Genomic DNA, 55,676 nt, shown 5'->3' on the forward strand with positions numbered 1-55,676 from the left:
GTGTGGCGCGTGCCGGGCTTACCCCTTAGCCTGCTTCGTAACGAGTTGGTGTGGGTGTGGCGCTTGGGCACGTTGATGCGAGGTATCTTCAACGCCGTTCAACCCGAAATTGTTCACTTGCAGGACTCCTCCCCTTTATGCCGGGCGGCTCTCAAAGAGGCCCGCCGTCGAGGAATTCCAGTTTTAGCAACCCATCATCCTGGCCCGGAGATCTGGGCGCCGTATTTTTCGTGGCTGGCACGTTATTTCCGTCCCATAGTGGCTTGGGCCGCTTGGCGCTGGATGCTCTCTTACCTCAACCGCGTGGATGGTGTCGTCGTGCCCTCTACGGCCGCAGCGCAGATATTGCGTCAGCAACGATTGCGCTCTCCACTTCATATCATCTCGTGCGGTGTGGATTGGCAGGGTTGGCAGGCCCAACCGCCGGTTGATCCTCGAACGGTGCGGCAGGCCTGGAATTTGGATCCGGATCGGCCTCTTTTTCTTTACGTGGGACGCCTGGATCCGGAAAAGCGGTTGCCGGTGTTGCTCAAAGCTGTGGCTGAGGTTCAGGGAAGGCCCTTCCAGGTAGCATTGGCAGGGGAAGGGGGGATGGAAGCCACGTTGCGCCGTTGGGTGTCTGCGCATCATCTCCAGGATCGGGTGCAGTTTTTGGGCTGGGTGCCGCGCGAAGCGGTGATCCAATTGTTACAGGCAGCGGATGTGTTTGTCATGCCTGGCGATGTGGAGTCGTTGAGCCTGGCTACGCTGGAGGCCATGGCTTGTGGCAAGCCGGTAATTGCTGCCCGTGCCATGGCCTTGCCGGAACTGGTCCATCACGGGGAGAACGGCCGTCTATTCCAACCCGGTGACCCCAACGACCTGGCGATTCAAATCCAATGGTTTCTGGAACATCCTGAAACCTGGGCGGTCATGGGGGAGCGAGGGCGTCAGATGGCCCAAGCCCACGATCTTAATCACACCATTGCACATTACGAGCGCCTCTACCATCAACTCGGTGCGCCTGAGGTTTCACCCTTGCCGGTATCTGGAACCCAGACAGCGTGGGGGGGTGCGCGCTTTTCAATCTCACGGATTTTGGCAGTGCTTCTGGTGGTTTTGGGAGCGCTCTTTTTGAGCGATATGTACCGCGCCCCGGCAGCTTCGGCTTCAGGACTCACTCTGGATGAGATGCGAACGGCTGTGGTAGAGCGCTTGGAGCGCCTATTTGAGCAGCGCAATGGAGGAGCACAATTACCGGACGGATCTATCTTCCCCTGGCAGCATCTGGGAGGCCCGGTGCGCATGGCCTTATTTGCCCGTGGTCACGGAAGAATGTGCCCACCGTTGATTCTGGAGTGGCAGCCGCTTCCGACCTGGCTTACTGAGGGCGAATCAGGTTCCCCGATGGTGGCACAGGCTTTGGTGATCGTGGAAAGTGATTTAGATGCCAAGCGCCTGCAAATGGTCTGGCAACCCCATGGTTGTGCCAACTTGTCTGAGGTACCTGACTCTGAGCAATCGCTGTTGCAATCTTATAAAGTGCTAGCGTGTCAGGTCTCGCCTGCTCAGGAGGACCCGGACGCCTTGCGTTGCGGTTTTCAGGTACTAGAAGACTGGGTGCAGTCGGGGATCACGCCTTAGAGGGGGATAAGGCCAGTTCCCCCGCCCATCCAAATAGATCCAACGCAGCGCGTTCATCCTGAATGCTTTGCATGAGTAAAAAGACTTCGGCTTGGGGAGTGTATCCCCAGTCGTGGAGGACGCCGGGGATGCTGCCGGTTTTGTGGCAGAAGGTGACCGCATCTGGGTTGAGGTTGCGCTTGAGCAAGCGGTCATCCTGGTTCAGGCTGAGAACCTGATCCACCCACTGCCGTTCCGGTGGTTCGAGATCGCGGATCAGCGCGAACAGATGGATGCAGTCGGTAGGGCTGATCCAGTTATCCAGACCGCGGGCACGTGCCTCGAAGTCCATAAGTTTCCGCTGGATCACCGTACCGGCTAGCCCTAGACCGGTCTGGAAGACCCGATTGAGGCGCTCAAGACCAACTCGGCGAATGACCAGGTTCGTGCACAGGTTATCAGAAGTGGTGATCATCATAAGCAGGACATCATGGTAAGTTAGGCGGCGTGTGGTCATCATCCAGGCAAAGCCGGCTCCCCGAACCTGGGGTTCCTCATCCAGGCTGCACCATTCATTCCGATTCAGTTGTCCTTCGCGTTCTAAGTACAGCCAAGCCAGCAGGATGGGGACTTTGATCAGCGAAGCTGCGGAAAAGCGTTCGCAATTGGCTTGCAAATGAGCGGGTTCCCCCTGGCGATGTAAGTAAAAGGCATACTGGGTGCCTGATTCGCGCAGAGCACGAAGAAAATCGGATAGTTGCACACTGCCCTCCGTTAAAGCATGGGATGCTTTTATTCTACCCTCAATCGCAGCCCAGCTCTTGGTGAGGGCTGCCGGCTGGTCTAAGGCAAGGCAGGGCCGTGCTGGCACTCCGGTGCGGTTTGAAGGGTAGTACGGAAGAAGTGGACCAGTTGGGGCATAAGGTGATCTAGACCGGGAGAACGCACCTGCTCGTGAGTGGCCTTAGGTAGCCAGATAATGGCCTTGGGTTCTCTAGCCGCCGTATATAACCGTTCAGCTTCTTCTGGGGGAATACGGCGGTCGGCGCGACTGAAGACAAACAAGATGGGGCGAGGAGTGAGGCGGTGTACAACGTCCAGGGGACGTACTTCGTCCCGCGAGAAGCCTTTGCGCCACTCTGCAAGGCGCATGACCTGTTCGTAGAGGGGGGTCGGGAAGAAGGCTGGCCGATTGAGCCGCCATGCATCTTCGAGGGACGGGAAGGGGGCAGCTGCGACCATGGCGCGAAGGCCGGGGGTCCGGGCGGCGCTGAGGATCAGGGCCACTGCACCAGCGGAGTGACCGATGCCCCCAACACAGGGGATACCCCGGGTTTCGGTGAGATAGCGTACCGCGGCGTCCACATCTTGGCTTTCGCGTGCCCCGTATGAGAAGGCAAAGCGGTTGCCCTCGCTTTCCCCACTGCCCCGATAACTGAAGAGCAGGACATGAAAGCCAGCCTCACGGAGAGGTTGGACTAAAGACAAGCCTTGGCGTTGGTCTTTGGCAGTGGCGGGTGCGTAAAGAATCGCTGGTGCGTCGGGGTTGGGGGCGGGGAAGAACCATCCCCGCAAGGTCAATCCATCGGCGGTGAGGAAACTCACCTCTTCATAGGCGAGATTCAGGTCGGAGGGGGGGCTTTTGAGGCTGCGCAGGGGGGCAGTGGTGGCGATCATCTCGCCAAGTAGAGGGGCCGAGGCCAGGAAAAAGGACAAACTTGAAATGAGGCTAGTCAGTAAAAGCGTGCTTCTCAAACGGCTACCTAGTTGTAAAGTGTGTTTTATTGTATCTGTAAAAAGAGATATTGAATAGGTCGCTGGAGTGTACAAATCGTGCAGGTTATGGGTTTTATCGCCACGGGGTGATTCAGTTTGACATGCCTCTACTTTGGTTGTAAAATTGATTTTGCCTTGTTTCTTGGGCTTTGTATGAACCACCTCACACCTGTTCCAGGGAACACATTCATATCAACCGAGGTCCATCCCATGACCGAATTGTTGACTGTCGAGGGCCTGGAGACCCAATTCCGCACGCGTGAAGGGACCGTCCATGCCGTCAACGGGGTTTCGTTTTCGCTGCGCGAAGGGGAGACCCTGGGTATTGTGGGGGAGAGCGGATGTGGCAAAAGTGTGACCGTGATGTCCATCCTGCGCCTGATCCCCTCACCGCCGGGTAAAGTTGTGGCCGGGAAGGCCATCTACCAGGGCAAAGACCTGCTGAAGATGAGCGATGAAGAAATCCGCCATATCCGTGGGGCGCAGATCAGCATGGTCTTTCAGGACCCGATGACCTCGTTCAATCCGGTATTGACTATTGGCCGGCAAGTGGCAGAACCGTTAGAGATCCATATGGGGATGTCGCGCAAGCAGGCGCTTGAGCGGGCGGCAGAGATGTTGGCTATGGTGGGCATTCCCAATGCCAAAGAGCGCCTAAATGATTATCCTCACCAGTTTTCGGGGGGCATGCGTCAGCGCGTCATGATTGCTATGGCGTTGATCTGCACCCCGCAAATCCTGATTGCCGATGAGCCTACCACAGCCTTGGATGTGACCATCCAGGCGCAGATCATTGATTTGGTCAAGCGCTTGCGCGATGAACTGGGAATGGCCATTATTTGGATCACTCATGATTTGGGCATCATCGCGGGGTTAGCCGACCGGGTAGCAGTGATGTATGGTGGTTACATTATAGAAATGGCCCAGGTGGATGAACTGTATGCCCATCCGACTCATCCTTACACAATTGGCCTATTGGGCAGTCTACCCCGTATGGACGAAACCGGCCACCGGCGTCTGATTTCGATTGATGGTTTGCCGCCGGTACTACTGGAAAAGCCGAACTACTGCCCCTTTGCACCACGTTGCAAATATGCGGTTGAGCGTTGTTGGCATGAAAATCCGCCCTTGATGTCGGTGGCTCCTGAGCATCAAGTGGCCTGCTGGGTGGACACTCAAACTGGGAGAGAACGCTGATGGCCGAGCCCGAAGTTCTGGTTCGTGTTGAGAATCTGGTTAAGCATTTTCCAATTACCCGTGGCATTATCATTCAGCGTCAGGTGGGGGCTGTCCATGCAGTGGACGGGCTGACCTTTGATGTTTACAGAGGCGAGACCCTGGGACTAGTGGGCGAATCGGGGTGTGGGAAGTCCACCACGGGCCGCACGATCCTGCAACTCTATCGCCCTACCTCGGGCAGTGTGCACTTTGAAGGGGTGGATTTGGTTAAACTCAAAGGCGAGGACCTGCGCCGCATGCGGCGACGCATGCAGATGATCTTCCAGGATCCCTATGCCAGCCTCAATCCACGTATGACGGTGGGTGAGATTATCGGTGAGCCGCTAATCATTCACAACGTGGCGCGGGGGCGTGAGGTACAAGAACGGGTGGAGCATTTGCTTGAACTGGTGGGCTTGAACCCGGCCTATGCCAATCGTTACCCGCATGAATTCTCAGGCGGGCAGCGCCAGCGCATTGGTGTAGCGCGTGCTTTAGCCCTGCAGCCCTCTTTCATTGTCTGCGATGAGCCGATCTCGGCGCTGGATGTCTCCATTCAAGCCCAGGTAGTTAACCTGTTGGAAGACCTGCAGCAGGAATTTGGCCTGACTTATCTTTTCATTGCGCACGATCTCTCGATGGTGCGTCACATTAGCAACCGCGTGGCCGTAATGTACCTGGGCGTGATGGTGGAACTGGCCTCACGTGATGAACTCTACAACCACCCCCTGCATCCTTATACCCAAGCGTTGCTCTCGGCGGTACCCATCCCGGATCCAGCGGTGGAGAAGAAACGCAAGCGCATCATTCTTCAAGGAGATGTGCCCTCGCCGGTCAACCCACCTTCGGGGTGCCGTTTCCGCACGCGTTGCCCGCTGGCCGCTGAGATTTGCAAAGAAGTGAAGCCCGAATGGCGTGAGGTAAGTCCAGGTCATTTTGTGGCCTGTCATATGGTATAAATTTATGTGAAGGCGAGGTTGGAAAGGAGGTGATGGTTGGGAAAGTGCGTTAGGTATGTAGGGTTGGTTAGAAGCGGGGCGTTAAACCCACTCGAATCCATTTAGATCCTTTTCAAGGAGGAGAAAGATATGCGTACCAAGTTGTTCTTGTTGATCAGTGTGTTGGTGTTGGCGGGCCTAGTCCTGGGGGCTTGCCAGCCGGCTGCACCGACCCCGGAGAAAATCATTCAGACAGTTGTGGTTGAGGGTACGCCCAGAGAGGTGGTGGTGACCGCGACCCCCGCGCCAGCGGCTGCGGGACCCAAGGTGCTGCGCCTGAACATGGGCCCAGGCGATATTCCTACCATTGATCCAGCACTGGCGACCGATACTTCTTCGGTTCAGATCATTGAAGAGACGAGTGTAGGTCTGACTCGTCAAAACGAAGAGACTGCGGAAGTATTGCCTGGCATGGCCGAGTCGTGGGATGTGGTTAACAACGAGGATGGCACCCAAACGGTGACCTTCAAATTGGTGACGGGTATCCCGTGGGTACGTTGGAACGGGAAAGAGGTCGAACAGGTACTGGATTGCGAGGGCAATCCGCGCTATGTGACGGCCTATGACTTTGAGTACGGCATCCTGCGCACACTCAATCCCAAGACGGCTTCAGACTATGCTTACGTGCTGGCCTTTGCCATCAAAGGTGCAGAAGACTATAACGCGGGCAAGACCGATGATCCCACTACCGTGGCGGTGAAGGCGCTCGATGAGAAAACCCTCGAGATCACCTTCAACGAGCAGGCGGCTTACAATGTCAACATCGCCGGCGTGTGGGTAGCCCATGCTATGCCCAAGTGGTTAATTGAGGGTGATGATTGCACTGAGGCGCGCGGTGATAAGTGGACCGAGACCGGTTTCTTCCAGGGTTATGGCCCCTATACCTTGAAGGAATGGGTGCATGACTCTTACATCACTTTGGTGAAGAACCCATTCTGGCCGGGTTTGCCCTCCGTGCCGGTGGCTAAGATTGACGAGATCACCTGGACAATGCTGGATGAGGTACCGGCGTTTGCTGAGTATGAGGCCGGCAATCTAGATGTAGCGGGCGTGCCTTTGGCCGACATTGACCGCGTCAAGGCAGACCCTGAACTCTCCAAGCAACTGGTGATTGGCCCGGTGATGTGCACCTACTACTACGGCTTCAACACCAAGGCCAAGTTCGTGGATGATGTCCGTGTGCGCCGCGCTCTCTCTATGGCGATTGACCGCCAGAGCCTGATTGACAACGTGCTTAAGGGTGGTCAGGAGCCAGCGCAGTGGTTCTCTCGCCCTGGTCTGACTGGTGCGCCGACACCGGATAAATATCCTGACCTGGGCGTCAAGTTCGATCCTGAGAAGGCCAAAGCCGAATTGCAGTCCTACCTGGATGAGAAGGGTCTGAAGGTCAGTGATTTGGATATCACCCTGATGTTCAACACTTCTTCGGGTCACCAGAAGATCGCCGAGGCCATCCAGCAGATGTGGAAGGAGTATCTCGGCTTGGATGTCAAATTGGCTAACCAGGAGTGGAAGGTCTACCTGAAGACCATCCGTGACCCGCAGGCGACGCCGCAGATTTTCCGCCTTGGCTGGTGCCAGGACTACCCGGATGCTAACAACTTCCTGCGCGAAGTGCCCACCAAGGGCGGCTCGTCCAACCCGGCTGATGGCGGTGGCTTCAACTGGGAGAACCCCAAGTTTGAGGAACTTGTAGTGCAGGCTGCGCGCGAGACCGATCCGCAGAAGCGCGTAGACCTCTATGCCCAGGCCGAGCAGATCCTGGTTTACGAAGATGCGGTGATGGCCCCGATCTATTGGTACACCCGCGTCACTGTGACCAAGCCGTACGTCCAGCGGACTTTCTCGGTGCTGGGTGGTCTTGAGCATATTGAGAAATGGGATATCACCCGCTAGTGGGTTGTGCTCAGGAGGGGAGGGGGAAACCTCTCCCCTCCATCCCTTCGGGGAAGATTTGGATCTCAGGAGTGAGTGAATGGGCCGATATATTGCACGGCGTTTGATTTACCTTTTGGTGGTCTTGTTTGTGGTTTCAGCCATCACCTTTGGGCTAATGCACGCCGTACCCGGGGGGCCATTTGATCGCGAGAAGGCTTTGCCCCCGGAAATTATTGAGAATCTTAATAAGCGTTACCACTTGGACGAGCCCTTATTGATGCAGTACGGGCGCTATCTCTACGATGTGTTTATCCCCAGAATCAGCGCCACTCCACCCCAAGGGAGTGTGGATGACGATTTTCTCATCACGGTAAAACTGGGAAACGTGTGGTTCAAGTGGATGAATTTTGGCCCCACATATTCATCCCGTAGCCGCACGGTTAACGATATATTCCGCCAGCAGTTGCCAGTTTCGGCACAACTAGGTATTATGGCTTTGCTCGTGGCGATCATCATTGGCATGCCACTAGGCATTTTAGCTGCCCTCAAGCAGAATACCATTTTTGATTATTTGGGCATGAGTGTGGCCATCTTCGGCGTCTCGGTGCCAGTTATTATTCTGGGCCCCCTCATGATCTGGATCTTTGGAGTCACGTTGAAGTGGTTCCCGCCGACCGGTTGGGGTGCCAAACCACCGTTTGTCTTGGGCATTTTCCCCCGTGAGTTAGGTCCGGAGTTTTTCCGCTACGCCATTATGCCCTCGGTAGCATTGGGGTTAGGCTCGTCGGCGATTATTGCCCGTCTTACCCGTGCCAGTTTGCTCCAAACCATGCGCGAGGATTACATCCGCACGGCGCGGGCCAAGGGGTTACGTGAGTCGCTGGTCATTGTGCGCCATGCACTTAAGAATTCGCTCATTCCAGTGGTCACTATTTTAGGGCCGCTGTTTGCCGCGTTGGTGACCGGGACCTTTGTCACCGAGGTAACCTTTGGAATCCCGGGGATGGGGCGTTATTTTGTCACCAGTATCACCAACCGGGATTACCCAGTGATTATGGGTACCATTTTGCTTTATGCGTTGATTTTGGTCATTGCCAACCTGGTGGTGGATATAGTCTATGCGTATCTGGATCCGCGTATTCGCTATGATTAAGGCCTCTGAGGGATCAATATGGCTCAACCCGTGACATTGGATGCTCGTGCTCGAGATAAAGACACACTTTTAACCACTAAGCGCGAAAGCCTGTGGCAGGATGCCCTGCGTCGGTTAATACGCAACCGCGCCGCGGTAATCGGTGGGGTTATCATTCTCATTCTCTATCTTACCGCCATCTTCGCCGATAAGATCGCGCCTTATCCCTACGAAAAACAAACGCTGGTGGATCAAAACAAAGTGCCAGCATGGATGCTTAAGGTCTTCCCCACCATGCAGCCTTACGCCAAGATTTCGGATAAGTATCTTTTAGGGGCGGATTATGTGGGCCGAGATCTCTTCAGCCGGATTGTCTATGGAACCCGCGTCTCCCTAACCGTCGCGCTGATTGGCCCACTCATTAGCCTGTTTATCGGTGTGATCTATGGGAGCATTTCGGGCTACTTCGGTGGACGCTTAGATAACATCATGATGCGCATTGTGGACGTATTGTACGCGTTCCCTGGCTTGCTCTTTATTATCCTGCTCATGGCATTCTTCCGTTCAACCTTTGCACGCCCTGAACCCGGCACATTCACTTATACGGTCAGCCAGTTGGATGCGCGCTTGGGGGGGATGTTGTTCATTTTCATCGGGATCGGTCTGACTGCCTGGGAGACGATGGCTCGTTTGACTCGTGGGCAGGTGCTTTCGATGCGTGAGAAGGAATTTATTGAGGCGGCCCGCACCATTGGTGCCACCGATTTACGCATTATGTTTCGCCACATTCTGCCTAATATCGTGGGTCCGCTGGTGGTGGCGGAGACGCTCGCCATCCCGGGGTATATCACTACCGAAGCGTTCCTTTCGTTTATCGGTTTGGGGGTCAATCCTCCCACACCCTCCTGGGGCTCCATGATTTCCGAAGGAGCGCAGGTGATCCGTACCTATCCCAACCAGACCATCTTCCCGGCCCTCGCCCTGGCGATCACCATGTTCGCCTTTAACTTCTTGGGGGATGGCCTGCGCGATGCGCTCGATCCGCGGTTGCGTGGGACTCAATAGTCTAGAGATTTCGTGGCCCCCGATCTTGTACCCTAAAAATCGAATGGTTCAACCGCCGCGCTGAGGAATCGCCATTCCCAGGGCGGCTTATCCTATTAGTCAAAAAGGAGGAGGCCTGAAATGCGCAATAAAATCTGGATGGTGCTAAGTGTCTTGTTGGGTGTGGCGCTGATTATGGCTGCCTGCCAGCCCGCTGCACCAACCCCCCAGGTTGTCGTGGAGACGGTGGTGGTCGAGGGTACGCCCAAGGTGGTAGTGGTGACTCCCCAAGCCACGCAGCCGGCTGAACAACGCAAAGTGCTGCGCCTAGCGTGGGGGCCAGGGGATATCCCTACCATTGATACCGCCCTGGCTGTGGACGTAATTTCCATTCAACTGATTGACGAAATGACGGTCGGGTTGACGCGCCAGAATGAACAGACGGCAGAGTTGGAACTGGCGATGGCCACCGATGTGCAAACCTCGGAGGATGGGCGTACTTACACCTTTACAATCAAAGAGGGGGTGCCCTGGGTGCGCTATAACGGTAAGGAGGTTGAGCAAGTGTTGGATTGCGACGGCAATCCTCGCTATGTGACGGCCTATGACTTCGAATATGGCATCTTGCGCACGCTCAACCCAGCCACAGCGTCGGATTATGCGTATGTGCTGTACGGGATTGAGGGGGCAGCGGCATATAACCAGGGCGAAACGGATGACCCGAGCACCGTGGGGGTCAAAGCGCTGGATGCAAAAACTTTGCAGATCACGTTCATTGAGCCGGCGGTATATAACCTTAACATCGCTGGCCTGTGGGTGGCTCATGCACAGCCCAAGTGGATCATTGAGGGCGATGATTGCACTGAGGGACGTGGTGAGCGCTGGACGGAGACGGGCTTCTACCAGGGTTATGGGCCCTTCACGCTCAAAGAGTGGGTGCATGATTCTGAGATCTCCATCGTGAAGAACCCCTTCTGGCCGGGCGATGCCGTGGTGCCTTCGCCCAAGATTGATGAGGTGCATTGGAAACTGGTGGACGCCGCAGGGGCTTTGGCCGAATTTGAAACAGGCAACCTTGATGTCTCGGGGATTCCAGCGGGCGACTTGGATCGCATCCTCAACGACCCAAAGTACGCGGATATGCTGCGCAATACCTATACCCTGGGCACTGAGTTCTATGCCTTCAATACCACCAAGGCCCCAACCGATGATGTGCGGGTGCGGTTAGCGTTGGCGCTGGCTGTGGATCGAGAGGCGCTGGTCAAGAATGTGACCAAAACTGGGGTACCCGCGCGCTGGTTCACACATCCAGGTGTGGCCGGCGCCCCCAAGCCGGAGAAATTCCCGAATTTAGGATTGACGTATGACCCGCAGCGCGCGAAGACGTTGTTGGACGAGTATCTGAAAGAGAAAGGCCTAACCGCGGATCAGTTGGACCTCACGTTAGTATTCAACACCAGTGAATCACACCGTCGCAAGGCAGAAGCCGTACAGGCGATGTGGAAGGAGACGTTGGGTATCAATGTGAAACTGACCAATCAGGAGTGGAAGGTCTACTTGAAACAGCGTAAGGCGGGTAATGAGAACATTTATCGCGGCTCTTGGGTACAGGACTACCCGGATGCCAATAACTTCCTGCGTGAGGTGTTTACGGATAATAACGGCACGCCGGGGCCCTATCAGGATGTGGTAAACTGGCCCGTAGCCGAAAATGCTGAGGGGAAAATCGTTTACACACCCGGGAGTAACCCGCTCTACGATAAGTTTGTGGAGCTGGTAATAGCGGCAGCCAAAGAGACGGATTCGGACAAGCGAATGCAATTGTATGCGGATGCTGAGAACATTTTAGTCAATGAAGCGGTAGTGATCCTCCCACTCTACTGGTATGCGGATAAAGTCCTGGTCAGTCCACGGGTTATCGACACTCCCTCGATTACCGGCTACGACCGCTTTGAGAAGTGGGACATCAAGTCTTAAAAAGCGTCCTCCTGAGCATGACTTCGCAGCCCCTGGTAAACCCCAGGGGCTGCGTTTTTGGATTGGAGTGTGAATTGTGGTTATAATGGGAAAGCGTCTTTGCAGGTGTTATATCCCAAAGGCGATCTCATTGTGGAGCATGGTATGGATTGGAAGCCAGTTCTCTTCCGCATCCGTTATGGCGTGGTGCTCATCCTAGTTCTGACCTTGGTGGCCTGCCAGGCGACATCGAGGGAGAACGGAAAGATCACACCACCGAACCCTATGGCGACTTCTATCCCCTCACCTCTTCCCAGCCCAACCCAGCCACCCAAAGTGTTGACGGTGTGCTTGGGGGAGGAGCCCCTGACTCTTTATCTCTACGGGGGTAACAGCCGTGCCATGTGGAACATCTTGGAGGCGCTTTATGATGGCCCGGTGGATTGGGTGAACGGCCAGGCCCAACCGGTCTTACTGGAACGCTTGCCCGAGTATGAAAACGGAGATGTGGTTGAGGAAACGGTGACCGTTCAGTCGGGGGATGAGGTGGTAGATACCAGCGGGCGGGTCGTCCCCCTGGAAAAGGGGGTGCGGGTTTTTCCTGCAGGATGCCGTGCGGCAGATTGTGCCCGGTCCTGGGATGGGAACGCCCCTGTGGAAATGACGCGTTTGCGCATCACCTTCCACCTGCGGCCTGGGGTGACCTGGTCAGATGGGCAGCCTCTAACGGCTGAGGATTCGGTGTACTCCTTCCATCTCGCTGCCGATCCTAAAACGCCCACCTCAAAGTATTATGTGGAACGTACCGCGGATTATCGGGCAGAGGACTCCCAAACGGTGGTTTGGGTGGGAAAACCCGGTTATGTTCCCCGCGATTACGCTGCGATGTTTTATATCCCCCTGCCTCAGCACGTCTGGGGGGGCTATACGCCCGAAGCGCTGCTGACTGCTGAAGTTAGCGCGCGCCAGCCCATGGGGTGGGGACCGTATGTGATCGAAACCTGGCAACCGGGGGAGGTTTTGCGGCTGCGCCGTAATCCCAACTACTTCCGTGCAGGTGAAGGGCTGCCGAAGTTTGATAGGATCGAATTTCGCTTTCTGGGTGAGCAGGCAGACAACAACCTCTACGCGCTGCTCCATGGCACGTGTGATGTGGTAGATCGAACGGTACTGTTGGAGAACCAATTAAAGGACGTCTTGGAAGCCGAGAAAAATGGTCAGATCCGTGTGTGGCGCTTGCTGGGTCCAACCTGGGAGCATTTGGATTTTGGCATTCGCCCGGCGGCTTATGACGCAGGTTACGTGCCGAATGGGGGGTATCGTCAAGATATTTTCGGCGATGTGCGTACACGTCAGGCATTTGCCTATTGTTTGGATCGTGAACGGGTAATTCGAGACCTATTCCTGGGACAGAATCAGGTACCGCTTGGCTTTTACCCACCCGGCGACCCGCGCTCTTTCCAGGGCGAGAATCCGTTTCCCTATGATCCCCGAAAGGGACAGGAGTTGCTGGAGCTCGTTGGTTGGGTGGATGATGACAGCAACCCGGCCACGCCGCGCGTGGCACGGGGGGTGCCCAATGTGCTGGATGGCACACCGTTGGCGGTTACTTACCTGACGACGAATGCCCCCTTACGCCAGAAGGTTGCTGCCATCCTGGCTGAGAGTCTGCGAGGGTGTGGCGTTGGAGTGAATGTGCAGACCCTAAACGCAGGTGAATTCTACGCGCCCGGGCCGGAGGGACCGCTGTTCGGACGAAAATTTGATCTGGCGGCTTTTGCCTGGCAAAGCGGAGATGAATCCCCTTGCTTTTTATACACAACCGATCAGATACCCAACGCGGGCAATCACTGGCTGGGCACAAATGTGACTGGATTCAGCGATGCGACTTATGACCGGCTTTGTCAAACAGCGCTCTCTGCGCATCCATCAGAGGGCGAGGCCTATCTGGCGGCGCAACGTGAGGTACAGGTGGCCTATTGGCAGTTTTTGCCCTCAATCCCACTTTATTATTCCCTGGATCTGGTGGCAGCGCGTCCAGATATTTGCGGGCTAGCCCCGGACCCCACAGGTCGCAGTGACTTGTGGAATCTGGAAGGGCTGGATCGTGCGCCGAGTTGCCCGCGATGAATCATGTTGGCCAAAAAAGTAGCCATATCCCTGTTAGTGCAACCCCGGCGCCGGCAACAGCGCGCAGGGATAGACGCTCGCCATTCCATGCAGCCAGCGGGAGGATGAAAACAGGACTGGTGGCCAGTAGGGTTTGGACAACCCCTGCTGCTGCGTATGTGAGAGCGACTTGCTGCAACCACATGGCCAGGTAGGTGCCCAGGAAGGTGGCGCCCACTGTCATCACCAGTAGGCGTGGGTAGGCCCGAAAGGGAGTTATATCCGGCCAGGACTGATGGGTGAGCCCTATCCAGAGGAGCAATCCCACCACACCCGCGGCTAGGCGGATTACCGCGCTTTGTAGCGCATTGATCGAGGTGGTGAGGAAAACAGCGCGAGAGAGGAGAACAGCACTGGATTGCGCCAGCGCTGCTAATAACCCCCATAGCACGCCCCGCCAGTGCGGAGGCCCTGCTTGCCGTTCCGCGGGGGTCCGCTCGCTGATAACCCAGGCAACTCCCCCACTGGTTATCAGAATGCCTGCCCACGCCGGCGGGCTTAATGATTCTCCCAAGGTTATCCAGCCAAGCAGGGCAGTGATGGGTGGGGCCAAAATGGTCAAGAGCAGTGTGCGGCGCGGTCCTAGGTCGTTCAAGGTGGCCAGGTAGGCTGTATCACCTAGGCTAATGCCGATCAAGCCACTCAGTCCTAGCCATAGCATTGCCTGGGGGGAGGGGGAGGTGGGCGGGTTGGGCATGCATAGCAGAGTCAACCCCAGCAGGAATAACCCAATAATTCCCTTAAAAAGGTTAAGGTGCAGAGGGCGCAACCAGCGTCCTGATTGTGCAAACAGAAAAGAAGCACAGGCCCATAGTAGGGCAGCAGTTAGTGCAGCCAGAGCACCGAGGGTGAAAACAGCCATGAGTCAATCTCTCCACAGCCAAGGACTTAATCCCGGCTACTTCTATCATACCGCGATTTTGAAGGATTATCTGGTCTACCGCGTCAGGTATGATTGAGGGGCAGGGTTTCCGATAGATGTGGTATAAATAGTTAACAGGTGGAGATAGCCGGTTTGAGCACACAGAAAGGGAGGGCGCTGATGGTAGGTTTTGGCGACGCACGTCGCGCGAACCGAATTGACTGGGAACGGCCGGTGCAGATTGTTGCTCCTGTGCTGGCCGCAGCGAAAACCCTGAATGTGAGTGCGGTGGGGATGTTATTACTGACCGCTGCTGACGTGGCCTTAAGTGTGGGGGACGAAGTGGCGTTGGAGGTGCCCCATCTAGACGCCGGTGAGCCGTTGGTGGTTCATGGGCGGGTGGTGCGTCTGGAGCGTGCTCCGGATTTCCTGCGCGTGGCCGTGGACTTTTCATAAAAGAGAGCGCCACTTTTAGGGTAATTGACCTGATGGCCCCTGCGCCCCTCAAAGCGCAGGGGTTATTAAAACGTTCGACAAACCTTGTTGACAATTTTTACTAATGATAGTAATATAATCTAGAAAATCTAATAAACTTAGGCTGAATAGCACCAATCTCAAAAACAACCCAGAAAGGACCAAATTATGGGAAAGCCGTTTGAACTACCCGAATTGAAATACGCCTATGCGGCTCTAGAACCAGTCATTGATGCGCGGACGATGGAGATTCATCACACTAAGCATCATGCTGCCTATGTTAACAACCTCAATAAAGCGCTAGAAAGCGCGCCGGAATGGTTTGATTATCCTATCGAAACCATTTTGCGTCGGATCAACGAGATCCCGGAGGCCATTCGCACCGCTGTTCGCAATCATGGCGGTGGTCACGCTAATCACTCCCTTTTCTGGGAGGTCATGATCCCCGGCGGGGCGAAGGAACCCCATGGGGCGTTGGCAGAAGCGATCAATACTACCTTTGGTTCGTTTGCGGCTTTTCAAGAGCAGTTCAGCAATGCCGCCATCACCCGTTTTGGATCCGGATGGGCTTGGCTGGTAGTGGATGGGGATAAAAAACTGCGCGTCTACTCGACCGCTAATCAGGATAGCCCTTATATGGACGGACATACGCCTATCCTGGGCTTGGATGTGTGGGAGCACGCGTATTACCTTAACTATCAATGGCGCCGTCCCGATTACGTGAAGGCGTGGTGGGCGGTGGTTAACTGGGACGTGGTAGGTCGCCTGTACGAGCAGGCGCGCTAATCGGATTGGTGACCTAATCTGATATCATGGAGACAGGCGGAACAGCCTGTCTCCTTCTTGCGTTTGATTAAGGTGCCAACTTACCATTCTCGTCAATGGTTGCAGTTAGGTGGGCGCCCAATAGAGTGATCAGGCTGCTCACGTACATCCAGATCATAAATACCACTACGGTACCCAGTGAACCGTAGATGAGTTCATACCGTGCCCAGCCACTGCTCAGATAGAAGACAAAGGCTCGCTTCGCCACTTCCCACCCCAGGGCAGCAAAAAGCGCTCCCGAGAACACAGCTCGCCACCGTACGGAAGTATTGGGGATCCAGGCATAAAGGCCAAGAAACATAAGGAAGGTGAACGTCCAGGGCACCAGCGTAGAGAGGGCGGTCCATAAAAGGGTCTGTTCCAGCGGGACGCCGTTGTGAACTGGCAGGTGTGATTGGCGAAGGAGGTTGATCAAAGGGGTGGAGGCCAGTGAGAGGATCAGTAGCAGGATGATGATCAGTACTATGAACAACGCCATTAAGCGCGTGCGGAGGAGATCGCGCGGCTTAACCCCTTGCCAAGCGTAGTTGATATGGCGTACCAAGGTATTAAAGAACCCTGTGGCCGACCACAGCGCGCCAAGCAAGCCGATCAACCCATAGGTACTGCGACGGCTGAGAACTTCCTGCAGGGTGCGCTCAATCAGGCTCTGGGCACCCGGCATGAGTTCCACCACAAGGTTGAGTGTGATTTGGTAGGCATCTTCACGGCGCAGCACAAAACCAAGCACTGAGATCAGAATTAGCAGGAGGGGGAAGAGAGAGAATAGCGCGTAGTACGAAAGGCTGGCCGCTGCTTCGGCGCCGCGTGCCTGACTGAAACGCAGGACGGTCAGACGAATGATGTGCAGGCTCCCACGGCTCAACCGGTTGGCGCGGCGGTAGAGGGTCCGAATCTTCAGATATCCCTGGTTGGCAAATTGGGCCAGATGAGCATGTTTTCTGGGCAGCTCAATAGGCATCACAAGTGGCTCACGTCTGATGCAGCTTCTCATCCTCAATTTACCATATAAGGCCCGGTTTGGGTATGGAAAGGGCTGTCCTCTGGTACAATTTTCCAACGCTATCTGGTTGAAGATGGAAGGAGTGTTAGCTTGATCGAACAGGATTCGCCAGCAAGTGTCATGCCTCGGCTCGTCAAAGGGGTGCGCATTGTGACTTCGCGGTTGGTAGAACAGGGGATCAGAACGACTGGATTATGGTTGGTTCATCTCTTCTGCCGAACTGTGCTGGACCGGCCCTTACGGCGCCTTTCTCAGATCACCCCCAGTTTATTTGTAGGAGGGCAGTTTGGGCGGCGAGGTAAACGCATCCTTGAGCGTTGGGGGATTGAGGCGGTGGTCAACCTGCGCGCGGAGTTTGATGATCGTGCTGCTGCGCTGGCACCAACGCACTACTTATATTTGCCCACAATAGATGACCAGGCGCCTTCTATGGAGGCACTGGAGGAGGGGGTTGCCTTCATCCAAGCGCAAATAAAAGCCGGGCGCAAAGTCTATATACACTGTGCGTCAGGTGTAGGGCGTGCGCCTACGCTGGCAGTGGCTTATCTGGTTAGCACCGGTCTCATGGTGGAGCAAGCTTGGGATATGATTCGCCAGGTGCGTCCCTTTATCCGGCCCACATTGGTGCAACGCCGTCAAGTGGAACGCTTTGCTCAATGGTGGAGGCAACGCGAACAAGCCTCTCCCCGAGAATAGTTGTGAGATCATCCTCATACAAACCCGACATAGGTTCTCCTAATTCCTTATAATTAGAGGTAAGAGAGGAGAAACGAATGCGCTTTAGATATCCCCTGCCACGTTCGTCAGAGATAACCCCTGAGGCACTTTATCATTCTCGTCGGCGTTTTTTGCAAGGTGCGTTGAGCCTTTCGGCGGGGATTGCACTGGCAGCCTGTTTACCTGCTTCTAAGAGGCCAGTCCCTGAAGACGAAACCGCCCTTGCCCCGCAGGCTACGGGCCGCGCGGATGAATATGGGGATGCCCTTACGCCTTTTGAAGCCGTCACGCATTACAACAATTACTACGAATTCTCTACGGATAAACAAGCAGTTGCCCAGTTGGCGCGTGATTTCCGGGTGCGCCCCTGGACGGTTGAAATAGGGGGCCTCGTGCACAGCCCCCAGACATTTGGGATTGAGGACCTGCTGCAGGCTTTCCCTTTGGAAGAACGCATCTATCGCTTGCGGTGTGTCGAGGGCTGGTCCATGGTAATCCCCTGGTTGGGTTTCCCACTGCGTTTGTTGTTAGAACAAGCAGATCCCATGGGTTCAGCGCGGTTTGTGCGTTTTGTGGCGCTTCATGATCCGCAACAGATGCCCGGTCAGAAGAACCCACTTTTTCCCTGGCCCTATACTGAAGGACTGCGCCTGGATGAGGCCTTACATGATCTGACCATCCTGGCGGTTGGGCTTTATGGGCAAGTACTGTTGCCTCAAAACGGTGCTCCCCTGCGTCTGGTGGTGCCGTGGAAGTATGGCTTCAAGAGCATTAAAGCCATTGTGCGGATCGAATTAACCGAGGAACAACCCGCGACGTTATGGTCAACTGTGGCGCCGCAGGAATACGGCTTCTACGCCAATGTCAATCCGGCGGTTTCACATCCACGTTGGTCACAGGCCACCGAGCGGCGCATTGGCGAAAGTGGGCGTCGGCCCACGTTGCCTTTTAATGGTTATGCTGAACAGGTGGCAACCCTTTACCAAGGGATGGATCTTAGCGTTTACTACTGAACCTGGCCCATGGCAAAAGTGTTGACACGTAAGGCAGTTGAGCGCCCTGCATGGCTTCTCTGGGTTCATGGTCTAGGGGTAGCGCCGGCGGTTTTGTTCTGGATAGGTGTCTTGCGTGGGATGTACTGGATCAACCCGCTGCAAACTGCTATTCAGCGCAGTGGTGATGCGGCCATTTTGCTTCTGCTGGCTTCGCTGACTTGTACACCCTTGGCTTGGGTAAGGGGCTTGGCGTGGGTTGTGCGCTGGCGGCGTCCCCTGGGGCTGTATGCTTTTGCTTACGCTCTGGTCCATGTTGCACTCTACGTGGGTGTGGATTATGAGTTGAACTGGGCTTGGTTGGGCGCCGAGTTTCGCGAGAAGCCTTATTTATGGTTTGGGGCGGGCGCTTTTCTCATTCTTAGCGGCCTGGCGGTAACGTCTCTTCAGGGCATCCAGCGTAGGCTTGGGCGGCGCTGGAAGGCGCTCCACCGGCTGGTTTACGTGGCGGCCCTCTTGGTGCTTGTGCATTTGGCACTGGTAGTCAAGGGAGATGCCCTTCGTTTGCGTGGGGAAGTGTGGAAGCCTCTGCTAGCCGGCATGGGGGTTGGTGTACTCTTAGGGGTGCGTTTGCTCCGGAGGGTACGGCGGGGATTGTCAAAGCATCTCTAAAACTCGTCAGCAAGGGGGCCATGAGCATGGGAAAAGACATGTGCTAAGGGGAGCAAGAAATATGACTCGAAATATGACCGAAATGCTCTGTGTAGGGGGTGGAACACAAAGCGGAGCAGGCTAAAATGAGATTATCCCCTTACCCAAAAGGAGAAGCCTGTGATGGAAGCCACAACCCGCGAGGCACGCTTGGCTGCCTTGCCTAAACTGAATGAGATTAACCGTGAGATTACCGCTTACCAGCGAGCGGATACGCGTCGCGCCGTTTGGCAATTGGTTAACACCCTGGTGCCATATGCGGTGCTCTGGTATTTAATGTACCGCAGCCTGACGATTTCTTATGCGTTGACCTTGGGCCTGGCCGTTTTGGCGGCCGGTTTTCTGATCCGTGTATTTATCTTTTTCCACGATTGTGGTCACAACTCCTTCTTTCCTTCCACCCGACTGAACCGTACGGTAGGCTTCTGGTTGGGGATCCTGGTGTTTACCCCCGGCGAGCAATGGTGGCACTCCCATGCCATTCACCATGCCACCAGTGGGAACCTGGACAAACGTGGGGTGGGGGATGTTACGACTCTGACCCTTGAAGAGTTTTACGAAAAGGCCTGGCTGGAGAAACTGGGATATCGCTTCTTTCGTAACCCGCTGGTTATGTTCATCTTAGGACCGATCTTCATGTTCCTGATCATGCACCGTTTACCCCTGCCGCGCTATGGCAAGCGCCAGACGCGCAGCGTGTGGTTGACCAATCTGGGTGTTGTGGCCTTGGCTGCAGGGCTGATCGCGCTGGTGGGCTGGAAGGCATATGTGATGATTCAACTTCCGGTTATCTGGTTGGCCGGCACAGGGGGAATCTGGTTGTTCTACATCCAGCATCAGTTTGAGGATGTATATTGGGAGCGCGCGGAGCACTGGAACTATGTGGCGTCGGCATTGCTGGGGGCTTCCTATTACAAATTACCTAAGGTGCTGGAGTGGTTTACGGGTAGCATTGGCTATCACCACATTCATCATCTCAGCCCACGCATTCCCAATTATTACCTGGCCGAATGCCAGCGGCAGTCCCCTATCCTGCAACGGTGGGCACGGGTGGTGACCATTCCTGAAAGCCTGCGTGCTGTTCGTCTCAAGGTGTACAACGAGGCCCTTCGGCGCATGGAAGGTTTCCCCAAAGCCGAAACCACCTCTGTAGGTGAGAAGCAGGTGGGAGAGGCAGCCTCTACAAATCTCACTTGAGATTTTGGGTTTATCTTTGTTCATCACAGACCGGTTAGCGTGCGAGCCGGTCTGTCGTTTTTATGTGTGCTATCATTGAGATGAAGCCTCACCGGTTCGGGGGATCCGGGCAGACTGGCTATCCTCTAAAACATCTTCCCACAAGGAGGCATGGAAACCATGGTTTGGCAACCTCAACGTGCGCCGTTGATGACTCGTTGGGGCGAGGCGCTTCAGCCTGAGGCCGTCTGGCCGGAGTATCCTCGACCTCAATTGGTGCGGGAAGAATGGTTGAACCTCAACGGAGTCTGGCAATTTGGCATTGCCCCGCGGGCTCAGGCAACCCCTCCTGTTTTCGAGGGTGAGATTCTAGTGCCTTTTGCTATCGAAGCGGCGCTTTCTGGGGTAAGGCGCTCGCTCCAACCTGAAGAACGTTTATGGTATCGCTGCATTTTTGAGGTGCCTCCGGCTTGGGAAGGCAAGCGGGTGCTGTTGCATTTTGGTGCAGTGGATTGGGAGGCGGAAATTTGGGTCAATGGTTACCGCGTGGGGAGCCATCAGGGTGGTTATTTGCCGTTTGTGTTCGATATCACTCCTTACCTACGCTCAAGGGAGCAGGACCTCATAGTGGCCGTGTGGGATCCTACGGATACCCATTGGCAGCAGCGCGGCAAACAAACGCGTCAGCCGCATACGATTTGGTACAATTCCGTTTCGGGAATTTGGCAAACCGTCTGGCTAGAAGCTGTGCCGGCCCACTATGTAGCCGGGTTGCGGATCACGCCGGATGTATCTGGGCAGGCAGTGCGGGTGCGAGTTTTGACTGGTGGTACAGCTGCCTTGCACGATGTGCGGGCCGAAGTGTTAGCGGAAGGGGTCAAAGTGGCTGAGGTGAGCGTCCCTACCTCTGAAAGTGAGATGATTATCTCCTTACCCTCGCCACGCCTTTGGAGCCCCGATTCTCCATTCCTCTATGACCTGGTGATCACTGCTGAAAGAGATCGCGTGCGTAGTTACTTTGGAATGCGAGAGTTTCGGTTGGGCCGAGATGCCCAGGGGCGGACGCGAGTTTTGCTCAACGGCGAGCCGCTGTTCATGTTGGGCCCTCTGGATCAGGGATACTGGCCAGATGGGTTGTACACGCCGCCCTCAGAAGAGGCCATGCGCTGGGAACTGGCTTTTCTCAAACGGCTGGGTTTCAATATGCTGCGCAAGCATGTCAAGGTTGAGCCGGCCCGTTATTATTATGCCTGTGATCAGATGGGATTGATTGTTTGGCAAGATATGCCCAACGGTGGGCGTGCGCAAACTGGGTTTGAGGGGTTGGTTACGCTCTTATTGGGACTGCATCAGGGAGATCAGCGCGCTTTGTGGCGCTTTGGCCGTCAATCCCTTGAATCACGCGCGGATTATCGGCAAGAGTTACAAGCAATGGTGGATCACCTGTACCATTTCCCTTGTATTGGGGTGTGGGTTCCCTTTAACGAGGGGTGGGGGCAGTTTGAAGCGCGTGCTATTGCAGATTGGCTCAAGGCGTATGATCCCACGCGCCTAGTGGATCACGCCAGCGGCTGGTACGATCAAAAAGGTGGCGATTTTTGCTCCTACCACGTTTATGGCAAGCCCCTACGCCCCATTCTGCCAGAAGAAGAGCGAGCAGTGGCGCTTTCTGAATTTGGGGGGTATAGTCTGGAGATCTGCAATCATCTTTGGAACCCCCGCAAGCGCTTTGGGTATAAACATTTCAAAACTATTCCGGATCTCACATCTGCCTATGAGCGCTTGCTGGACGAGCAGGTGCGTCCTTGGGTAGAAGCCGGCCTTTCGGCGGCGATTTACACTCAGACCAGTGATGTGGAGATTGAGGTGAATGGCTATCTGACTTATGACCGGGCGGTGGTCAAAATGGATGAGGAACGGGTGAGGGCTGTCCACGAACGACTCATGCAAACAGCGCGTGAGGCGGCTGAGGGCACTGGTGAGGCTGGATAACTTCCGGACACCTATCCCCTGCCCGGGTGACTTCCGACTATAATTTGTCTAAATCAGAATATTCTAAGGGGTCGTTGTGTCCGAAACAAAACGTTTTAACCCTAAAAAGCATGCCATCCTTTTAGAAACCTCACGCGAGGCCAAATGGCATCCTCGAGCGTTGTTGCGTCAGGTTGGTGTGCAGCCGGGGCAGGTGGTGGTGGACTTGGGATGTGGGCCAGGCTTTTGGACTTTTCCCCTGGCCGATTTGGTTACCCCCACCGGGGCGGTTTGGGCGCTGGATATTAGCCGCGAAATGTTGGATGCCCTGGTCGCTCGGCATCCTCCGGCGCAGGTGCATACCATGTGCATTGAGTTGCCGCGCATCCCGTTGCCAGCGGCAAGCGCAGACTTGGTTTGGGCGGCTTTTGTGGTTCATGAGGTTGATCCATTGGATGATCTGATGCGCGAAATCCAGCGCGTTCTAAAGGTTGGCGGACGGGTGGCGGTGCTGGATTGGCGGCCAGATGCGGTTCATGATGATGGTCCTCCGCGTGCCCATCGTTTGGATGCCGGGGTGATTCGCAGTGGTTTGCAAGGTGTGGGGCTGACCCTGCTGGCTTCACCCTGGCAGCACGAGGACGCCTATCTTATCATGGCTCAGAAGAGCGAATAAAGGGTGGTCTATGGAAAAAACGGCAGCCACTGCCATTGCCCATCCCAACATTGCCTTTATCAAGTACTGGGGGAATCGTGATCCTGAACTGCGCCTGCCGGCGAATGGCTCGCTTTCCATGAATCTGGGTGGGCTTCTAACCCGCACGCGGGTCTGGTTTGATCCCACGTTGGCTCAAGATGAGATCTGGCTCAACAGTCAGCCACTCGAGGGAGCAGCACGTGAACGCGTTGTGCGCTTCCTGGATCTTGTGCGAGGTCTGGCCGGACGCACTCTGGCCGCGCACGTGGAAAGTGAAAACAATTTCCCAGCGGGCGCCGGTCTGGCCTCATCTGCGGCGGCGTTTGCAGCGTTAGCGCTGGCTTCAACGGCGGCTTTGGGCTTGCGTTTGGATGAAGCCGCGCTCTCGCGCCTAGCACGGCGCGGTTCGGGATCAGCAGCACGTTCCGTACCGGCGGGATTTGTGGAATGGCAACCTGGCAGAGGCGATGCCGATTCCTATGCCTTTTCGATTGCCCCTCCGGAGCACTGGCCGCTGGTGGATTGCGTGGCAATTGTTGAGTCTGCCCACAAAGCCATCGGTTCGAGTCAGGGCCACTTATTGGCGGCAACCAGTCCTCTGCAGGCGGCACGGGTGGCGGATGCGCCACGGCGGTTGCGGATCGCCCGCCAGGCCATCTGGCGTCGCGATTTTGAGGCCTTGGCCGAAATTGCCGAGCAGGACAGTATGATGCTACATGCGGTCATGCTGACCTCACAGCCCCCTCTGATCTATTGGCGAGGAGTTTCGGTAGAGCTCATGCATGCGGTGGCGTCCTGGCGCCGTGAGGGAATAGCGGCTTTCTACACCCTAGATGCTGGGCCGAACGTGCATGTCATCTGCCTACCCGAACACGCCGAAAGCATCCAAAGACGGTTGCGCGACTTCCCGGGAGTGCGGGAAGTGATTGTTGCGCAGGTTGGTGGCCCAGCGCGTTTGGTAGAGGGACAAGGTTGAGCCAACTTTTGCCCGGCGCACCCAAAAGCGATATAATCAGGGTGCAAGGGATAACGGTTAGGATGATAAGGTAAAGGCGATGATCTTTCTAGAGTTTTTCATTTTCTTCAGCCTGACTCTGTTTTTACATGAGTTCGGGCACTATCTGGCGGCACGGATTTTTGGTATCCGGGTTGAGGAGTTTGGCTTTGGTTTTCCGCCGCGTCTGGTGCGCCTGTTTCGGGTCGGTGAAACGGAGGTCACCTTAAACTGGATTCCGTTTGGGGCCTTTGTGCGCCTTTCTGGCGAAAACGATCCCAGTGTGCCGGGGGGGTTTATCAACGCAAAACCCTTGGCGCGGATGGTGGTCTTGCTGGCAGGGCCCTTCATGAACTTGTTGACCGGGTTGTTTCTCTTTAGTGTGTTCTTTTTGCGAGCGGGTATCCCTGAGGTTAACAAGGTCATGGTAGATTTTGTCGAGCCAGACTCCCCGGCGGCTCAGGCCGGTATTCTGGCGGGTGATTTGGTGCGTGAGGTTAATGGCACGGCCATTACCAGCATGGCACAATTGAGCCAGATCATCACTCAGAACCGAGGGCAGGAAATTACCTTGGTTATAGAGCGTCAGGGTGCGTTGATTACCTTGCGGGCGACTCCCCGCCTTAATCCACCTCCAGGGCAGGGGGCGCTGGGGATCCGCATGGCCACCCCTTGGCGGGCGGTCTCCTCCTGGTTTGAGACGTTACCCTGGGCCTCACGGGCCACCTGGGAGGGGTTGGTCCAAATTCCACGCTCTCTCATTGCAGCAATACGGGGGGAAGTTCCCCCTGAACAGAGCCGGGTGGTTGGCCCGGTGGGTATTTACACGATTTTCTCCCAAGCCCGTGAGCGGGATATTGAGAGTGAGCAGGCGGGGGCCAGCCCGGTTGAATCCACCCTGACCTTACGGCTGATGGCACTGATTTCGGTTGCCGTGGGCTTTGCCAATCTGCTGCCGATACCCGCTCTGGATGGTGGGCGCATCCTCTTTATCCTGCCCGAACTGGTAATTGGCCGGCGCGTACCTCCCAAGTACGAGGCACTCATTCACATGATCGGCTTTGTGTTGTTAATATTGCTTTTCATATACATTACCGCTCAGGATATTCTTAATCCGGTGGTATTGCCCTAGATAAATGAGGTAGGTATGTCAAGAAAATCGCGGAAGCAAGTTTCGTTTGAGCAGGTGCTGGAAGCCCTGCTAGATATGAACCAGCCTTTCCCGGCGCGTTTTTTGCATCGCTTCTCAGACCTCAGCCCTGAGGATCTGGAAAGTCTCAAGCGCGTATGGAAACAAGTGCCCGTCGAACGTCGCGCGGCGTTGATGGAAGACCTGGAGATGCTGGCCGAGGCCGATACACTGGTCTCGTTTGACGAGTTAAGTAAATTTGCCCTGGATGATGAGGATCCACGGGTGCGGGCTGGCGCACTTAGCCTGCTGTGGGAGTGCCAAGATCCGCATCTGATTCACAAGATGATTCAGATGATGGAAGAGGATAGCGATGAGATTGTGCGGGCTCAGGCGGCTTCAGTGCTGGCCCAATTCGTTTACCTTGGTGAGGTCGAAGAACTCCCTGAGACCACCTTGCACATGGTAGAAGATCATCTGCTCAGCGCGCTGAGCCGCGACCGCTCGCCACTGGTGCAACGGCGGGCTCTGGAGGCGCTTGGATTTTCCAGCCGCCAGGAGGTGCCCTCCCTGATCCTGCGCGCTTATACCAGTGATGACCCTGCGTGGGTAGCCAGTGCCCTTTTTGCGATGGGGCGCTCGGCCGACCCAGCGTGGGGGCAACACGTTGTACGTATGCTGGATCATCCCGATTTCGATGTGCAACTCGAGGCGGTACGGGCAGCAGGTGAATTAGAGATCGAAGAGGCGCGTGAACCTCTCTTGAACATGCTGGAAGAAGGGATTGAGGACGAGGAAGTGCGCATGGCGGCCATTTGGTCGCTTTCACAGATCGGTGGGGAAGGCGTGCAACAGGCGCTCGAGCGGCTGTTGGCCGAGACCGAGGATGACGACGAGGCTACTTTCATCGAGGATGCTTTGGATAACCTTTCCTTCAATGAGGGTGTGATGCCGTTCGGAATGTTTGAGTTTGAAGTTCAGGATGAGAAGGACCTCGATCACATCATTGATCTCGCGTCTGCGGAGGAGGACGAGGAAGAGGACCTAGATGAGGATTTATTGGCGCGCTTGAACTAAGGCGGTCCCAGCGGGGAGGTGAGGCGAATTGGCTTGGCTAGTTGTGGCGGCACTATGGTGGCAAAGTCTATGGTGGCCACAGGTAACCCCCGATCCTATTGTTGAAGGGGTCTCAGCAGAATCGAAGTTTGGCGAGCAGGTGACTTTCCGGGCCCATCTGCGTCTGAGCATACCACCTCAGGAGGTGATATTACTTATCTCCCCTGAGGGCCAGCCACCCCTTGCTGTTGATCTCATGCCTACCTCAACGGGGGAATTGGTTTATGTCTGGAAGTTAACCGGACGTACATTAACTCCCTTTGCCCGTGTTACCTACTGGTTCCGAGTGAAACAGGCCGATGGGCGGTTGGTAGAGAGTCCCCGTTATCAGTTCATTTACCACGATAACCGTTTTGATTGGCAGGGTCTGCAAGATGGCACAATTCAGGTGGGGTGGGTAGAAGGGGATTTGGCTTTTGGGCAAGCGGCACTTCTGGCTGCACAGAGTGGTCTTAGTAAAGCCCAAACACTCCTTGAGGCAGAGCCTCCTTCCCCCTTACAAATCTATATCTACCCAGATGTTCAAAGTCTACAACAGGCGCTAAGCCTGTCCCAAACGCCCTGGTTGGCGGGCCATGCCAGCCCAGAAACAGGGATTGTGCTGGTGGCCATTCCACCTGGGCCGGATCAGGTGGCGGAAATGGAGCGGCAGATCCCACATGAAATTGCGCACCTGTTGCAGTACCGGTTGATGGGAGAGGCATATGCGCAGATGCCGGTTTGGTTGGCGGAAGGCATGGCCTCACTGGCTGAACTTTACCCCAATCCAGATTATCAGCGTGCGTTGGAACGGGCGATTCAAGAAGATCGTCTGCTGCCTATGCAGAGTCTGTGCCGCACCTTCCCGCGTGAAACAGCGGGGGCTTTCCTGGCTTATGCTCAGTCTGCCTCGTTTGTGCACTATTTGCAAGAACGGTTTGGGCGTAGCGGGTTGACCACGCTAACGCGCATTTACCAGGACGGCCGAGGGTGCGAGGAAGGTGTGCAAGCAGGCCTAGGGATCGCACTCATCCAACTAGAGCGCGAATGGCAGCAGGATGTGCTAGGGGTTAATGTATGGCAACGGGCCTGGCGCCACCTATGGCCTTATCTGGTACTGGGTGTCTTGGTCACCGTACCGGTGCTTGTCAGCATGTTTTTCATCCACCCCCATCGCTTGCATCTTCCTCGATAGGAGGGATCATGACGACAGATGCCATGCGTCTTCACGCCTTGATTCACGGTCACGTACAAGGGGTTGGCTTTCGTTACTTCGTGCAAGATCGCGCTCTGGCTTTGGGACTGGTTGGGTGGGTGCGTAATACCTTTGATGGAGATGTCGAGGTGGTAGCAGAGGGGCCTCGTTTGCGCCTGGAAGCCCTGCTCGATCATCTGCGCCGTGGCCCTCGTTCAGCTGTGGTCACGGAGGTGGATGTTGAGTGGTTGCCGGCCAGCGGTGAATTTCGGCGATTTGAAATTCGTCCTACGGCTTAAGGGGCTTCCTCCCCTGCCAGCAGGCGGGCTTTCTGCCAGGGCGACAGGTTGCTCTCCTCGGCCAGCAGTGCCCGCAACTCAAAGATTTGATCTCGTAAGGCAGCCGCTTTTTCAAATTCCAGGTTCTTAGCTGCGGCTCTCATTTGCTGTTCCAGTTCGGCGATCAGGTGTTTCAATTCACGAGCAGAAGCGGCGCGGGCAGTTCCTCGGCCGGTGGTGTATTCAGCACGCCCTTCAGCCACAGCAGTGGTGCTCAACCGTTCGGTCAGGTCATGCACGGCCTTGACGATGCTGACCGGCTCAATCCCATGGGCTTGGTTATAGGCCATCTGTTTGGCGCGGCGGCGGTTGGTCTCGTCGATGGCCTGGCGCATTGCCTCGGTGATGTGGTCGGCATACATAATCACATGGCCGTTCACGTGACGGGCCGCGCGTCCAATGGTCTGGATAAGTGCGGTAGCAGAACGTAAGAAGCCCTCCTTGTCTGCATCCAAGATGGCCACAAGGGAAACTTCGGGTAGGTCAAGGCCTTCGCGCAACAGGTTGATGCCCACCACCACATCAAAGACCCCTAGGCGTAGATCACGCAGGATGCCCACCCGTTCCAGGGTGTCAATCTCGGAGTGCAGATAATGTACTTTGATACCCAGTTCCATCAAGTAATCGGCCAGATCCTCAGCCATGCGTTTAGTTAACGTAGTGACCAGAGCCCGCTCGCCGCGCTCGACGCGTTGGCGGATCTCTCTGACCAAGTCGTCAATCTGACCTTGAGTGGGGCGGACCTCTACTACCGGATCAAGCAACCCAGTAGGGCGGATGATCTGTTCAACCACCTGGTCGGCGCGCGCCAGTTCGTAGGGGCCGGGGGTGGCCGAGGTGTAAATAGTGTACCCCATGCGTTGCTCGAATTCCTCGAAAGTCAGAGGACGGTTATCCAATGCCGAAGGCAAACGGAATCCATACTCCACTAGCACCTCTTTGCGCGAGCGGTCGCCGTGGTACATACCTCGGATTTGTGGGATAGTCATATGTGACTCATCAATGATGAGCAAATACTCGCTGGGCAGGTAGTCCATCAGGGTCCATGGGGGCGAGCCGGGGGGACGCTGATCGAGATGGCGTGAGTAGTTCTCAATACCGGAGCAATAACCCACCTCACGCAGCATTTCCAGATCGTAACGCGTGCGTTGCTCCAAGCGCTGAGCTTCCAGCAGTTTCCCTTGGGAGCGTAGGTAGGCCAGGCGTTCTTCGAGTTCGGCTTCGATGTCCTGCAAGGCCTTTTGCAGGCGTTCTTGCTCGGTAATGTAGTGCTTGGCAGGATAGATGGCAATCTGTGGCGGCTCGTAAAGCAATTCGCCGGTCAGAGGATTGATGACTTGGATGCGTTCAACCTCATCACCGAAAAAAGTGATCCGGTATGCGCGCTTATCCTCGTAAGCGGGGAAGATTTCCAGGGTGTCGCCGCGCACGCGAAAGACTCCCGGACGCACCTCAAAATCGTTACGCTGGTACTGACTTTCCACCAATTGGCGCAACAAAGCGTTGCGGCGGTAAATTCCCCCAATTTGCAAGTCAATCACACTCTTTCCGTAGGCTTGCGGGTCGCCCAGGCCGTAGATGCAGGAAACCGAAGCGACAATGATGACATCTGGTCGCGACATGAGGGCGGTGGTGGCCGCCAAGCGCAGACGATCTATCTCCTCGTTGATCTCGGTTTCTTTTTCAATATAGAGATCGTGCTGAGGAACATAGGCCTCGGGTTGGTAGTAATCATAGTAAGAAACAAAGTATTCGACGGCATTATCTGGAAAGAACTGCTTAAACTCGGCATAAAGTTGTGCCGCTAGGGTCTTGTTGTGTGCCATGACCAGCGCCGGCATTTGCAATTCGGCGATCACATTGGCGATGGTGTACGTCTTCCCAGTGCCGGTAGCACCCAGCAGTACCTGATGGCGATAGCCACGCCGCACGCCTTCAACTAATTGACGAATGGCCTCGGGCTGGTCGCCAGTAGGGTGGTAGGGGGCTTGCAATTGGAATCTCATCAATGATTGTCTTTTCTTATCCATCCTAGACAGGTGTAAAACATTTGTTCAAGGATTTTGATTCTAACACAAATTTGCCCGGGTCAAACGTTCGCCCGGGCAAATTCGGGAGAAGGGGTGAATTGTTATGAGGAAAGGTCTTGAACTTCCCAGCGGGGCAAGAAGCGGGAGCGCAGGGGCCGCCGGGTGAGTTCGGTAAGGGGGGTCTGCAAAAGTTGCCGACACACTTCGGCAATGCGCTCAGCGGAGCGCCCGCCGTTCTGGATAGGTAAAAGGCGCTTCAAGGTGGCAAGATCAAGATCACAGTGGATAGGTTTACCTAAGACCAAAGCGGTAAAGATGGCTGAGGTGTTTTGAGCGATGAGCATTTCAGAGTTAGCAATCATATGATGCAGGTTGCCCTCGGTGTAGATGGGAGCATGCGGAAAGTGACGCCGAATTTCGCGCGTAGCGCGTTCAATATTTTCATTGGGGTGCAATTTGAAGATGATTGGGCGGCCATTGGCCAGCACTTTTATGCGTTGTAGGAAGCGCTCGCGGTCATGAAATTTGAGTGTTTCGCGGGTGGCCGAGGTTGCCACGAGGACATAGCCACGATGAGGAAAATCATTGTTCAGGTAGTCCACAGCATTATCAAAGTTAGGAATACCGGTCACAACAATTTTGTCGGGATGGACGCCTTTGCGGATGAAAAGATCGCGGTAGCCCGGTGAAGCCACACAGAAAGCATGATAGGCATGGGACAGGCCGGTAGCGGCAGTGTTGGCAAGGTAACGAGGGAGCTTGAGGGTACGCACAAGATGAAAGCGCCAATCCTCCGCTTCCAACATCCCTTCTTGAACTAGGACCAAGCGAGTGTTCAATATGTTGCGGGGAAGTAGAAGGTCAGTGCAGGTCACAACCAGATCATAGGCATGTTGCTGACCCCCGTAATCCACGGCAAGGTTGTGAGCCCGCAGGTAGCGTTCGGTGGCTTGCCGGTGGCGCCCGCCCAGAATGGTGAAACGCGTGAGTCCCAAGCGTGTAAGCCAGCCAATCGGACCATCCGCATAAAAGGGCGTGAAATAACAATCGCACTCTGGCAATTGTTGGGCGATCTGATGCACAATGGTCGTTTGGTTGAGCGAGCCGCCGATGAGTAATACCTTAGGTTTGCTCATTGTCACAAACGTGCTCCATGCGTTGAGCCCACCATGGAGGCTTGTAGGGCTTGAGAAATACGGGTTAGCCTGAGTGGCGCGCGCGGATCTGCGTTGTGAACCACCCAACCCATCTTGCGCAGCAGATAACGAGGGATGAAATCGCGCAGTACTTCAATGCCGCCCAGTCCATGTCCTTTGCGCACTTCTGTGGTGGCATGTTCTAAGGCGTGCCGTAGTTCGGCTGCGGTAGTGCCGGGGAAGAAAGTTGCCCCCTGGCCGATCATACGCAGGACGTGGGCATCACTGTTGCCCACCTGGGCAAGAGGGAGGGTACTGGCTATAGCTTCTACCCAAGGATTGCGGCGGGTGTAAACCAGCCCTCCGTTGAAGCGTTCTACGCCCACCAAGATGCGACGCACCTCAGGGTGCTCAAGTGCGGCGCGAATGGTTTGAAAATTGAGGCTGCTGGTGCCCGCTGCCATGGGATGTGCTGCAATGCACAGTCCCCCCAATTCGCCGACACGAAGCGCCGTTTCAATAAGTGAGAGGCCGGCTGGGACTGGGCGTTCTATGTAAAGTGCCAGAACATGACCTTCAGAGGTGGATACTTCAATCCCTGGAATCACCTCAAGCCCATAGGCGGGGGCCAAATCTTGTGCCTTGAGTGCGCCGGTGATGCAATCATGGTCGGTAATGGCGATGATATCGAGATCGGTGTACTCTGCCACGTATTTCAATACCGCTTCAACTGAAGAAGTACCATCGTAACTGTAGACAGTATGAATGTGTAAGTCTGCTAATCCCATGTGGTTTCTCCCTAGTTGTGCTTTCAATAACTACTATAGCCCACGTTTTTTAAGGTTTCTTGAACGTGGGGCTAAAATAAGTTTTGCGTTTGATTGTCGCCGATTAAGGGGAGATTAAGAACGGACAAGGGTTTGCATTAGACTCGATGCGCGATGGATGATTTCGGCCAAGGGATCGGTAAAGGTGGTCAATGACCTGTTCGCCTTGAGAGGGTGATCAAAGTGAATTTGTGGGAATATACGGAGGGGTTTTCGTGTGATCATCTGCTTCCAGATCTGAAGCGTCTCTGTCAATACAAGAGCGTTGTATGGAACGCCCTGCTTTTTTATTAGTGGGTGGTTTAGCAGGTGTGAATCTACCAAGTGCCCCATTATGACCACCTGGATAAGGGTATCTGGGACCCGGGACATTAAAATGCGAATGCTCTCGGACCAATGGAGAAGAGATTCGAGAGCCGCAGCCGGGCGGTGGACAGGATCAGGCTCCAACCGACCGGCGGGGAAGACGACCAGTACCCCTCCATTTTCAAGGTGCTGAATGGCGTGGCGGATTACATTGGCCTTGGCGCGTAGGTCCACCCGACTGGAAAAGATTAAGTGAGTGCTGGTAGCGTTAAGAGCGCGGAAGAAAGGGCGGTCGCTAGCAATGACTTTGAAATCGTTCCGGGGCACACATGAGGCAAGGAGCAGAATGTCGAAGGTACCCGGGTGGTTAGCAAGGATCAGTAGAGGCCCTTTGCGGGGGATATGTTCGGCGCCAAAGATGCGGGGTGGAGGCAGTAAACGGGGCAACCAATGAGCCGCCGCCTGGCAGAAGCCGATGGAGGCTACGGTGTGATCAAAGGCTGCAGCCAGGGCGCAAAAACGCCGTACAGCGGGACGTAGCACGGCTTGCCATAAACCCCTTGTCCAGGCGTACTTCTTGAGGACGATATATTCCAATACATCTGCGATCAAAGCATCTTCAAGGTGCCGTGTCGAAAACCTGTAGGCTGTGTTTGGGTAAGAGAGATTAATTTCGTTAGGGTAAGACATGTTGCCTAACCTTTTGCATTGTTTTATCTTTATCCTACCCAAGGCAGGTTTAGGAATTGCAAACAGGGGGTAAGATATAGGTTAAGGCAACGTTAAGATCAATTTGAACTAAGGGACGCCCTAAACCAAACGCTTAAGTAGGCTTAAGTGAGTGCTCATATTCGCTAAGGCGTCCCAAAATCTCCAGCAAGCGCTGGCGCCATTGCGGGTCGGTGGGATTGAAGGCTATCCAATAGGCATTTTTACCACTACGCGCCAGGGGTTCCAGCGTAGGCAGCGTGCGGGGGGATGCGTCTTCTGGGCGTGGGGGGTAACGAAGCACCATTTGACCGCTTTCAACGCTCACGGAGGCCAATCCTGCGGCTTCGGCACGGAGTTTGACCTGCATTTGGAAGAAGAGGTTTTCAACGGCTTCAGGCAGGGGGCCAAAGCGGTCGCGAAATTCTTCACGCAGGGCTTCTAGTTCGCTTTCATTGCGCATCTCGGCCAAACGGCGGTAAAGGCTTAGACGGGTTTGTTGATCGGGCACGTAAGTGATTGGGATGCCGGTGTCCAGGGGGAGATCGACGTTGACCATCAGTCCCAGATCGCCACTAGAAGGAGCGGGTTCGGCGGTGCCGATTGTAGGGTGCTCACGGCGCAGTTCGCGCACGGCCTGCGCCAACAGGCGCGTGTAAAGGTGGAAACCCACGCTGGCAATATAGCCGTGCTGACGGGTTCCCAGGATTTCACCTGCTCCGCGCATTTCCAGGTCACGCATGGCAATGGCGTACCCTGAGCCCAATTGCGTATTTTCGGCAATAATTTCCAGCCGCTCCTGGCCCTCAGGTGTGGGTGGACGTTTGCGGTGGCGGAAGAAATACGCGTAAGCGCGCTGGGTGCCGCGCCCGACCCGTCCGCGCAATTGATAGAGCTGAGCCAATCCAAAGGCATCCCCACGATCTACAATGAGGGTGTTGGCATTGGGGATATCCAGGCCGGATTCGATGATTGAGGTGCACAGCAGAACATCCACCTCGCCTCGGGTAAAGCACTCCATGACCTGAGCCAGTTGCTCCTCCGGCATTTGCCCATGTGCCACGGCGATACGGGCTTCGGGTACCAAGGTTTCCAGGTGGCGGCGCATGGCCTGAATGGTCTGCACACGATTATGAACGAAGAAAACCTGCCCCCCACGTTCAATTTCACGCAGGATAGCCTGCCGTACCAGCCGGGGAGAATAGGGACCAATGTGGGTGATTACGGGCAAGCGTTCTGCCGGCGGCGTGTTGATGACGGAAATGTCGCGCACGCCGGCCAGCGCCATGTAAAGGGTGCGCGGAATGGGGGTGGCGGTTAGGGTGAGCACATCTACTTCGGTGCGCAGTTTCTTAAAGTACTCCTTGTGTGTGACCCCAAAGCGTTGCTCCTCGTCGATGATGACCAGCCCCAGATCTTTGAAGACCACATCCGGCTGAAGCAGGCGATGTGTGCCGATAATGATATCAATATCGCCTAAAGCCAAGCGAATTAAGATCTCTTCCTGCTCCTTGGGCTTGCGGAAGCGCGACAGCATTTCCACATTAACCGGGAAGGGTGCCAAGCGTTGGCGGAAGGTCTCGTAGTGCTGTTGAGCCAGGATGGTGGTGGGTACCAGAACCGCCACCTGTTTACCATCCATGACTGCTTTGAACGCAGCGCGTAGAGCCACCTCGGTTTTGCCATAACCCACATCGCCGCACAAGAGGCGATCCATAGGGCGTGGGCTTTCCATATCCCGCTTGACTTCTTCAATGGCGCGCAATTGATCCTCGGTTTCGATGTAGGGAAAACTGGCCTCGAGTTCCTGTTGCCAGGGGGTGTCGGGGCTGAAGGCAAACCCTCGCGCCACCTGCCGTTGAGCATAAAGTTCCAACAACTCACGCGCTACCTCCTGGACGGCTTCGCGCACCCGTTGCTTGGTCAGGTTCCAGTCCGCAGTGCCCAAACGGGTAGGGGTGGGTTCTTCGCCATCTGGGCTGATGTAGCGGCTGATGCGGTCGGCTTGATGTACTGGGACAAAGAGTTGATCGCCCTCGGCATAGGCGATGCAGAGAAATTCGCGTTCTACCCCTTCCAGGGTACGACGTACTAGGCCCACAAAACGCCCAATGCCATAATCCACATGGACCACCCAATCACCCGGCTGTAGATCGGCATAAACGGCCTCAGGGGGAAGCGCCTGGGGACGGGCGCGGCGGCGTGGCTGGGGGCGTTCCCAGCCGAATAGTTCACTATCACCGAGCAAGTGGAGCGGTTTTGTCTCGGGGTGCCATAGTTGCCAACCCTCACTCAGGTTGCCCTCGATAAAATGCACGTGGTGCGCAGCTGTTTCCAGCATGTGACGGCGATGTTCTTCCCACAATTCACGCAGACGCGCAACCTGGCGAGAGACAATGAAGACGTCTTCGGCCTCTGTACTGCGCAACGCCAACCATTCTAGGAAAGATTTCAGGCGACCGCCAAAGCGCGGTTGGGGTTGGAACTGTTTAGCGAGTGGATGGCCCTCTTCAGTTTGGCTATAGCCTAGTTCTAGCCAAAGGTGATCTCCCAGCAAATCTTGCAGTTCCGACCAAGGCAGGTAGGGGAGGGGAAAGTCCGGAGTCAACAATCCCTCGGCGATGCTATCTTGTCGCATGCGCACAGCCAGTTCTTCAATTTCACTGGCGGTGGTGCGTAGCAGATCCAGGTCATCAAAAATGACCAGGGCACCCCGAGGCAGATAATCTAGCAGACTACTTGGCAGGGGATAGACACGCGGAAGCCAGAATTCATCCACCTCTTCTGGGGAGAGGCCTGCTGCAACCGCCTTAACCGGAAGAACCTCACGGGCCGGGGTGATCAGTGCTTGTTCCAAATTGCGTACTGTGCGCTGGGTGGCAGGATCAAACTGGCGCAAGGTGTCCAGTTCATCGCCAAAGAATTCCAGGCGCAGCGGGAGAGGTTCTGTGGGCGGCCAGAGGTCGAGGATGCCCCCGCGCAGGGCAATCTGACCGGCTTCGACCACCACCTCCACGCGCTGGTAGCCGATATCCAAGCAGCGACGCAGGAAAGTCTCCAGCGGCAGGCTTTGACCTACACGGATGAGGCGGGTATGCTTAACAAACTCTCGACGGGGTAAAGTGCGGGTCATCACCGCACGGAGTGGAGCCACAATGAGTGGTGGGGGATCAGGACGCGGCAAGCCCGGTACATGGTAGCGACTGAGCAGGCTGAGCACCTGCAAGCGATCTTTGCGGGTCAGCATCCCCCAGGCGGCGCGTTCGTAGAAGAGGGGAGTGGGCTCGGGGAAGAGGAAATGCTCCCCTTCGGCCAGCCAGAGGGAAAGTTCATCCTGAAGAGCTAGGGCGCGATCTGTGCGCTCGACCACCCAGACCAGAGGAATGGCCAGGTCGCGGTGGAGCGCGGCAACCAGAGGGAGGCGCGCAGCGCGCATAAGCCCCATTCCCTGCACGATTAGACCGTCGCGCAGGTCATCCAGCAAATGGCGGTACTCAGGATGGGAACGGAGTGCCTCTAACAGCGTAGCCAGTTTCATGTTTCAAGTGTCATACCGTTAAAGCGGTTCATTGCAGCATCCAGTCCTTCGGTGACGAAGACGTGAATCGCTTGCACAGCGCGGTCGATCAACAATTCTAAAGTGGGTTGTTCATTGGCGCCAAAATCTTGAAGGACATAATCCGCGGGATCCATCTTCCCCGGTGGGCGACCAATGCCAAAACGGAGACGCGGGAAATTCTGGGTGCCCAGGCGATCCATAATTGAAAGCAGTCCCTTGTGTCCGCCTGCACCGCCCCCTGGGCGCAAGCGAATAACGCCGAAGGGCAGGTCAAGATCATCGTGGATGACTAAAAGGTGCGCAAGGGGAATTTTATAATAGCGCACCAGGCTACCGACGGCCTCGCCAGAGAGGTTCATGTAGGTTTGGGGCTTGGCCAAGATGACCTTGTGCCCATCGAGGCTGCCACTTAGTACCAGTGCTTTCATTTGCAGGCGCGGAGTGCCCAGATTCAACTGGCGGGCAAGGGCATCGATCACCATAAAGCCCACGTTGTGGCGGTTGCGTGCGTACACGCGGCCGGGATTGCCCAGCCCAACCAGCAGGTAAGGCAGGGCTGTCGTTTCAGAAGGGAGAGGGCGAGCAGAAGGTAGGATCATCAGATTTAATCGCGATGGGTGCGAGAACGGATTCCAGCTAGCAGTCCAAGCAGGGTTAGGATACCTAAGGCAGTTAAGCCGCCTCGGGCCAGGGCACGCAGCAGAGTGTTGGGGGTCAGGGTAAGGGGATTGGAAGGCAATGGAGTGGGTGTTGGCGCGGGCGTTGGGGTTTGGAGGGGAACAGGTGGTGTGGGAGTAGGGGAATCGAAAAGCATCTCGGGGGTAGAGGTTTCGATGGGTGTGTAATTGCGTACTCGCAGTTGCTCGATAACTTGTTCTAGAACTCGACCGTCCTTCAGAAGGACGCGCAACCGCAGGCGGTAGGTGCCGTCGGTGATGACAGTAGTATCCCACACGGCTAAGAGGTCAGTTGCAGGGGCCTGTTCGGATTGCGCAATGGGAAACCAAGTTTGGGTAGGGTCTTCTTGGTAAGCAAATTCTAATTCGTAGCGCAACCAGTTGCCATCAGGCAGATTGGCACGAATAGTGATCCGCCCGCGCAGCACCGCGCCCGGCTCGGGGGCAGTGATCAGCGGAGGCGTAGCCTGCGGAAGGGGTGCCGACCCGAACAACCCCATTAAAATGAGAAGGCGAAGAACAGCCCAGAGCATAGCAGTTAAGTTTATCATAAATATAGACACATCTTGTATTTGACACGCTTTCTCTGCGATGGTATATTGCCCGTGTGTAATATTCTTAGGGGACAGTTTGGGGATTTTCTTGTTTAACGCACCCAATAGGTGTTTTGATGAGCGGATCTATGGATTTTATAACAGAGCTCTTTTACACTTCTTTCCTTCCTATCGCTGCAGCCATGCTGGCTGGCGGGGTGATCGGGTTGGAACGGGAATATCGTGATAAATCCGCCGGATTTCGCACCTTTATTTTCATTGCTGCGGGTTCAGCGTTGTTTACCCTGCTTTCACGCCACTTTGGGGGTTCAGATATCTCGCGAATTGCTGCGAATATTGTCACCGGCATTGGTTTCCTAGGTGCAGGGGCTATTTTGAGAGAAGGACCTCGCATAGCAGGATTGACTACCGCGGCTATCATCTGGTTGACGGCTGGGGTAGGCATGGCCATGGGGGCGGGGGAATATCTCCTGGGCGGGTTAGTGACCCTCTTGGCTTTGATAGTGTTGTGGTTGTTCCCCTCGTTTGAAAGGCGGATTGACCGCCTGCGCGAACAACGCATTTATGAGATGAGCATTCAAGGCGGGGTTGAGTCGTTTGATCAAATTCATATCGCCCTAGAAAAAGCGAGTTTGCGTTTGATTCGCCGCGAGTATTTCAAGGAGGGCAGTGGATTATTACGTTGCCGTTGGGTGGTGCTGGGCAGCATTTCAGCCCATGAGCAATTTGTGAAATTCCTGCTGGATGCGCCGTTTGTAGTTCAGTTTCGGTATTGAAGAAAGAGGTGAATCAAGCGCCTCTGCGGATTAGGCAGAGGCGCTTATCGTATTATTCACAAACACCCCTGTTTCAGATAAAGATGATCTGGGCTCCTTCGGTCATGTCAATGAAATCGCTGGCGGTGACGATCCCCTGCACACCCTCGACAAAGTCGTCCATGGTCAATCCCATCATGTCCACAGTCATCTTGCAGGCGTAGAGTTTGGCGCCGCCATCCGCCAGCATTTGCAGGTACTCGCGCACTGACGGTACGCCCAATGCTTTCATCTTGTCCTTCATTAGTTTGGTCGCGAGAGCCGTCATGCCGGGCAGCACACCTACCAGATTGGGAATACCCAGATTACCCGGGATGCCCATCATGTTCATTTTCATGCTGGTATTGGCTACTGGCGGCAATTCCAAGTGATCCACACGATGCTTGTTGATCAGGTCCAACCCCCAGAAGGTGAAAAAGATGGTCACATCTACGCCGTTGCCTAGGGCGGCCCAACCCATTACCAGGGCAGGGTAGGCCATATCGAGATTGCCCTTGGAGCAAATAAATGCAATATGGCGGTTTCCTTCGGTCATCGCTTTAACTCCTTGTGCTAGAAATCAGACGCACCCTTCGGGTTTACCCAAGCCAGCGATCTTAGCCACCTTCTTGGCGGGGCCTTTGGGGAAGAGAGCAAATAGCTCTTTTGTTGAGATGCCCGTGCCGGAGGTGATGGCGCGCAGGGTGGGGGCCTTGCCGTTCGCGCTGGCACTCTGGCGGCAGAAATTGATCACCTTCCAGTGTTCGGGGGTCAGTTCATTGATGCCCTCCTCCTTTGCCAATTCCACGGCGATCTCTTCGTTCCATTCGTTGGGGTTGGTCATGAACCCCTCGGCATCTACTTCTACCGTCTTTCCAGCAATTACTCGGGTAGGCATAGTTTTGTTCCTCCTTACAGATGTGGGTTTATTATTTATCCCTGGGCGGGAGCGGTTTTTGAATTGGGTTCGGCCTGATGGCCGATGACTTGTAAGACGCGCAGGGTTAGCGCTAGACCCCGCCGGACAGCCGGGTCTTGTAACTGACGCAGCAGGCTGAAGAGAGAAGTGTCGACGGGCTTACCGACTTCCTGCTCGGCTAGGAGCAGTGTGTTGCGGACAAAGGTCAGGATTTCTGGCTGGGTCATGTCCTTAATCGTGTTGAGGATCAGGACAATGTTGTCGCCCAGCCGATTGACATCCTCTTCGCTGAACGAGGTGACAACGTTATCTACGATGCGTGCGCCACCACGGGCAAAGGTAAAATAGCCTTTCTCGTCTAAGGTTTGCAGGGTTTCAGTGAGACGCATCAGGATGTCTTTAGAAACTGGTGTCAGGGTCTCCAGCAGATCATTGAGTGCATCCAACTGATCAAGCAGGGCCTCAAGTTGGCGGGCATGGCGCAGCAATTTCTTGAACAGGCGCAGCAATTCCTCCGGTTGAACATAGTCTTGTACCTCTTCGAGGTGTTCGCTTCCTAAGCGCAGGGCTTCTTTAGCGATAGGCATAGCCGTTTCGATCAGTTCATCCCGCGCCTGGCGTTCGCGTTCGGTGGCTTTGGCCTGCTCCGTGAGATAGGCCACCTGCGCCATCAGTGTATCGAGTTTCTGGTTGAGTGCGGTGATCTCGGCCTCCATAGCCCCTCCGCTAGACTTTCCACTTGCCGGCCATGCTCATTGTAGCCGAGAGCGGCAGTTCCATGCCCCGCAGCAAGATGTGCCAGTACATCCAACGGAACATCAATTTGCCCCAATGGTTGAATTCGGATTCCTGCAGCAAGGTCAGGGGGCCAATGCCGGGCAATGGATAGCGACCAGGCAAAGGCTCTTGGGTGTAGTTGAAGTCGATCATCAATCCTTTACCAAAGCCAGTCTCGATGAAGCAATTGGCGTGCCCGTCAAAATAAGGCGGAAGTTCGCCAGTTTCGACGTAATCAAGGAAGTGTTCGGTAAAGAGATCAATTGAGAAGTGGGCTGTAGCGCCCGCCTTTGAGGCCGGGGCATCTGAAGCATCGCCCAGGACAAAGATATTTGGATGAGCCTTGGCGCGTAAGGTGTAGGGATCCACCGGCACCAGGTTCAGTTCATTGCCCAGGCCAGATTTTCCAATGACATCAGCGCCTTTGTTGAGCGGAATGGTGACCAGGAGATCGTATTCGATTTCACGCTCGTCGTAAGAGACAATCTTCTTCGCCTCGGGGTCTACCCGTTCGATCATAAAATCAGGTTCCACCTTGATATTTTTGCTTTCGAGCAATTCCCCAAGCAATTGTGAGGCTACGGGCTTGGTGAATGCTCCCGAAAGCGGAGTGGCATAAATGATCTCAACCCGATCGCGCATACCTTGCTGATGGAAGTACCAATCAGACAGCATGATGAATTCCAGTGGCGCTACCGGGCACTTGATGGGGTTATCCACCACGTTGACCACCAACCGTCCACCTTTCCAGGTGCGCAGGACATCGCGCAGGGCCTGGCTGGTGGGAAGTGTATAGAAGGAATGGATGGACTTGCCCCATTCGCCATCCAACATCCCTGGGGTTTCCTCAGGATGGATATCTACACCGGTGGCAATGATCAAGAAGTCGTAAGGCAGAACCGTGCCATCAGCCAAGTGCACGCGGTTGTGGTCGGCGTCAATGGCTTCGACCTTGGATTGAATCAAGCGCAATGGCGGCTCAATAAAATCGCGTTTGGGCTTGATGACATCTTTTTCAGAGTACATTCGGAAGGGAATGAACAAGAACCCCGGCTGGTAGTAATGAACGGGGTCGGGGTCGACCAGGGTCACTTGCCATTGGTTGAAATCCAGAATACGCTTGAAGCGATTGGCTACGATTGTGCCCGCGGTTCCGGCGCCAAGAATGACAATTTTTTTCATAGAGGTGCTCCTTGCTAAGAGATTTGGGTTAGGCTGGCGATTTGTTGCAAGCGCTCGACGAACGATAAGCGCTCATGCAAGATGCTTTGCACGGCGCGCGCAGCCGCCGATGGCCAGGCCGCTATGCGCTGGCGCTGGACAGAATCTATAGTGCGAATTTCACGGGCGGCCGCGTAAACCTGTTCTATGGGTAAGTCATAGTGTTGAGCCAGGCGCTCCCACAAGGTATTGACATCTGTAGATCGGGTTTGCCAAAGGCATGGGCCGCAGATGAACCAAGCCACTACCCTGCCCTCGTCTTGAATAGGGGTGAGCAAATAATCCAGGCCAACATGGCAGGTGGCAATGCCGCCCTGCGGGGTGACCTCGCGCACCATTCGCTGCCAGGATGCCTCGCAATCCGCGCGTGCTTGTTTGTTTTGCCATAGCAAGTGGCAAAGCGCGCAGGGATGACTGACCTCGGTCAGGGGATGACCTTCAGGGTCGAGAATGACAGCGCTCAGCCCGCTAATCTCAGCATAGAGGTCTTGGATGGTTTGCGCACAGTGAGTGGGGAAACCGGCAGCCAGATCTATGACCTGAGATGAAGGCTCAGGGGTTGGATGTCCTAGCAGGCGTTCCACTTCCCTGCGTGAAAAGCGCCACTGCTGGCCGATTTTCACGCCTCTTAGCCGCCCGTCTTGGAGCATGCGGTAAATGGTGATCCGATCTACCTTGAGGAGATCTTGAACCTGGCGTGTCGTTAGTAACTCTTCCATAGCATGTTATAAAATGTTATATCAGTTTTATCAAAGATAATGGTAGCACCTCTGCCCTGCAACAGATAGTGACAAATGTCACGATGAATGTCATATCTGTTATTTTCTTCACAAGAGAGTCGGTCTTGGCGGTAACGATATACATGGATAGGGGTGTCCCGGATGGCGATTGGTATAATTTATGTATAAATTGTCTAAGAAGGGGTAAGATCGAGATGGATGCTAAGTTACCTGAGTGGGTGCACCGTGCGCAGTATATCAATTTGACGACGTTTCGTCGCAATGGTCAGGCGGTGGCAACACCTGTCTGGTTCGTTGCGTTGAATGATCGCCTATATGTGATGACTAACGTAAATTCGGGAAAGGCCAAGCGCATTCGAGCCAATGGCAAAGCCCTAGTGGCACCCAGCGATGTACGGGGGCGCCCCCTGGGAGAGTTTTGGCCGGCCCGTGCTCGTCCGATAGATGATGCTCAGTTGCTTCAAGAGGTGGAGGCGGCATTTGATCGCAAATATCGTTGGCAACGGCGGATTATCCGTTTAGTGGCCGGTCTACGGGCACGAAGCACTGGCGATCCTAGTTATGTCATTGAACTTGAGCTGTTACCACCCTCACCATAGGGTTTTGTAAGTTGTAAGGAACGGCGGTTTCCTCTTGACCCTGGCTGGCTCCACCCACCCAGGGTATTTTGGTTGGATGGGGCGTAACTCCCCTAGCGCCCAGGGGTTACCTATGGATAGAACGTGCATATCACCTTGTTCCCCGAGGTCAATGTAATCCCGATTGGAACGATGAGTCAATCTTTCTCCGCGCATGCTGTTATCAAAGTACGCCTTTTGAGAGAAACATCGGCGCAGGTTTGCGCTATAAGGCATTTCATACATAATCGTTGAGGAGGAGCAAGTATGAGTGAGACCAAAGCGGTGGCTATCGTGGGGGTAGGTGCCATCTTGCCCGATGCCCCCGATGCGCCGACCTTTTGGAAAAACATTAAGCAGGGGCGCTACTCGGTCACTGAGGTGCCCCGCGAGCGCTGGGATCCTGACCTTTACTATGATCCTGACCCTCGAGTTCCGGACAAGACTTATACCAAAATTGGCGCCTGGGTGCGTGAGTTTCGCTTCGAACCGTTGAAGTGGGGCATTCCTATTCCCCCCAACGTCCTGGCCGTCATGGATAATACCCAAAAATGGGCGATTGCGGCAGCGCGGGAGGCGCTTTTAGATTACGGTTATCCTGAGCGTTATCTGGATCCTACACGGGTGGCAGTAATTTTGGGTAATTCCATGGCGGGTGAGAACCAATACAACACCAGCCTGCGCGTGCGTTTACCGGAATACCTGGAGGCCCTGCGCGAACTGGAAGTATTCCGCGATCTTCCGCCAGACGTACAACGTACTCTGTTGGAAGGGGTGGCGGCCAAAATTCGTGCCAAATTGCCACCCATCACCGAAGATACCATGCCGGGCGAGTTGGCCAACATCATTGCTGGCCGGGTCGCTAATGTCTTCAATTTCTCTGGGGCTAATTTTATTACTGATGCCGCCTGTGCGTCCTCCCTGGCAGCGCTTCAGGCGGCTATCGAGGGACTGAACAATTATCAATTTGACGCCGTCCTCACGGGTGGAGTGGATGGCAATATGAGCATTGATGCCTACGTTAAGTTCTGCAAAATCGGTGCGTTGAGTCCAGATGGCTCGCGTCCGTTTGCAGAAGGGGCGAACGGTTTCGTTATGGGCGAGGGGGCGGCAGTATTTTTGCTCAAGCGCTTGGCCGATGCGGAACGCGATGGCGATAAGATTTATGCCGTGATTCGCGGGGTGGGATCGAGCAGCGATGGGCGCGGCAAAGGGATCACGGCGCCCAACCCCACCGGTCAACAGCGGGCCATTGAGCGGGCCTGGAAGAACGCCGGCCTTTCACCGGCGACGGCAACCCTTATTGAGGCACACGGCACGTCCACTCGCGTGGGGGACGTGGTAGAAGTCAACAGTCTGAATGCTATTTTTGATCCTTTCGATCTTCCTGTGGCCTCGATCGCTCTGGGATCGGTGAAATCCAATATTGGTCATCTCAAGAGCGCTGCCGGTGCAGCGGCACTGCTTAAGGTAACCTTTGCGTTGTATGAAAAGGTGTTACCTCCTTCGATTAACTTTACCCGCCCCAATCCCAATATTGATTTTGACCATCTGCCTTTTTACGTGATCACCGAATTACGTCCCTGGGAGCGCCCGCGTGGAGAGATTCGGCGTGCGGGGATCAGTTCGTTTGGCTTTGGGGGAACCAATTTCCACGCAGTGGTTGAGGAGTATGTTCCGGGGTTACTGACTAGTGAAAAGAAGGTCTTTCCGGCGGTTGCGGTCACCCAGGTGGAAGCCACTCGGGAATCCCTCACGACCGGGGCACTTGAAGGATTACCGACTTATCGTGGCTTGTTAGTTATTGGGGCCTCGGATCGCACGGCCCTGATCCAACGGTTGCACGGGGTGCTTGAAGAAGCGCGCGCGGGGCGCACCCCGGCTTGGAAGACGCCCGCCCTTGAGGAAATTCGCCAACCTGAACGTTTGGCACTGGATTACGCGGATGCAGCGGATCTGGTGAAGCGGCTGGAGAAAGCTCTCACAGCGTTGGAGAAAGATGCACCAGAAACTTGGCAAGCCTTAGCGGGACAGGGTATCTATCGCGGACGAGGGGCGCCGGGTAAAGTAGCATTCCTCTTCCCAGGGCAGGGTTCGCAATACGTTAACATGTTGCGGGATTTGTACGATCTTGATCCAGTCGTGGCTACAACCTTCCGTGAGGCCGATACAGTCATGACGCCGATTTTGGGCCGCCCGCTGAGTGATTTTATTTTTGTCGCAGATGGCGACGAACGGCTGAAGCAGGCCGAGGCCGAATTACGTAACACGATTGTCACGCAGCCGGCTATGCTGACAGCCAACGTTGCCCTTCTGCGTCTGCTGGCAAAATACGGCTTCCATCCCGACATGGCCATTGGACACAGCCTGGGAGAGTACGCGGCTTTGGTGGCGGCCGAGGCCTTGCCCTTTGCAGAGGCCTTAGAGATTGTCAGCGCACGCGGCCGGGAAATGGCGCGGGTCTCTATGGCCGATAACGGGTGTATGGCGGCGGTCTCTGCACCCCCGGAAGCGATTGAACACATTTTGGGTCAGGTGCCGGGCTATGTCGTCGTCGCCAATTACAACAGCCCGTTGCAGAGCGTGATCGGGGGTGAAACTGCGGCGGTGGATGCCGCCATCCGTGCGTTGCAGGCTGCGGGCTACCAGGCGGTTAAGATTCCGGTCTCCCATGCCTTCCACACCCAAATTGTCGCTCCGGCTAGCGAACCCCTGCGGAAAATCATTGCTCGCATGCATCTGCGCCCCCCACGCATCCCGGTTATCTCTAACGTGACCGGGGAGTTCTACCCGACTGAGCGTGAGAGGATGCTTGACTTGCTGGCGCGTCAGGTTGCTTCGCCAGTGCAGTTTATTCATGGCGTGCAAACTCTCTACGCCCACGGTGCGCGCATCTTTGTGGAGGTGGGCCCCAAGCGTGTTCTGGCCGGACTAGCGAGCGACATCCTTAGGGAGAAGGCCTCTGAGGTGGTGATTCTGGCCACTAATCATCCGCGCAAGGGTGGGCCGGCTTCGTTCAACGAGGCGCTGGCCGGTCTATTAGCAGCCGGGGTACTCCCCCAGAGGGTTGAGGAACGCGCACTGCCTGTGCAGGTTACCCCGGCGGTTGAGGCAGCTACGGTGGTTTCTTCGGCACCCTTGGCCCCTCAGGCGGCCCCTACCCTTGTCGTCAGGGACGGTAGGCTGCCTCTCACGGGGTCGGTGGTCATCAGCGGTGCCGGCTTAGGGCTACCGGGACGTCAACGCGCGGTGTTTGCTGATGACAACGTTGAGCGCTTATTGCGCGGTGAGATCATGATTGAGCCGTTGCCGCTGGAGGTACGGCAAAGTCTGCTTCAGCGCCGCATTATTCGCCTGATCAAGAGCGATAACGGCGCCGAGGTACAACCGGTTGAGGATCTCGAGCAGACCGTCAAACTGGCTGGGCAGCGCGGGCAGTTTGACCTGAGTGTTGATTTTGGTGTGCCAGCGGAGCGCGTAGAGGCGCTGGATATTTCAACCCAGTTGGCGATTGCGGCCGGTATTGAGGCCTTGCGCGATGCCGGTATCCCCTTAGTGATGCATTATCGTCCAACCAGTGTGGGAACCTACCTGCCAGATCGTTGGCGCCTGCCGCCAGCCCTGGCCGACGAAACTGGGGTGATCTTTGCTTCAGCCTTCCCAGGGCTTTCAGAACTGGCGCGTGAGATTGAAGATTATTATCAGTATGAGACACTCAAACGCCAATTGGATGCCTTGCGCGCTTTGGTAGACCCAATCAATGAAACTGCACCGAACGCTGTGCCTGTTTTACGTGCCCAAATTGCCGCGCTAGAGCGTCAATTGGCCGAGCAGGACTATCACCTTGATCGTCGCTTGGTATTTCGGGCGCTAACGATGGGACATTCCCAGTTTGCCGAGTATATCGGCGCGCGCGGTCCGAATACGCACGTCAATGCGGCTTGTGCCAGCACAACCCATGCCCTGGCATTGGCCGAGGATTGGATTCGGCAGGGGCGTTGTCGCCGTGTGATCATCATTGCCGGGGATGACGTGACCAGTAACCCCTTGATGTCCTGGATCGGCGCCTCGCTCATGGCTAGTGGCGCGGCCACAATTGAGGGCGATCTACGTCAGGCGGTGTTGCCCTTTGACCGGCGGCGCAACGGCATGATTATGGGCATGGGGGCTGCGGCGTTGGTGGTGGAGTCAGAAGATGCGGTGCGTGAGCGCGGGATGCGGGGCATTTGTGAAGTTTTAGCCACCGATATTGCCAATAGCGCTTATCACGGCACCCGATTGGATGTAACCCACGTTAGTGAGATCATGGAACGCGTGGTGCGCACAGCCGAACAGCGTTTTGGGCTCCATCGGGCTATGATGGCGCCATATATGGTGTTTGTTTCCCATGAGACCTACACTCCGGCGCGCGGGGGCTCGGCCTCGGCGGAAATCCGTGCCTTGCGTCAGGTCTTTGGTGAACACGCCAACCGCATATTGATCGCGAACACGAAAGGCTACACCGGTCATGCGATGGGAGTGGGGATTGAAGACGTCTTGGCGGTTAAGGCGTTGCAATATGGGCGTGTTCCTCCAATTGCCAACATTGATGATGGCTTTGAGCCGGATCCAGAACTGGGAGATCTTAACCTCTCACGAGGTGGTGTCTTTCCGCTGCGTTTTGCCTTGCGCCTAGGGGCCGGTTTTGGATCTCAGGTAGCCATGGCCTTGTTGCGACGGATTGATGGGCACGGAGAACGAGTTGATCCTCGGGTTTACGAGCGCTGGTTAGCGGATCTGGCCGGCTACGAGCGGGCAGAATTAGAGGTGGTGCAGCGCACATTACGCATTCGCCACGCCGGTCCACCGCAACGGCCACCCTTGCAATCGCGCTGGCAATATGGTCAGGGGCCAACGCAGTGGGCTGAGGCTACTGGGCCAGAAGAGACCATGGAAGCGCTTCAACCATCACCATCCCCTCAGCAACCCGAACCGTTCCCCTCCTCTCAGCCGACGCTGCCGGTATTGGATGAGCATCAGATCACTGAGTTTGTCTTGAACCTAGTGAGCGAGAGGACGGGTTATCCGCGGGATATGCTTGACCTGGATCTGGACTTGGAGGCGGACTTAGGGATTGATACGGTCAAGCAGGCAGAGCTGTTTGCGGCTGTGCGGGAACAGTACGGTATTCCGCGGCGTGAGGATGTGCGTCTGGTGGACTATAACACACTGCGCAAGGTGATCGGTTTTGTGCGCGAGGCGGTGGGAAGCCTGCCTCAAGTGGCAAGGGCTGTTTCCCAAGCCGACTCGGGGCTTGAAACGTATCTTAGACCGTCCATGGAAGGAGAAGATCAAGAGCAAAGGGGGACAGCCAAGTCCGGCCTAGGGCTACCCAGTGAGGAAGAGATTCAGGCGGTGCTGGTGGCGCTGGTCAGCGAAAAAACCGGCTACCCGCCCGAAATGCTTGATCTGGATCTCGATTTAGAGGCCGATTTAGGCATTGATACGGTCAAACAGGCGGAACTTTTTGCCGCGGTGCGCGAACGCTACGGTATCCCGCGGCGCGAGGATTTACGCTTGGTGGATTACAACACCTTGCGCAAGGTGATCGCGTTTGTGCGAGAGTCGCTTGAGATGCAGGCCAGTTCAGATTTACAGCCCACGACCTTATCTGTAAGCCCTCTACCCTCTGAAACTGTGAGCCCTGAAGTGCTGGAACTGGTTACCGCTCGCGTGGGCTACCCGGTGGACCATCTTCCGATCCAGGCACACTCTCCCGCTTCCCAGGCAGAGGAGGTGTCGCCTTCTGCGCCAGGCCGACCAGGAGCCATTGATGAAGAAGCGATTCGGACCTTTGTGCTTTCTCTAGTCAGTGAAAAGACCGGCTACCCTCAGGAGATGCTGGACCTGGATTTGGATTTGGAGGCCGATCTGGGGATTGATACGGTGAAACAGGCTGAATTGTTCGCTACTGTGCGCGAGCAATATGGCATTCCGCGGCGCGAAGATCTCCGTTTGAGCGACTATAACACTCTGCGCAAGGTCATTGCATTTGTCCAGGAGGCCGTAGCGTTGCAAGCCACTCCACTTGAAACCGAGAAGGCTGGCGAGGCTGCAGCAATATCGTTTGAGCAGGGTGAAGGTGTTCCGACTACGCCGCTGCAAAGCGCTACAAAGGATACCAGTGTCATTCGTCGGCGTATACCCCAGGCTGTGCTGCGCCCACGGGCCACTCTCTGTCAGCCTACCGGGATTGACCTCGCGGCAGGCCTGCGGGTCATTGTAGTGGAAGATCAGGGAGGTGTTGGAACCGCGCTGGCACGCCGGTTGCGCGCGCGCAAGGTCAAGGTGCTGGTGGTTTCGGCGGAGGTGCCCGAACAGGCTAAGGCGCGCGTTCAGGAGTGGGCTCAGGAGGGTACCGTAGACGGTTTGTTCTTCCTGCCTGGATTGGATCCGCATCCTGACCTTGCTGCCGTGGAAATTGAACAATGGCAGGCCGAAGTGCAGCGCCGGGCGCAGACCTTGTTTGATCTGCTTCAGTCTCTGCCAGGAGAGCTGTTCGTGGTTGCGGCCACACGCTTAGATGGCCGGCATGGCTTTTCCGGCGAGCCTTTAGCGGCCCCCTTAGGCGGATTAGTCAGCGGATTAGTCAAAGCCGTGGCCTGGGAACGTGCCAATGCTCTGGTCAAAGTGGTGGATTTTGCTCCACAGGCTGAGGCCGCCGAAATCGCTGTGCAGTTAATTGAGGAACTGCTTTATGATCCTGGGATAGTCGAAGTGGGGCGATACCAAGGCCAGCGCTACGGCGTTACTTTGGTTGAAGCACCGTTAGACGCTGTTGCGGATCTGGAATGGGGAGAAAAACCGGTCTTCTTAATCACCGGCGGCAGTGGTGGAATCACACAGGCCGTGGTGCGCGATCTGGCGCGCCAGACGCGTGGGGTATTCTACCTAATCGGGCGTTCCCCCTTGCCTGCTCCTGAAGACCCCGATTTAGTGCTTCTACGGCGCGACCGTTCAGCCCTGCGCCAGACCTTGCTCAAACGTTTGGCCGCAGAGGGCAGACGCCCTTCCTTGGCCGAAGTGGAACAACACCTGGCAGCGTTGGATCGTGCGGATGGCATGTTGAAACTGCTGGATGAAGTGCGCTCCTGGGGGGCTGAGATGACTTATCTGGCTGCTGATGTCACCCATCCTCAGGCTGTGGAGGAGGTGGTAGCGCGCGTGATACGTGAGCAGGGTCGTTTGGATGTCCTCATTCATGCCGCAGGAATTGAACGCAGCCGCCGCTTAGAAAGCAAACCCCCCGAGGAATTTGTCCAGATTCTGGCGGTCAAGGCTCAGGGGTTTTATCACCTCTATAAAGCGCTGCACCACCACCGTGTGTGGCCACGCGCAATGATTGCCTTTACTTCGATAGCAGGGCGCTTTGGCAACGCTGGACAGGTGGATTATTGTGCCGGGAACGACTTTTTGGCCAAGATAATGTTGGCGCTACGCCATCATCCGGCCAGGATGAAGACTATAGCGTTGGATTGGGGGGCCTGGGCCGAAGTAGGGATGGCCAGCCGGGGGCATGTGCCTGAACTGATGCGCCGTGCGGGGATTGACCTGATGCAGCCCGAAGAAGCTGCTGGATGGGTGTACCGCGAGTTAGCCACCAATTCGGGGCAGCCGGAGGTTGTTTTGGCCGGCTCGCTTGGTTTGCTGACTCTGCCCCGTCGCGAGCATGACGGTCTGGATATTGAAGCGATTAAGTCACTAACGGGGAGTGATCTCCATAGACTTCCTGGGATGCTGACCAAATATGATCGTTGGGAGGGAGCGCGCTTCGAGGTTGAACTGGACCCGCAAGAAACGCCTTATCTCTCCGATCACGCCCTTAACGGCATCCCACTGTTGCCGGCGGTCATGGGCTTGGAGGGTTTTGCGACGGCGGCATTACGCTGGCTGAACCTATCATCGGAGGAAGGCTCTGCATGGCAGGTAAAGGGCTTCTCCGAGGTCCAGTTTATGGCGCCGCTTAAGTTTTATCGCTCTCAGCCGCGTCGTTTTGCCATTCAGATCCATCTCTATCCGGTAGGGGAAGGATTTATCGCGCAGGCAACATTGGAATCCACTTTGGTGCGAGCGGGTATGCCACCCCAAACCTTGCGCCATTTTACGGCCAAGGTGCATTTAGGGGCCCTCGAGCAAGGCGATGGACCCGAGACAGGGGTGCCATCCTGGGATGAGAGTCGTCTTGTTCCTCGTGAGGCTATTTATCGGTTGTTCTTCCATGGGCCGGCCTTCCAGGTTCTGGAGGCCGTGCAGATCGAGCCGCATCGAGCGGTGGGGCGTTTGTACACCCACTTGCCTACCTTGAGTCCGGCGCCCTTGGTCACCCAACCTCATCTGCTTGAACTAGTGTTGCAAACCGCAGCAACGTGGGAGGTGGCCCAAGATGGGGTGCTAGCATTACCTTCTGGGGCTGAACGAATCCTCTTTACCGCACGAGAATGGCAAGAACCGGTGTGGGCTGAAGTGATTCCAGTCCAGAGCCAGGGGGAGAATCGGCGGTTTGATGCCCGCGTTGTGGATGCGCGTGGGCGCGTGATTATGGAGGTGACGGGTTACCAAACAGCACGCCTGCCTTACGCTGCTGAGGCGATGCGGGTGGCACCGTTTCGGGCTGCTATTAATCGGGAGGAGGGTAATTAATGGTCAGCATTTATTGGACACTAGCCGGTGGGTCAGCCGTGCCGGCGGATTCCGCCTTCCTGGAACATAGCCTCTCGGTTGCCGAACAGATTTACCTTCAGAGCCTGCGCTTTCCGCGGCGGCGTGCCGACTGGTTGCTAGGGCGGTGGGTGGCTAAGCATCTCCTGCGCACGGTGGATGAGCGATTGCGCGGTGTTGAGGCGCGACGCATCAGTGTCCTGCGCAGTGCGCAGGGCTCGCCCCAGGTGTGGGTTTCCCCAGAGAATCCCTTCCCGGTTTCACTTTCGCTCAGCCATCGTGAGGGATGGGCGGCTTGTGCGGTGGCGCCGGTGCCCAATTGGGCGTTGGGCATTGACCTGGAAGTCATTGAACCGCGGCCACGCTCCTTCGTCGAGGATTTTTTCACCCTTGACGAGCAAGCGTTTTTGCACCGGTTGTCGGTAGCCCAAGCGGCGCTGGCCGTTACTTTGATGTGGAGTCTGAAAGAGGCGGCACTGAAGGCCCTGCGGGTTGGGCTGACGTGGGACACACGGAGGGTCAATGTGTGCCTGCCCTCGGGGCTATCTCCCGACCCTTCCTGGCGGGCGGCCAGGATTACGGTGCGCGGTGTTCAGGCTTCCTGGCAGGCCTGGTGGTGTGTGGTGGGGCAGAATGTGCTCACCTTGGCCGTGTGCACAGAGACCAGGCCGGAGGCTCTGGTTTATGTGCCATTGCGGCATGTCAGTACAGTGCATCAGAGCATAGGTTGTTGAGGAATATAGCGGGCAAGCGCCGAGGATAACCGCACCCCTTGGAGGGCTAACATGCGGATGCGGGCCAGATAGGCGCAGCCGGTCATCAAATGCAGTGCCACATCGGCTACCCGCCGACTCTCCGGCGCTTCAAGATAAGTACCCTGTACCCAAGCATTGAAGGTGCCCATGGCCGGCCCGCACCAGATTTGATAGTCCATTTCGCGCCCCGGCTCGCCACGATTAGCCCAGCGCGAGGAAAGTCCTAAATACCAACGGAACACCAATGCCATCCTTTGGTGGGGGTCGCGTTGTGCGCGTTCGATTTGGCGGGGATCACGTTCCTGGAAATACTGCACGGTTTCCTGCCAGATGGATTCCAGATCGCGTTTGAAAATTTGCCGTTCCAGTTTCTCGCGTTCTTCCGCCGGTAAGGCCTCCAGTGAGGGATAGCGAGAGTAGAGTTCATAAAGTTTCTGGGCACGTAGGGGGAAGAGGGTGCCACGTTTGAGCAATTGCACCTTGACACCCATTTCAAACATGTCGGCTGCAGGCGCCATCATCACATCGGCCATATCGGCCTGGGCGAGCAAGCGTTTGACATGCGGCGAGGTGCCGGCTTCCACGCAAGATTGATTGATCGAGCCGGTAACAATGTAATCGGCGCCCATGATGAACGCAGCCAGGGCGGCTTCGGGGGTGCCGATGCCGCCGGCGGCGCCGACAAAAATGGGCTGGGAGTAACGATATTGAGCCTGAATGCGCTCACGCAGGGCCAGCATGGTTGGGATTAGTCCCACCAGGGGGCGGTTATCAGTGTGGCCACCGGAGTCGGCTTCGACGGTGATGGCATCGGCCATGGGAACATACTGCGCCAGGTTGGCCTGAGTTTCACTGATTTGTCCACTCTGGAGCAACTGAGCAATCAAATCGGCCGGTGCGGGCTGCATAAAACGCTGGGCCACCTCACGCCGTGAGATTTTGGCGATGATGCGGTTTTGGGTGACGATTTCCCCTTGGGGGGTTTGAATCAGGCCCGCCAGGCGGTAGCGCACCAGGTTGAGCGTGAGGTCAACATAAGCCGAGGCCTCGATAGTGCGGATGCCCTGGGCAAGATACAGATGTGTGGTACGCTCTTCCAGTGCCGGCTCGTTGGGGCTGAAGATAAGGTTGAATGCATAGGGGCCTTCGGGCAGTGCTTCACGAATGCGCTGGATGGCCTGCTCAATCCGCGTTGGGAGCAGGCCGGCAGCGCCGAACGCGCCCATGAAGCCAGCCTTGCCTAGTGCGATGACCAGGTCTTCAGAGGCAATGCCCCCCGCCATTGCGCCGGCATAGTAGGCATAGCGCAACCCAAACCGGGCACGGAAGTCGGGGTTGCCCAAGGTTTCGGGGCTCAGGGGAGGAGCGTAGGCCAATACCTCAGCGGATTCAGGATCGGCCAGGTCTTTGGAAACTAGCGCGGCCTCAGAACTTAGGCCCAGACCTTGCTGGTCGGTGATAGCCCAAATCGGTTGTTCGAGGTGCAGCAATAATTGCTGCTGCGAGGTTTCATCGCGTGCAACAGAGTGGGGGTCACCCTGCCAGCGCCAGGCCGCAAAGGGGGGATTGGCGGTTATGGGTTTTGTGGTCGATGAAACAGAGTTGTGATTAGGCATAGTTTTCTCCTACTCTAAAGGGGGTACGTCACCAGTTAAAACCCGTGCCCGGCGTAGGAGTTGCAGGAGGTGGAAAAGATGGGGGATTGTGGACGAAGGGGGAGGAGGGATTCAATCGCCCAGGCACGTGCCTACCAGGCGCGCCCCGTGCACCCAGGAGTGATCCAACGGCACGCGTTTGATTTTGCCGGCCACCTGTGCCAGGGGAATGGGCTTAACGCTCCCGCCCTGGATGCCTACCATGACGCCGTAGTGTCCTTGGCTGACCAAGTGAGCGCAGGCGGTGCCCAGTTGGGTGGCCAGGACGCGGTCAAAGGCTGAGGGCGCGCCGCCGCGCTGAAGGTAACCCAAGATGGTGACGCGGGTTTGCAGGCGAGTGAATTCCTGCAACCGGTTAGCCAGGTGGAGGGTATCCCCCGCCGAACGCTTCTCAATTTCTTGCAGGCTGGTCTCAACCGCCTCGGCCTCGTCACCGCTGCGCAGACGGCGGTTGGCTTGGCGGGCGTGCTCAAAGAATTGCAGCGTTTCTTTAGCAATCGCCCCTTCTGCCACGGCCACCAGGCTGAAGCGCTTGCCTCGACGGCTACGTGCAAGAATGGCTTCGGCAACTTTGTGGATGTCGTAGGGGATTTCGGGGATGAGGATGACATCGGCACCGCCAGCGATCCCCGCCCCAAGGGTGAGCCAGCCAGTTTCGCGCCCCATCACCTCCACGATGATGATACGATGGTGACTGAAAGCAGTGCTGTGGAGGCGATCTATGGCTTCGGCAGCGATTTCCATCGCCGTGTTGAAGCCCACTGTCATATCTGTTTGGGGAATATCATTGTCAATGGTAATGGGCAGGGTGATGACGTTGAGGCCTTTTTGTTGCAGGTAGTAGGCGCTTTCCTGGGTATTGCCGCCGCCCAGGCAGATGAGGCCATCCAAATGATGCTGGTGATATACCTCAAGGATTTTCTCGGTGTAATCTACCCGTTGGCCATTTTCCTCCTCGGCGCTGTAGGGCTTATCGCGGTTGGTGCCGAGAATGGTGCCACCGGTGGTGAGAATGCCAGAGAGCGCCTCACCCTCAAGCGGCATGATCAAATTGTGCGCCATGCCGCTAAAGCCATCATGGAAGCCGATTAGTTGCAGGTTGAAATGGCCGGCGATGGCCTTGCCGATGCCGCGGATGGCGGCATTGATGCCGGGGCTATCGCCACCAGAGGTCAGGATACCGATTTTGCGAGGGGCTTTCGTTGGCATGGGCAAAACCTTTCACTTTCGGTTACCGTTGCCATAAAGGGCGCGGTATTTTTCCAGATCTACCGCGGCAATGTAGGGCAAGTTACGCCCTTTTTCATCAATATCCAAACCATAGCCAACCACGAAATAGTCAGGGATCTCGAAGCCCAGGTAATCAATCTGAATATCCACTTTGTGGCGGGCTTTCTTATCCAATAGGGCGCAGATCTTCAGGCTACGTGGCTGGCGCTCGAGGAGCAATTTGCGCACAGTGTGGATGGTGTATCCGGTATCAATAATATCGTCCACGAGAATCACGTCCCAGTTGTGGATGTTGATTTTGTGGTCGGCGTCGATGCGAACAAACCCGGAGGACTCGGCGCCGCGGTAGGAAGAGACGAGCATAAAGTCCATGGTCATGGGGCGATTGATTTTGCGCATGAGGTCGGTGAGAAAGACCACGCTGCCGCGCAGCAAGCCGAGGAGAAGCAGGCGGTCGGAGTCGCGGTAATCGGCGGTGATTTGGGCGCCGAGTTCGGCCACGCGCTGCTCGATCTGCTCCTG

Annotated in this window: 44 protein-coding genes (1 of these 44 cut by a window edge); 25 read left to right on the forward strand and 19 right to left on the reverse strand. The window is 55.9% G+C overall.

What is annotated here, in order from left to right; all coding sequences use genetic code 11:
- Positions 1 to 1,623: the 3' portion of a glycosyltransferase gene (locus tag Q0721_RS00505; protein ID WP_299024194.1), read on the forward strand. 165 nt of this gene lie to the left of the window's left edge; only the last 1,623 of its 1,788 coding nucleotides appear in the window; the start codon falls outside the window, past its left edge; the stop codon is at positions 1,621 to 1,623.
- Here the strand turns inward: Q0721_RS00505 and Q0721_RS00510 are convergent.
- Positions 1,613 to 2,365, reverse strand: a complete 753-nt coding sequence (locus Q0721_RS00510; protein ID WP_299024195.1) for a serine hydrolase — start codon at positions 2,363 to 2,365, stop codon at positions 1,613 to 1,615. The genes Q0721_RS00505 and Q0721_RS00510 overlap by 11 nt on opposite strands.
- Before the next feature lie 80 nt (positions 2,366 to 2,445).
- On the reverse strand, positions 2,446 to 3,357 hold the full coding sequence (locus tag Q0721_RS00515; RefSeq protein WP_299024198.1) for an alpha/beta fold hydrolase: 912 nt from the start codon (positions 3,355 to 3,357) through the stop codon (positions 2,446 to 2,448).
- A gap of 231 nt (positions 3,358 to 3,588) precedes the next feature.
- Between Q0721_RS00515 and Q0721_RS00520 the strand changes: the two genes are divergently transcribed.
- From Q0721_RS00520 to Q0721_RS00550, 7 genes are all read left to right on the forward strand, one after another.
- Positions 3,589 to 4,575, forward strand: coding sequence for an ABC transporter ATP-binding protein (locus Q0721_RS00520; protein WP_299024199.1), 987 nt, complete (start codon positions 3,589 to 3,591; stop codon positions 4,573 to 4,575).
- The gene (locus Q0721_RS00525) at positions 4,575 to 5,555 is read left to right on the forward strand and encodes a dipeptide ABC transporter ATP-binding protein (protein ID WP_299024201.1); all 981 of its coding nucleotides are present in this window, start codon (positions 4,575 to 4,577) and stop codon (positions 5,553 to 5,555) included. Before Q0721_RS00520 ends, Q0721_RS00525 begins: the two co-directional genes overlap by 1 nt.
- 129 nt (positions 5,556 to 5,684) lie before the next feature.
- Positions 5,685 to 7,490, forward strand: coding sequence for a peptide ABC transporter substrate-binding protein (locus Q0721_RS00530; protein WP_299024203.1), 1,806 nt, complete (start codon positions 5,685 to 5,687; stop codon positions 7,488 to 7,490).
- 79 nt (positions 7,491 to 7,569) lie between these two features.
- Complete coding sequence (locus Q0721_RS00535) at positions 7,570 to 8,625, forward strand: ABC transporter permease (protein ID WP_299024205.1); 1,056 nt, start codon at positions 7,570 to 7,572, stop codon at positions 8,623 to 8,625.
- 18 nt (positions 8,626 to 8,643) lie between these two features.
- Positions 8,644 to 9,669 carry an ABC transporter permease gene (locus tag Q0721_RS00540; protein WP_299024207.1) on the forward strand — a complete coding sequence of 342 codons (1,026 nt, stop codon included), beginning with the start codon at positions 8,644 to 8,646 and terminating at the stop codon, positions 9,667 to 9,669.
- 120 nt (positions 9,670 to 9,789) lie between these two features.
- On the forward strand, positions 9,790 to 11,625 hold the full coding sequence (locus tag Q0721_RS00545) for a peptide ABC transporter substrate-binding protein (RefSeq protein WP_299024209.1): 1,836 nt from the start codon (positions 9,790 to 9,792) through the stop codon (positions 11,623 to 11,625).
- 144 nt (positions 11,626 to 11,769) lie between these two features.
- Positions 11,770 to 13,734, forward strand: a complete 1,965-nt coding sequence (locus Q0721_RS00550) for a peptide ABC transporter substrate-binding protein (protein WP_299024211.1) — start codon at positions 11,770 to 11,772, stop codon at positions 13,732 to 13,734.
- 1 nt (position 13,735) lies between these two features.
- Here Q0721_RS00550 and Q0721_RS00555 read toward each other — a convergent pair whose 3' ends face one another.
- Complete coding sequence (locus Q0721_RS00555) at positions 13,736 to 14,635, reverse strand: DMT family transporter (protein WP_299024213.1); 900 nt, start codon at positions 14,633 to 14,635, stop codon at positions 13,736 to 13,738.
- Positions 14,636 to 14,788: 153 nt separating this feature from the next.
- On the opposite strand from Q0721_RS00555, the gene Q0721_RS00560 reads away from it, so the two are divergent.
- Both Q0721_RS00560 and Q0721_RS00565 read left to right on the forward strand, forming a co-directional pair.
- Positions 14,789 to 15,091, forward strand: coding sequence for a PilZ domain-containing protein (locus tag Q0721_RS00560; protein ID WP_299024215.1), 303 nt, complete (start codon positions 14,789 to 14,791; stop codon positions 15,089 to 15,091).
- A gap of 186 nt (positions 15,092 to 15,277) precedes the next feature.
- Positions 15,278 to 15,895 carry a superoxide dismutase gene (locus Q0721_RS00565; protein WP_299024217.1) on the forward strand — a complete coding sequence of 206 codons (618 nt, stop codon included), beginning with the start codon at positions 15,278 to 15,280 and terminating at the stop codon, positions 15,893 to 15,895.
- A 67-nt stretch (positions 15,896 to 15,962) separates the two neighbouring features.
- Here Q0721_RS00565 and Q0721_RS00570 read toward each other — a convergent pair whose 3' ends face one another.
- Complete coding sequence (locus Q0721_RS00570) at positions 15,963 to 16,895, reverse strand: YihY/virulence factor BrkB family protein (protein WP_299024219.1); 933 nt, start codon at positions 16,893 to 16,895, stop codon at positions 15,963 to 15,965.
- A 132-nt stretch (positions 16,896 to 17,027) separates the two neighbouring features.
- On the opposite strand from Q0721_RS00570, the gene Q0721_RS00575 reads away from it, so the two are divergent.
- From Q0721_RS00575 to Q0721_RS00625, 11 genes are all read left to right on the forward strand, one after another.
- On the forward strand, positions 17,028 to 17,633 hold the full coding sequence (locus tag Q0721_RS00575; RefSeq protein ID WP_299024221.1) for a dual specificity protein phosphatase family protein: 606 nt from the start codon (positions 17,028 to 17,030) through the stop codon (positions 17,631 to 17,633).
- A gap of 77 nt (positions 17,634 to 17,710) precedes the next feature.
- Positions 17,711 to 18,667, forward strand: a complete 957-nt coding sequence (gene msrP / locus Q0721_RS00580; protein ID WP_299024223.1) for a protein-methionine-sulfoxide reductase catalytic subunit MsrP — start codon at positions 17,711 to 17,713, stop codon at positions 18,665 to 18,667.
- A gap of 9 nt (positions 18,668 to 18,676) precedes the next feature.
- A complete protein-coding gene (locus Q0721_RS00585; protein ID WP_299024225.1) occupies positions 18,677 to 19,318 on the forward strand; it encodes a ferric reductase-like transmembrane domain-containing protein in 642 nt (213 codons plus the stop codon).
- Positions 19,319 to 19,480: 162 nt separating this feature from the next.
- Positions 19,481 to 20,554 (forward strand): fatty acid desaturase, encoded by a 1,074-nt coding sequence (locus Q0721_RS00590; protein ID WP_299024227.1) that lies wholly within the window; start codon positions 19,481 to 19,483, stop codon positions 20,552 to 20,554.
- Positions 20,555 to 20,704: 150 nt separating this feature from the next.
- Positions 20,705 to 22,525, forward strand: a complete 1,821-nt coding sequence (locus Q0721_RS00595; RefSeq protein ID WP_299024228.1) for a sugar-binding domain-containing protein — start codon at positions 20,705 to 20,707, stop codon at positions 22,523 to 22,525.
- Between the two features lie 76 nt (positions 22,526 to 22,601).
- On the forward strand, positions 22,602 to 23,180 hold the full coding sequence (locus Q0721_RS00600) for a class I SAM-dependent methyltransferase (protein WP_299024230.1): 579 nt from the start codon (positions 22,602 to 22,604) through the stop codon (positions 23,178 to 23,180).
- A 10-nt stretch (positions 23,181 to 23,190) separates the two neighbouring features.
- Positions 23,191 to 24,177 carry a diphosphomevalonate decarboxylase gene (gene mvaD, locus Q0721_RS00605; RefSeq protein ID WP_299024233.1) on the forward strand — a complete coding sequence of 329 codons (987 nt, stop codon included), beginning with the start codon at positions 23,191 to 23,193 and terminating at the stop codon, positions 24,175 to 24,177.
- Positions 24,178 to 24,256: 79 nt separating this feature from the next.
- The gene (locus Q0721_RS00610) at positions 24,257 to 25,327 is read left to right on the forward strand and encodes a M50 family metallopeptidase (RefSeq protein WP_299024235.1); all 1,071 of its coding nucleotides are present in this window, start codon (positions 24,257 to 24,259) and stop codon (positions 25,325 to 25,327) included.
- Positions 25,328 to 25,342: 15 nt separating this feature from the next.
- The gene (locus Q0721_RS00615) at positions 25,343 to 26,401 is read left to right on the forward strand and encodes a HEAT repeat domain-containing protein (protein WP_299024237.1); all 1,059 of its coding nucleotides are present in this window, start codon (positions 25,343 to 25,345) and stop codon (positions 26,399 to 26,401) included.
- A 28-nt stretch (positions 26,402 to 26,429) separates the two neighbouring features.
- Entirely contained in the window at positions 26,430 to 27,614 is a 1,185-nt protein-coding gene (locus Q0721_RS00620; protein WP_299024239.1) for a peptidase MA family metallohydrolase, read from the forward strand.
- 8 nt (positions 27,615 to 27,622) lie between these two features.
- Positions 27,623 to 27,913 (forward strand): acylphosphatase, encoded by a 291-nt coding sequence (locus tag Q0721_RS00625; RefSeq protein ID WP_299024240.1) that lies wholly within the window; start codon positions 27,623 to 27,625, stop codon positions 27,911 to 27,913.
- Here Q0721_RS00625 and uvrB read toward each other — a convergent pair.
- From uvrB to Q0721_RS00660, 7 genes are all read right to left on the reverse strand, one after another.
- Positions 27,910 to 29,958 (reverse strand): excinuclease ABC subunit UvrB, encoded by a 2,049-nt coding sequence (uvrB, locus tag Q0721_RS00630; RefSeq protein ID WP_299024242.1) that lies wholly within the window; start codon positions 29,956 to 29,958, stop codon positions 27,910 to 27,912. The two genes, Q0721_RS00625 and uvrB, sit on opposite strands and share 4 nt — an antisense overlap.
- Positions 29,959 to 30,083: 125 nt before the next feature.
- On the reverse strand, positions 30,084 to 31,118 hold the full coding sequence (locus tag Q0721_RS00635) for a hypothetical protein (RefSeq protein WP_299024244.1): 1,035 nt from the start codon (positions 31,116 to 31,118) through the stop codon (positions 30,084 to 30,086).
- Between the two features lie 2 nt (positions 31,119 to 31,120).
- Complete coding sequence (locus Q0721_RS00640) at positions 31,121 to 31,906, reverse strand: PHP domain-containing protein (RefSeq protein WP_299024246.1); 786 nt, start codon at positions 31,904 to 31,906, stop codon at positions 31,121 to 31,123.
- Positions 31,907 to 32,020: 114 nt separating this feature from the next.
- On the reverse strand, positions 32,021 to 32,941 hold the full coding sequence (locus Q0721_RS00645) for a lysophospholipid acyltransferase family protein (protein ID WP_299024248.1): 921 nt from the start codon (positions 32,939 to 32,941) through the stop codon (positions 32,021 to 32,023).
- A gap of 133 nt (positions 32,942 to 33,074) precedes the next feature.
- Entirely contained in the window at positions 33,075 to 36,497 is a 3,423-nt protein-coding gene (mfd, locus tag Q0721_RS00650) for a transcription-repair coupling factor (protein WP_299024250.1), read from the reverse strand.
- Complete coding sequence (gene pth, locus Q0721_RS00655) at positions 36,494 to 37,117, reverse strand: aminoacyl-tRNA hydrolase (protein ID WP_299024252.1); 624 nt, start codon at positions 37,115 to 37,117, stop codon at positions 36,494 to 36,496. The genes mfd and pth overlap by 4 nt, the downstream gene beginning before the upstream one ends.
- Before the next feature lie 5 nt (positions 37,118 to 37,122).
- Entirely contained in the window at positions 37,123 to 37,746 is a 624-nt protein-coding gene (locus Q0721_RS00660; protein ID WP_299024253.1) for a hypothetical protein, read from the reverse strand.
- Positions 37,747 to 37,877: 131 nt separating this feature from the next.
- Here Q0721_RS00660 and Q0721_RS00665 point away from each other — a divergent pair, with 131 nt between their 5' ends.
- Entirely contained in the window at positions 37,878 to 38,525 is a 648-nt protein-coding gene (locus Q0721_RS00665; RefSeq protein WP_299024255.1) for an MgtC/SapB family protein, read from the forward strand.
- 73 nt (positions 38,526 to 38,598) lie between these two features.
- Here Q0721_RS00665 and Q0721_RS00670 read toward each other — a convergent pair whose 3' ends face one another.
- Genes Q0721_RS00670 through Q0721_RS00690 form a run of 5 tightly spaced genes read right to left on the reverse strand, consistent with a single transcriptional unit; the run spans position 38,599 to position 42,179 of the window.
- A complete protein-coding gene (locus Q0721_RS00670) occupies positions 38,599 to 39,099 on the reverse strand; it encodes a DsrE/DsrF/DrsH-like family protein (RefSeq protein WP_299024257.1) in 501 nt (166 codons plus the stop codon).
- 24 nt (positions 39,100 to 39,123) lie between these two features.
- Positions 39,124 to 39,441: a TusE/DsrC/DsvC family sulfur relay protein gene (locus Q0721_RS00675; RefSeq protein WP_299024259.1), complete on the reverse strand. Its 318-nt coding sequence runs from the start codon at positions 39,439 to 39,441 to the stop codon at positions 39,124 to 39,126.
- A 35-nt stretch (positions 39,442 to 39,476) separates the two neighbouring features.
- Complete coding sequence (locus Q0721_RS00680; RefSeq protein ID WP_299024261.1) at positions 39,477 to 40,178, reverse strand: DUF1641 domain-containing protein; 702 nt, start codon at positions 40,176 to 40,178, stop codon at positions 39,477 to 39,479.
- Between the two features lie 10 nt (positions 40,179 to 40,188).
- Entirely contained in the window at positions 40,189 to 41,421 is a 1,233-nt protein-coding gene (locus tag Q0721_RS00685) for an FAD/NAD(P)-binding oxidoreductase (protein ID WP_299024263.1), read from the reverse strand.
- Positions 41,422 to 41,435: 14 nt separating this feature from the next.
- The gene (locus tag Q0721_RS00690; protein ID WP_299024265.1) at positions 41,436 to 42,179 is read right to left on the reverse strand and encodes a PocR ligand-binding domain-containing protein; all 744 of its coding nucleotides are present in this window, start codon (positions 42,177 to 42,179) and stop codon (positions 41,436 to 41,438) included.
- Between the two features lie 215 nt (positions 42,180 to 42,394).
- Between Q0721_RS00690 and Q0721_RS00695 the strand changes: the two genes are divergently transcribed.
- From Q0721_RS00695 to Q0721_RS00705, 3 genes are all read left to right on the forward strand, one after another.
- A complete protein-coding gene (locus Q0721_RS00695; RefSeq protein WP_299024267.1) occupies positions 42,395 to 42,799 on the forward strand; it encodes a PPOX class F420-dependent oxidoreductase in 405 nt (134 codons plus the stop codon).
- Between the two features lie 285 nt (positions 42,800 to 43,084).
- The gene (locus tag Q0721_RS00700; RefSeq protein WP_299024268.1) at positions 43,085 to 51,496 is read left to right on the forward strand and encodes a type I polyketide synthase; all 8,412 of its coding nucleotides are present in this window, start codon (positions 43,085 to 43,087) and stop codon (positions 51,494 to 51,496) included.
- Complete coding sequence (locus Q0721_RS00705; protein WP_299024270.1) at positions 51,496 to 52,248, forward strand: 4'-phosphopantetheinyl transferase superfamily protein; 753 nt, start codon at positions 51,496 to 51,498, stop codon at positions 52,246 to 52,248. Before Q0721_RS00700 ends, Q0721_RS00705 begins: the two co-directional genes overlap by 1 nt.
- On the opposite strand, the gene Q0721_RS00710 is transcribed toward Q0721_RS00705, so the two are convergent.
- From Q0721_RS00710 to hpt, 3 genes are all read right to left on the reverse strand, one after another.
- Complete coding sequence (locus Q0721_RS00710; protein WP_299024272.1) at positions 52,230 to 53,885, reverse strand: PfaD family polyunsaturated fatty acid/polyketide biosynthesis protein; 1,656 nt, start codon at positions 53,883 to 53,885, stop codon at positions 52,230 to 52,232. The genes Q0721_RS00705 and Q0721_RS00710 overlap by 19 nt on opposite strands.
- Positions 53,886 to 53,996: 111 nt before the next feature.
- Positions 53,997 to 55,133 (reverse strand): ATP-dependent 6-phosphofructokinase, encoded by a 1,137-nt coding sequence (locus Q0721_RS00715; RefSeq protein WP_299024275.1) that lies wholly within the window; start codon positions 55,131 to 55,133, stop codon positions 53,997 to 53,999.
- Positions 55,134 to 55,145: 12 nt separating this feature from the next.
- Positions 55,146 to 55,676: hypoxanthine phosphoribosyltransferase (gene hpt / locus Q0721_RS00720; protein ID WP_299024277.1), on the reverse strand; the 531-nt coding region annotated here is incomplete at its 5' end.

Source organism: uncultured Thermanaerothrix sp., from assembly GCF_938028735.1.
Classification (GTDB): domain Bacteria; phylum Chloroflexota; class Anaerolineae; order Anaerolineales; family Anaerolineaceae; genus Thermanaerothrix.

What these genes read in the sequence shown, in the direction of transcription:
- Q0721_RS00520 (WP_299024199.1), top strand. Translation starts at nt 3,589, where the DNA reads ATGACCGAATTGTTGACTGTCGAGGGCCTGGAGACCCAATTCCGCACG.
- Q0721_RS00525 (WP_299024201.1), top strand. Translation starts at nt 4,575, where the DNA reads ATGGCCGAGCCCGAAGTTCTGGTTCGTGTTGAGAATCTGGTTAAGCAT.
- Q0721_RS00530 (WP_299024203.1), top strand. Translation starts at nt 5,685, where the DNA reads ATGCGTACCAAGTTGTTCTTGTTGATCAGTGTGTTGGTGTTGGCGGGC.
- Q0721_RS00535 (WP_299024205.1), top strand. Translation starts at nt 7,570, where the DNA reads ATGGGCCGATATATTGCACGGCGTTTGATTTACCTTTTGGTGGTCTTG.
- Q0721_RS00540 (WP_299024207.1), top strand. Translation starts at nt 8,644, where the DNA reads ATGGCTCAACCCGTGACATTGGATGCTCGTGCTCGAGATAAAGACACA.
- Q0721_RS00545 (WP_299024209.1), top strand. Translation starts at nt 9,790, where the DNA reads ATGCGCAATAAAATCTGGATGGTGCTAAGTGTCTTGTTGGGTGTGGCG.
- Q0721_RS00550 (WP_299024211.1), top strand. Translation starts at nt 11,770, where the DNA reads ATGGATTGGAAGCCAGTTCTCTTCCGCATCCGTTATGGCGTGGTGCTC.
- Q0721_RS00555 (WP_299024213.1), bottom strand. Translation starts at nt 14,635, where the DNA reads ATGGCTGTTTTCACCCTCGGTGCTCTGGCTGCACTAACTGCTGCCCTA.
- Q0721_RS00565 (WP_299024217.1), top strand. Translation starts at nt 15,278, where the DNA reads ATGGGAAAGCCGTTTGAACTACCCGAATTGAAATACGCCTATGCGGCT.
- Q0721_RS00570 (WP_299024219.1), bottom strand. Translation starts at nt 16,895, where the DNA reads ATGCCTATTGAGCTGCCCAGAAAACATGCTCATCTGGCCCAATTTGCC.
- msrP (WP_299024223.1), top strand. Translation starts at nt 17,711, where the DNA reads ATGCGCTTTAGATATCCCCTGCCACGTTCGTCAGAGATAACCCCTGAG.
- Q0721_RS00585 (WP_299024225.1), top strand. Translation starts at nt 18,677, where the DNA reads ATGGCAAAAGTGTTGACACGTAAGGCAGTTGAGCGCCCTGCATGGCTT.
- Q0721_RS00590 (WP_299024227.1), top strand. Translation starts at nt 19,481, where the DNA reads ATGGAAGCCACAACCCGCGAGGCACGCTTGGCTGCCTTGCCTAAACTG.
- Q0721_RS00595 (WP_299024228.1), top strand. Translation starts at nt 20,705, where the DNA reads ATGGAAACCATGGTTTGGCAACCTCAACGTGCGCCGTTGATGACTCGT.
- mvaD (WP_299024233.1), top strand. Translation starts at nt 23,191, where the DNA reads ATGGAAAAAACGGCAGCCACTGCCATTGCCCATCCCAACATTGCCTTT.
- Q0721_RS00610 (WP_299024235.1), top strand. Translation starts at nt 24,257, where the DNA reads ATGATCTTTCTAGAGTTTTTCATTTTCTTCAGCCTGACTCTGTTTTTA.
- Q0721_RS00615 (WP_299024237.1), top strand. Translation starts at nt 25,343, where the DNA reads ATGTCAAGAAAATCGCGGAAGCAAGTTTCGTTTGAGCAGGTGCTGGAA.
- Q0721_RS00625 (WP_299024240.1), top strand. Translation starts at nt 27,623, where the DNA reads ATGACGACAGATGCCATGCGTCTTCACGCCTTGATTCACGGTCACGTA.
- uvrB (WP_299024242.1), bottom strand. Translation starts at nt 29,958, where the DNA reads ATGAGATTCCAATTGCAAGCCCCCTACCACCCTACTGGCGACCAGCCC.
- Q0721_RS00635 (WP_299024244.1), bottom strand. Translation starts at nt 31,118, where the DNA reads ATGAGCAAACCTAAGGTATTACTCATCGGCGGCTCGCTCAACCAAACG.
- Q0721_RS00640 (WP_299024246.1), bottom strand. Translation starts at nt 31,906, where the DNA reads ATGGGATTAGCAGACTTACACATTCATACTGTCTACAGTTACGATGGT.
- Q0721_RS00645 (WP_299024248.1), bottom strand. Translation starts at nt 32,941, where the DNA reads ATGTCTTACCCTAACGAAATTAATCTCTCTTACCCAAACACAGCCTAC.
- mfd (WP_299024250.1), bottom strand. Translation starts at nt 36,497, where the DNA reads ATGAAACTGGCTACGCTGTTAGAGGCACTCCGTTCCCATCCTGAGTAC.
- pth (WP_299024252.1), bottom strand. Translation starts at nt 37,117, where the DNA reads ATGATCCTACCTTCTGCTCGCCCTCTCCCTTCTGAAACGACAGCCCTG.
- Q0721_RS00660 (WP_299024253.1), bottom strand. Translation starts at nt 37,746, where the DNA reads ATGATAAACTTAACTGCTATGCTCTGGGCTGTTCTTCGCCTTCTCATT.
- Q0721_RS00665 (WP_299024255.1), top strand. Translation starts at nt 37,878, where the DNA reads ATGGATTTTATAACAGAGCTCTTTTACACTTCTTTCCTTCCTATCGCT.
- Q0721_RS00670 (WP_299024257.1), bottom strand. Translation starts at nt 39,099, where the DNA reads ATGACCGAAGGAAACCGCCATATTGCATTTATTTGCTCCAAGGGCAAT.
- Q0721_RS00675 (WP_299024259.1), bottom strand. Translation starts at nt 39,441, where the DNA reads ATGCCTACCCGAGTAATTGCTGGAAAGACGGTAGAAGTAGATGCCGAG.
- Q0721_RS00680 (WP_299024261.1), bottom strand. Translation starts at nt 40,178, where the DNA reads ATGGAGGCCGAGATCACCGCACTCAACCAGAAACTCGATACACTGATG.
- Q0721_RS00685 (WP_299024263.1), bottom strand. Translation starts at nt 41,421, where the DNA reads ATGAAAAAAATTGTCATTCTTGGCGCCGGAACCGCGGGCACAATCGTA.
- Q0721_RS00690 (WP_299024265.1), bottom strand. Translation starts at nt 42,179, where the DNA reads ATGGAAGAGTTACTAACGACACGCCAGGTTCAAGATCTCCTCAAGGTA.
- Q0721_RS00695 (WP_299024267.1), top strand. Translation starts at nt 42,395, where the DNA reads ATGGATGCTAAGTTACCTGAGTGGGTGCACCGTGCGCAGTATATCAAT.
- Q0721_RS00700 (WP_299024268.1), top strand. Translation starts at nt 43,085, where the DNA reads ATGAGTGAGACCAAAGCGGTGGCTATCGTGGGGGTAGGTGCCATCTTG.
- Q0721_RS00705 (WP_299024270.1), top strand. Translation starts at nt 51,496, where the DNA reads ATGGTCAGCATTTATTGGACACTAGCCGGTGGGTCAGCCGTGCCGGCG.
- Q0721_RS00710 (WP_299024272.1), bottom strand. Translation starts at nt 53,885, where the DNA reads ATGCCTAATCACAACTCTGTTTCATCGACCACAAAACCCATAACCGCC.
- Q0721_RS00715 (WP_299024275.1), bottom strand. Translation starts at nt 55,133, where the DNA reads ATGCCAACGAAAGCCCCTCGCAAAATCGGTATCCTGACCTCTGGTGGC.